Consider the following 57,671-nt stretch of genomic DNA (forward strand, 5'->3'; position numbering starts at 1 on the left):
TAGCTACCCACTGAACCCGAACTCGCCGCGGAATGGGGCGTCAACCGCCTGACCATCAGGCAGGCCATCAGCGAACTCGCCCGCGCCGGAGTGGTCGTCGTCCGCCAGGGGGCGGGAACCTACGTGGCCGAACCGCCGGTGGTCATCGAACTCGGCCTGCCCGCGATGCCGTCCACCGATGCCGACGCCGGCAGTACCGCATCGATTGCCGAATACGTGCAGGAGGACCAGACCGAGACGCTCGTCGACATCACCGATCGGGACAATTCTCTCGACGCCGCCGGACCACTCGGTACGCGAGGGCCCTTGATCCGCATCGACACCCTGGTCCGAACCGGCGAACGGCCGTTGATGGTGTGCAGTTACTGGCTCGAGGGACGCCGCTTCCCAGGCTTCACCGGTTTTGTCGCCGACCGGGTGGCGTTGTTCCAGATTCTGCAGGACCACTACAACATTCGGCTTCGGCACTCCTGGCGCGGACTCACCGCGGCTCTGGCAAGCACCGCCGACGCGCGGCTGCTCGACGTACCCGCGGGCAGCCCGGTGATGCTGCGTGACGGCGTCAACGTCGACGACGATGGGTTGCCCACGATGTATCTGCGGCGCCGGCTGCGTGGTGACCGAATCCGGTTCACAATGCAATACGCCAACGAATAGTTCGTGCGGCAATATCCGACCCCCACACCGAGCGCTCGTAATCCACATGACCGGCGTCTCCACCGGCTGCGCGAGGTCACCGCACGGGCGCCCTCACCACGCGGCGTCGAGGTCGGCGTGCTGCCGGACCCATGCGTGCATGGCGATTCCGGCGGCCACGCCCGCGTTGATGCTGCGCGTCGAACCGAACTGGGCGATCGACACCGTGAGATCGGCCTCGCGTTGCGCATCGTCGCTGACCCCGGGGCCCTCCTGACCGAACAGCAGCACGCAGTCGCGCGGTAGATCGGCTGTTTCGAGCGGACGAGCACCGGGCGTGTTGTCCACCGCCACCACGGTCAGCCCCTCGTCGCGAGCCCAGGAGATGAGATCGGACACCGTCTCGTGGTGCATCAGGTGCTGATAGCGGTCGGTCACCATCGCTCCGCGACGGTTCCAGCGGCGTCGTCCGACGATGTGGACGGCGGCCACCGCGAAGGCGTTGGCGGTGCGGACCACCGTGCCGATGTTCGCGTCGTGTGCGAAATTTTCGATGGCGACGTGCAGCGGGTGCCGGCGTGCATCGATGTCGGCGACGATCGCCTCCCTCGACCAGTACCGATAGGCGTCGACGACGTTGCGCGTGTCACCGTGCGCGAGAAGCTCGCCGTCGAGGCGCGGATCGTCGGGAACGGGACGGCCGGCGTGTTCGTCGGCCCACGGCCCCACGCCGACGGTCGGCCCGGTCTGCCACTCGGTGGGACCGGGTACGGCATCGGGGTCCTCGGCGGGTTCCGGGGCGGGGAGATCGTCGGGGTCCCCCGACCCGGCGTCAGGCAAGCCCGAGATCGCCGAGATCCAGGAGGGAGCGGTACGGCACGCCGAGCGCGGTGATGACCGCGTCGGCGCCGGTCGCGCGGTCGACGACGGTGGCCACGCCGACGACGTTGCCCCCGATGCCGCGCACGGCCTCGACAGCCGTGGACGGCGAGGCGCCGGTCGTGCTGGTGTCCTCGACGACGAGCACGTCTCGACCTTCGATGTCGGGCCCCTCGATCTGGCGTTGCATGCCGTGCGCCTTGGCGGCCTTCCGGACGACGAAGGCATCGACCGGCTTCCCGTCGGCGTGCATGATCGACGTCGCCACGGGGTCCGCACCCAATGTCAGGCCGCCGACGGCGACGTAGTCCCAGTCCGCGGTCAGTTCGCGCATCAGCCGCCCGATGAGCCGCGAGGCCTCGTGATGCAGGGTCGCCCGACGCAGGTCGACGTAGTAGTCGGCCTCTTTACCGGACGACAGCGTCACCCTGCCGTGCACGACGGCGAGCTCGCGGACGAGCTCGGCCAGCCGTGCCTTCGCGGTCGGGTCGACCCGCGGGGTCTCGGCAGGAACCGGGGCGGACGAGGACATGCGACTTCCCTCTCGATCGACGTGCCGGGATTCGATCTCCGGCTGCGTGGGGTGGTGGCGCGATCAGTTGCGGTGGCGGGGCCGTTCGCCGGTGTCCCGGCGAGGTGTCTCGTCAGCTGTTCCGGCGTGCCCGCGGGTCCCGGACCCACGCACGGGCATCGGGGTCATCCGCCGGCCTCCGGTCGTCGGCGACGCCGGGGACGGAGTGGGAGGCTTCCGCGTCGCGGCCTGGTTCTCGGAGTCCCCGGCCGGCGCCCCACCGCCGGACGGCGCGCCCGCGGCCTGTCGCCTGCGCTTGTCCCGCAGTGACTCGGTCTTCTCGTCGGCGAGCTCGGCCCGGGTGGGTCCGTGCGGGTCGCGCGGATCCGGCGAGTCCTCGGGTTCCCGCGTCGGCGGCAGCACCCGGAGAAGGTCGGCGAACCGGCGGACGACCTCCAGGCCGGTGTTCAGCTTGGCCGGGTCGTTGGTCACCGGCATCGAACCGAGCGCCCAGTTGCCCTCGTTCCACAGGACCTCGACGAACGCGGGCGCCTTGTTGGCGAGCGCGACCATCCGGCGGTCGCACACCCGGCGGGCGACGTCGAGATTGTTGGAGAACATGACACGCGGACCCATCGCGCCCAGCAGTTCCACGTCTTCCTCCGCGGGGGCGAGGACGTCTTCGTGCCGCAGGTCGACGACGACATGCGACGGCGAGGACCGTCGGACGGCGATCACGGTCGCGGTCTCGGCGAGGTCGAAGACCACGGCCTCCACCCCGGCGTAGTGTCCGTAGGCGACGTCCTGCACCGGGATGTGGTCGCCCACATTCATGGTGGCGCGACGGAAGACCTTGCGCAGCTTGGTGTCCGACTCGCGGAACTTGAACTCGTGCTCGTCGCCCCAGACCGCACGCTGGTGCCGTGCAACGCTCGACCGCTGGCGGTCGAGCCACAACAGGACACCCGCACCCAGTAGGGCCACGGCGGCGATCAGGAAATAGACGGTGGTCATCGCGCTACAGCCTACTATCGGCGGGCCCGCGGTGAGGTCATCCGCCTACCCGGATGTACCCGCGTTCCTTGTCGACGACGTTGACCAGCACGTCGGCCGGCTCCTCGGTGCCCGCCGAGACGTAGCGCCGGAGGTTGTCGAGGACCTGCTCGGCCAGCGCCTCGCGCCATCCGACGGCGTCTCCGCTCATGTGGGCCGAGATCGCGACCCCGGGCAGGTCCCACAGTTCGCTGTCGGCGGGCAGCGGCTCGGTGACGAAGACGTCGAGCGTGGCCGCCCCCAGATGCCCCGACCGGAGCGACGCGACGAGGGCCGCCTCGTCGACCAGTTCGCCGCGTCCGACGTTGACGAGGTGCGCGCCGGGTTTCATCGCCGCCAGTACCGTCGCGTCGATCATCCCGGCGGTCTGCTCGGTCAGCGGCGCGATCGCGACGACGGTGTCGAAACCGCCCACGTGCGCGGCGAGGTCGTCGGTGGCGACGACGTGTCCGAAGTCAGGATCCGACGCGCGCGCGGTCCGGCCCGCTCCCACCACCCGGATACCCACGGCGCGAAGCAGTTTCGCGATCGCTCGACCGATCCCGCCGGTACCGATCACGAGCGCGGTGGTGCGGTGGGTGGCCACCGTCTCGCGGTGTCGCCACTCGTGGTCGCGTTGCAAGGCCATCGACTCGTGTAAACCCTTGTGGTGGGCGAGGATCGCGGCGAGGACGAATTCCGCGATGGGACGGTCGAAGACGCCGTGGGCATTGGTGACGACGACATCCGAGGACCGCAGTTCGTCGAAGAGCAGCGAATCCACTCCCGCGGCGCACACATGCACCCAGCGCAGGGATGTCGTCGCCTCACCCCAGTGCTCGGCGAGCCCGCGGGAGAAGAAGTCCCACAGCACGAGAACGTCCGCGCCCGGCAGGGCGGCGCCGAGATCGTCTGCCGTGCAGAGTCGTACCGTCGCGAGCTCCTCGATTTCGGCCAGGTTCCCCGGGGGGAGGGTGTCCGGCGAGGTCAGCAGTGCGACGACAGGTGGATGCGGGTGCATGCCCCCACCGTAAGCGTGACCTCGGCGTCGTCGCCAGGACAGACGCCGAGGTTCGCTGGTCGGCCGGTGTCAGCGGGAGATGATCGGCAGGGTCAGCCGGCTGGGGTGTGCAGGTCCGTGCAGCACGCGGTTGGTGGCGATCACCGCGTCGTCGATGGACTCGGTGGCGATGAACCCGCCGGTGTTGGTGTTGCGGTCGTAGCGGGGGAAGTTGCTGCTCGAGATGTCCAGGCGCAGGCGATGTCCGGGAAGGAACACGTTGGACGTGACACCCAGTTTCACCGTGACTTCGTAGACCTCGTCGGGGGTCAGCGGCGTCGGCCGGGAGAGGTCGTCTCGGTAGCGAAGCCGCAGCACTCCGTCGCAGAGGTTGATGGCGCGGCCGTCGGGGAAGACGTCGACCAGCTTGGCGGTGATGTCTGTGTCCACCGCACTGGAGGAGACGAACACGGTCGCCTCTACGTGGCCGGTCACCTCGAGAGGCTCGTCGAGGACGGGGGTCACGTAGCAGAGGACGTCGTCGCGGCCGTCGACGACGGACTGGTCGACCGGTCCGATCAGCCCCGGTTCGGCGGGCATCAGTGCTCCGCCGGTGGTGGGGACCGGGTTGCGCGGGTCGTAGGTGAACTCATCGGACGACTCGGCTGCCGGTACGGCCACTTGGAGGGAGCCATCCCCATGGCGCGTCGCGGCCGATCGTGCGCTGTCGAGGTAGTAGTCGGTGTACCGGGTGTCCGGTAGCGGCCAGTCGGCTTCGTCGCGCCACTGGTCGATGCCCATGACGAAGATCCGCACCCGCGGGGCCGGTGTGTCGGGGACGATGCCGCGCAGGTGTTCGTCGAAGAAGGCGAGATGGAACTGCGTCACGTCGGCGTCGGCCTGGTTGCCGAAGTGGCGGTCGGCGTATCGGCCGGTCCAGTTCACGTGGTCCCAGGGTCCGATGATCAGGCGTGACTTGTCGCGGGCGGCGTCGGAGCCGCCGTGTGTGCGGACGCCGATGAACCCTTCGACGGTGCCGTTGATCTTCAGGTCATACCAGCCGCCGATCGAGAGGACGGGGACGGTCACCTTCCCCATGTACTCCAGACCCGACCAGTCCTGACTGGCCCAGTAGTCGTCGAAGTCAGGGTGGGCGATCCAATCGTCGAACCAGCGGCCCTTGCCGTGGATCGGCAGGTCGGCGAGGGGTGTGGCGTCGTTGAGCGGTAACGGGTCGCGTAGGTAGCCGGCCAGGCGGTACAGAGTGCTCGGGTCCTGGCCGGCGCCGGAGACGAGAGCTCGTTGCTCCTGCCCGGCGTAGATCAACGCGTTCCACCAGGTGGCCAGGCTCAGCGACATAGCGCCGCCCGGCGAGTACCAGAGGTTGGTGTACCAGTTCGCTGCCGCCTTGGTGGGCGCGATCGCGCGCAGACCGGGGGCGTCGCCGCTGGTGGCCACCGCCCACTGGACCATCCCCATGTACGAGCTGCCGTACATGGCGACACTGCCATCGGACCAGCTCTGGGTACGTATCCACTGGACAGTGTCCTGCCCATCGGCGATCTCGTTGACCTTCGGCTCGAAGGTGCCCCCGGAGGCGGTGGTCCCGCGCACGTCTTGGACCACCACCGCGTAGCCGGCGTTGACAAGCGCAATTACCGAGGGAGCAGGACTGGTGGGCCCGCCGACGGTCATACGCCGGTCGTAGGGAATCCGTATCAACAGCGTCGGCGCCTGACCCTCCAGCGGATGCCACACATCCGACATCAGGGTCACCCCGTCACGAGCCGTGACCTCTACGTCGGGTTCGTACAAGTACTTCACATCGTCTCCTTGTCAGACCTGATCGCGCCCGCAACACGCGACAGGGGAAATGCCCGTTCTCCAGAAGCACCCGGCTCGACGGGCGACCCAGCCAGGTACTTTTATTGGTACCCGGTAGTTGATGAAAGTACCGTGAGGTGTTCGTCACTACAAGACCCAACTGGTCGACAGTGCACAAGGGCGAACCGTGGGCAAAGTCAGCTCCGACCGCGATGTCCACACGCCCGCTGCGCCTCTGCCGTCTACGTTGTTCACCGGGCGCGCCGGCTGGACGACCCGACCCGAACACGGCGTCCACCTCGACCGGTTCGGCGCTCACCCCCCTGAAAGGAACGCATTGATGAAACGCTGGCAGGCAAGCGAGTTCGGCGCGCCGAGCACCGTATTGAAGAAGGTGGAAGTCGTCCTACCCGAACCCGGTCCGAACGAGGCCCGCGTGCGCGTCCTGGCCGCCAGCGTGGCGCTTCCCGACCTGATGATGGTCCAGGGCCGCTACCCGCTGGTCCCCTCGCCCCCGGTCTCTCCCGGCCAGGAAATCGTAGGCATCGTGGACAAACCCGGCCCCGGATACCCCTTCCCCGCAGGCACCCGGATCATGGGCAACAGCCGTGCCGACATCGCGATCGGCGGGCTCGCCGAGTACACACTCAGCCCGACTGCCGGGGCGACGCCCGCCCCCGCCGAACTCACCGACGCGCAGGCCGCCGGATTCCCCGGCTCCTACCACGTCGCCCATGTCGGCCTCGCCCACCGGGCCACACTCCACGAAGGCGAAACCCTCCTGGTGCTGGGTGGCTCAGGGCGCACGGGGTCGGCCGCCATCCAGCTCGGCAAAGCCCTGGGCGCCACCGTGATCGCCACCGCCCGCCACAAGGACAAAGCGCGCTTCTGCCGTCTCCAGGGCGCCGATCACGTCATCGACCTCGGCGAACAGGATCTCGCAGATACGGTCCACGAACTCACCGGCGGCCAGGGCGCTGGCGTCATCTACGACACGGTCGGCGGTGAAGCATACGAGCAAGCCACCTCGGCTGTCAGCCGCGGGGGACGCGTTCTGCTGGTCGGATTCGCCAGTGGCACATGGGGACAACCCGACCCCCAGCACATCGTCTTCAACGACTACTCGGTCAGCGGAGCACTTGCCCTCTTCCGCTCCGACACCGAACGCGACCTCACCCGCGAAGCCCTATCCGCCTTCCTGCGCGACGGGTCGATCTCCCCGCCCGTCACCGAGACCTACGACTTCGATGACGCGCCGGCCGCCGTCACCAGCCGCGGCGGAGGCGCCGTCGGCCAGGCCGTCGTCACCATGGTTCAAGCGGTCGTCCCGCAACTGTGACGGGCGCTGGGGCGCAGCGGGCACGCAGAACCTGATCAGCCGGCTCGAAGGGCGATGCTACGACGGCGTGATCGACATCGAAGACGCGGGCCGCCCTCACCGATCGGCCAGCAGCCCGTTCAGAAGAAGGGTTCCCAGTTCGCCGAAAGCGTCGGCGGCACTCATTCCGGTGCGTTCGAGGAGAACTCCGGACTGGACACCTTCGATGGCCAGCGCCACCAGCTGGGCGGCGAAGTTCCCGTCGGTGGCCCGGAAGTCGCCCGCCTCGATGCCTTCCTCGATCAGCTCGCGCACACGTTCGGCGGCACGCTCGGTGTTACGCGCATAGATCTGGGCGGTCGGCCCGAAGGCGACCATGTCGTCGTAGAACGCCTGCGAATTGCGGCGCATCGCCTCGGCCACACCGCCGAGGTAGACGAGGATGCGCGTGCGCGCCTCGTCATGCTCGGCAACACGCTGCTCGATGAGTTCGGCCGATGACCCGAAGAATCGCTTGGTCGCGAGTACGACCATCTGCTCCTTGGTCGGCGCGACGCTGTACAGCGTCGCCCGCGAGCAATGCAGACGTTCCGTCAGCTCCCCGACGGTGACGGTGGTGAAGCCCTCGGCGAGGAAGATCTCTTCGATGCTGTCCAGCAGGTCGGCGCGCCGAGTCGCGTCCACCCGCCGTCGTCGCGGCGTCTTCACCTGCGCACGCCCGCGATTCACCACTTCCGCCATCCCGCGAGTCTGACACACGAATCGAACTCGACGGCGGTCCGCAATCGGCGTGGTACAAAAGTGGGTACTCTATGCTATTTTTTAGTACCCAGTGTTTTTCCGGCACGGACCTGAGTTCACCATTGGAGTTGGCCATGGCATCCCCTGTTGACACACGCGTGCGCGAGATCCTCGCCACCTACACCGGCGACGGCGTCGATGTCGCCCACCTGCTCTGCGACCGGCACCCCACAGACGCCGTGGCACTGACGTTCGTCGACGCAGACCGCTCGATCCGGCAGGCCACCTTCGGCGAACTGGCCGAGTCGTCGAAGCGGGTGGCCGCCGTCCTCGCCGCACGCGGGGTCGGTCAGGGGTCCCGAGTGGCGACCCTGATGGGCAAGAGCCCGGAATTGCTGGCCGTGGTCCTGGGCATCTGGCGCCTGGGCGCGGTGTACGCGCCGCTGTTCACCGCGTTTGCGGAGGCCGCGGTGTCCTCACGGCTGGTCGATGCCGACGTGACGGTGGTGATCGCCGACGAGGACCAGGCCCACAAAGTGCCCGACGGCACATGGGAACTGGTCGTCAACACCGCTGAGGCCTCCGACGGATCCTTGGCCGCGCTGACGCAGGCGGTGTCCGCCGGTGACGTGGCCGGGCAGACCTCGGTGGCCGTCGGCGGCGACGGACCCCTGGTCCACATGTTCACCTCCGGAACCACCGGCAAGCCCAAGGGCGTCGTGCACCCGGTGCGCTATGCCGCCGGGTGGCAGAGTTACCTCGAGTTCGGCCTCGGGGTGGACACCGAGAGCGTGTTCTGGTGCGGCGCGGACCCGGGATGGGCCTACGGGCTCTACACCGCGATCGTGGCACCGCTGGCCGCTGGGATCACCACCACGCTGACCCGCGGAGGTTTCTCCCCGCAGGCGACCTGGGCAGCGCTCGACGAGCTGCGCGTGACCGACTACGCCGCCGCGCCGACGGTGTATCGCGGTCTGTTGACCTCGCCGGACGCCCCGCCGGAGGGGTTGTCCCTCAAGCGGTTGTCCAGCGCCGGCGAGCCACTGACCCCCGAGGTCAACGAGTGGGCGCAACAGGTGCTCGGGTTGCAGGTCCACGACCACTACGGGCAGACCGAGCTGGGCATGCCGATCGGCTATCCCCACCATCGGCTCCTCGAACGGCCCATCGTCGCCGGCGCCATGGGGGTGTCCCTACCGGGTTGGCAGATGACCGTCCTGCGGACCGACACCGATGTCGCGGCGGACTTCGGTGAGGTGGGACAGCTGGCCGTCGACGTCACCGCCAGCGACTTCATGACCTTCACCGCTTACGCCGGCAACGCCGAGGCGACAGCGAAGCGCTTCCGCGGCGACGGACGCTACTTCCTGACCGGCGACATCGCCACGATCGACTCCGACGGCGTCATCCGGTTCTCCTCCCGCGACGACGACGTCATCCTGATGGCCGGCTACCGGATCGGGCCCTTCGACGTCGAGTCGGTGCTGCTCACCCATCCCGCCGTCGCCGAATGCGCCGTCATCGCCGCACCCGACCGCGTCCGCGGGGAAGTGGTCGAGGCCTTCGTCGTGCTCGCATCGAACTGGACCGTCGACGGGGCGACCACGGAAAGCGAACTGCAGCAGTGGGTCAAGACCCACTACGCCGCCCACGCCTACCCGCGACAAGTACACCTGGTCCCGGCCTTGCCCAAGACCCCGAGCGGAAAGATCCAGCGCGCCGAACTGCGCAAGCAGCGCCGCGAACAGACCACCGAAGGCTCGCCGTCGTGAGCGCCGGAGACCCCCTGGGCACCGGGGACACCCCGACCGTTCTCGTCGCCGCCGATGGACCGATCCGGATCCTCACCCTTAACCGGCCGCGTCGTCGTAACGCGCTCAACGCCGAACTCATCGCCGATCTCGACCGCGCACTGAGCGACGCCGAAGCCGATCCCGACGCAGGCGCGATCGTGCTCACCGGGGCCGGCCCGTCGTTCTGTGCAGGCGCGGACCTGAAGTACTTCCTCGAGCTCGACGAACACGGAGAGTCACCCATCGAGTTCCTCCGCGACGTCTCCGCCCTGTGCACCCGACTGGAGACCAGCAGGCTACCCGTGATCGCCGCGATCCACGGGCACGCGGTCGCCGGCGGCATGGAGCTGGCATTGGCCTGCGACGTGGTGATCGCCGCCGACACCGCACTCATCGGCGACGGCCATGTCCGCAACAACCTGCTTCCCGCAGGCGGTGCCAGCGTCCGACTCCCGCGCAAACTCGGCGTCTCGATGGCCCGATGGCTGGCCTTGACCGGTGAACTCGTTGCCGCACAACAACTCATGCCCACGGGCTGGTTGCACAGCGTGGTACCCGAGGACACCCTCGTCGACGCCGCCACGGCGGCCGCACGCATCCTCACCGATCAGCACGGTCCCGCCCAGGCACGCTACAAACGACTGCTGTTCGACCTCGACACCGTCGACCCGCACACCGGCCTCGCCCTCGAGCTCGACACGTTCGACGCACACTGGCGCGCACACGACGTCCCCGCTGCACTGAAGAAATTCCTCACTCGCCAAACAACATCGGCACCCGCAGTGCCCCAGACCGCGGTATCTCAGACAGGAGCACGACGATGAACCGTTTCGACTCACAGGTGGTCGTCATCACCGGCGGCGCCCAAGGACTCGGAGCAGCCATGGCCCAGCAGTTCGCCGCCGAGGGAGCCACTGTCGTCATCGGTGACGTCAATGCCGACACAGCCCGGGCCACCGCCGACACGATCGCCACCGCCGTCGGCCGGGAATGCCACGCCGACGCCATCGATGTCACCGACTCCACTCGGGTGACCGAGTGGATCGACTCGATCGCCGAAAGGCACGGCCGCATCGACGTCCTGGTCAATGCAGCCGGCATCATCCGCGACAACCGTGCCGAGAACATCTCCGACGCCGACTGGCACGCGGTGATCGACGTCTCCCTGTCCGGCACCTTCTTCTGCGCCCGCGCCGCGCTCCCCCACATGCGTGCCAACCAGTACGGGCGGATAGTGTCGTTCTCCTCGATGAGCTGGCGCGGGAACTTCGGTCAGTCCAACTACGTCGCGGCCAAGGCCGGCATCGTCGGACTCACCCGCACCCTCGCACTGGAAACCGCGCGCGACGGCATCACCGTCAACGCCATCGCGCCAGGACTCATCGAAACCCCGATGCTCGCCTCGATGGACGCCGCAGCCCGCGACAAGCTGGTTTCCAAAGTGCCCCAACGCACTACCGGTGACCCCGCGGACATCGCCGAAGCCGCCGCATTCCTGTGCTCCCCCGCCGCCCGCTACATCACCGGCATCGTCCTCGACGTCGACGGCGGCATCAGCATCGGATCGTCCATCCGCTGACGGACCCTCACAGGACGACGGGAACCGATCCCGTGCGGCAGCCCGACCGGTCGAGCAGCGAGCCCAGTCGCTTCGGGGTCTCCAGCGTGACCGAACGGTCTGCGACGACGAGCCCCGGTACCCGGCTCTCGAGTTGCTGCTCGAACTCCGACAACTCGCCGATGGTGTGCAACCACACGCCCATCACGATGTTCGCGGTGCCGGTCACCTCGCCACACACCCGCACCTGGGGCAGGTCGTCGAGCGCGTCTACGAGCGCCGAGATCGACCGCGACGACGCCCGCGCCCACACGTTCGCCGTGACCGGCCAGCCGCTGATGACATGGGCCACTTCGCATCTGATCGACAGAACGCGTTCGGCGACGAGGGCGGTCAGCCGACGCCGGACGGTCGGCGCACTCAGTCCGCTCGCGGCAGCCAGGTCGACCGCCGAGCGTCGACCGTCCTCGGCCAGCGCGGCGATGAGCCGCAGATCCATCTCGTCGGGTCCGTGCACCAGCGGACGATGCTCGGGCCGGTACTCGCCGAGCACCGACTCGTCGGCGTCGGAGAGCGTGTGCACCCGCCAGCGTTCGCTCTCGCCGAAGACCCGCATCACCACCCTCGTCCGGGTCCCGGCGACGCCCTCGGTCTCGGCGAGGCGCTGCACCCAGTCGCCGAGGAAACCGAGGTCCGGGACCATCACGGTCAGCAGGAGGTCGCCGTCGCCCGCGGTGCGCTGGATCGTGGCCACATGCCGGTCGGCGGCGAGATGCTCGACGAGCTCCTCGCGCCGCGACGACGCCTGGAGCTCGACGAAGGCGCTGCAGCGAGTGTTGAGGTACGCGGCACCGGGATAGGTCACGATCCAGGCGAGCCCACTGTCGACGAGCCGCTCCCAGCGACGGGCCGCGGTCGCCGCGCTCACGCCCACGACGTCGCCGACCACGCCCCAGGGCGCCCGCGGCGCAACCTGCAGAGCGTGAACGATCTGATAATCGAGGTCGTCCGGCACGCAACAATCCTGCATCACGCGGTGAACTTTTTTCGGTATCGGCAGTCGCCGGGACAGCCCGCGGCAGCGCTCCTACGTTTCCTCCCAACACCCAGTGGCCGCACGGGCGGTCCGGAAACGAGGAGGACGATCAGTGAAGGTCTGCGTCATCGGCGGAGGTCACGGCTCTTACGCGGCTGCGGCGGAACTCAGCGAGAAGGACCACCATGTCACCTGGTGGCGACGGGACTCCGCGGCGTTCTCGTCGCTGGTCGAGCGCGGGACGCTCGACATCGACGATCACCTCGGCCGGCGGCAGATCGGTGTCGACGGTCTGCACCTCGGCGACGCCGGCGACGGCGACACGGGCGGTGGAACCGGCGGTGGCATCTCGATCGTCGCCGATCTCGCCGAGGCGGTGTCCAACGCCGAGGTCGTCGTCGCGCCGGTGCCCGCCTTCGCCCACGAATCGCTCGCCCGGCAACTCGCGCCGCACCTGCGCGACGGTCAGATCGTCTACCTGCCGCCGGGCAGCTTCGGGTCGATCGTGTTCGCGCAAGCCGCGCGCGCGGCGGGCAACCCCGCCGACGTCGCGTTCGCCGAGACCGGCACCCTGCCCTACCTCGCGCGCAAACACGGTGACACCCGCGTCGTGGTCAGCGGATACGCCACGCGCCTGCCCACGGGGGTCTTCCCGGCACGGCACACCGACCGGGCGCTCGCGGTTCTCGGCGAGGTCTACCCCGCTGTCGAGCGCGTCGAGGACGCCCTCAGCGGCGCGCTGATGAACGCCGGGCCCATCATCCACCCGCCGCTCATCCTGATGAATGCCGGTCCACTGGAACACTTTCCGTCATGGGACATCCACAACGAGGGTACCCAGGACTCCATCCGGCGGGTCACCTCCGCGCTCGACGCCGAGCGCATCGCGGTCCGGGAGGCACTCGGCTACGGTGCGCCGCACTTCCCGCTCGCCGACCACTACACCGCCGACGGCGACGAGTGGATGTACGGCAACGCCGCCCACGAGAAGCTCACCGACAGCGGCGACTGGCGCGAGAACATCGACCTGCGGACCCACCGCTACATGACCGAGGACGTCGAGATCGGCCTCGCGCTGCTGAGTTCCGTGGCGACGTGGGCGGACGTGCCGTCTCCGGTGGCCGACGGCCTGCTCGCCCTCGCCGGGGCGGTCACCGGCCGCCCGGCCGCGACCCGCGGGCGCACCTTGGCGAACCTGGGGCTGGCCGACCTCGACCCGTCCGGCATGCGGACATACCTCCACGACGGGCCGGCGCAGTGACGGGCCGCCACATCGCCGTTGTCGGCGCCGGCCGGATGGGCCAGGGCATCGCCGCGGCGCTGGCCTTCGGGAATGTCGCGGTGACGGTCGTCGACCTCCGCGACCGCGGCGCTGGCGCAGCGGCCTATCTCGACGGGGTCCGCGCATCGGTTCGGCAAGCACTCGCGCACAAGGTCACGCTCGGCCTGCTGGCGGTCGAGGACCTCGAGGACGTCGCGACACTGGTGACGGTCGTCGGAGAGGTCGACGCCCTCGCCCCGATGGCCGGGGCGGATCTCGTCTTCGAAGCCGTGCCCGAGGTCGCGGAGGTCAAGCGTGACACGCTCACCTGGATCGAGGCCATGGTCGGCGACACCGTCCCCATCGCGTCGACCACGTCGAGTTTCCTCGTCGACGAACTCGCCGGCTCGCTGGCGGCGCCGGCGCGATTCCTCAACGCGCACTGGCTCAACCCGGCCGATCTCATGCCGCTCGTCGAGGTGGCGCCCGGCACGGCGACGAGTCCCGCGGCCGTCGACGCCACCCGCGACCTGCTGGTCGCGGTCGGGAAGGTCCCCGTGGTGTGCGCCCCCTCGCCCGGGTACATCGTCCCCCGGCTCCAGGCGTTGGTGATGAACGAGGCCGCGCGCATGGTGGCCGAGGGGGTGGCGAGCGCCGCGGACATCGACACCGCTGTCCGCATCGGATTCGGTTCGCGCTTCGCGGTTCTCGGGTTGCTCGAGTTCATCGACTGGGGCGGCTGCGACACCCTCTTCCACGCGTCGAACTACCTGCGTCGAGAGCTCGGCGAGAGGTTCGCACCAGCAGCGCTGGTCGAGACGAACATGACGTCCGGCCGCCGTGGGATATCCGACGGCGCAGGCTTTTACGAGTTCGACCCGGCGACCGTCGCCGACTACCGGGCACAGCGGATCGCCGACTTCGCGCGAGTGCTCGACGCCGTCGGACGCCTCGCCCGCCACGAGGAGTTCAGCAAGGCCGACTGACCCGACCGGACACGCCCACGTCCCGCCACCGGAGTCCCCGGCGGCGCGGTCAAGCACGCCCGGTCGCGTCCAATAATTCGGCGCGGTAAAGCTTTTCCCGATTCCCCGCGAGCCGCGGGTCCGACACAATCGATTCATCCACGAGTACAGCCAACGAACGCCGGCCTCCACGGCCCGTTCGACCACCGATGAGGAGTGATCCGTGGTAACTCTCGACAACTCTGCACCACCCGACCCGTCGGCACCGAGTGCCGCCGCGCCCCGGCGGGAGCGCACCACGCGCGTCGCCGTCGCGTCCGGCGTCGGCACGATCATGGAGTTCTACGACTTCGCGATCTACGGCACCGCGACGGCACTGGTCTTCAACAAGATCTTCTTCAACGTCGACGATCCCTGGTTCGGCACCTTCCTCGGATTCGCGACCTTCGCGGTCGGTTTCGTGATGGCGCCGATCGGAGCCCTGATCTTCGGACATTTCGGGGACAGATTCGGTCGGCGCAAGGCGCTGACCGCGGCCTTCCTCCTCATGGGCGGGTCGACCCTGGCGATGGGCGTCCTCCCCGACTACCAGGCCATCGGGATCGTGGCGCCGATCATCCTGATCTTCCTCCGCATGGTGCACGGCATCTCACGAGGCGGTGAGATCGGCGGCGCGGCCCTGCTCGCCGCCGAACACGCCCCGGCGCACCGGCGTGGTCTGTACGGGTGTTTCGTCACCCTCGGTTCGCCGGTCGGCGGCATCCTGGCCAATCTGTCGTTCGCGCTCGTGCTGCTGATGCCCATGGAGCAGGTCCTGGCGTGGGGCTGGCGCATCCCGTTCCTCATCGGCGGCGTCGTACTGGCGATCGGGGTGTGGACGCGGTCCCGGGTCAGCGAGACACCGGACTTCGTCGAGTCCAAGCGGGCAGAGGAGAACTCGCCGCCGGCCTTCGCGGTTCTCCGGCAGAACTGGCGTCGTGTCGCCCTGGCCGCCGGGATCAACGTCGGTCAGAACTGTTACGCCTTCCTGTTGTTCACGTTCATGCTGTCCTTCCTGACCGAGACCGATCCGGGACGCGGCTTCGAGCGGTCGCCGGTGGTCCTGGGCAGTACGCTGGCGCTCGCCTGTCACGCCGCGACCGTCGTGCTCGGCAGTCACCTGTCCGACCGATTCGGCCGCAAACCGGTGATCGGATTCGGGATGATCACGTCACTGCTGTTCGCGCCGATCCTGTTCTGGGTCACCGCGTCCGGGTCCCTGGCGGCCTGCATCACGGTCATCTCGATCGGGTTCGCGCTCACCGGCTTCGTCTACGGTCCGATGCTCACGACCTTCGCGGAGCTGTTCCCGATCACGCAGCGCTACAGCGGCATCGGGATCGGCTTCCAGGTCGGCGCGGTGCTGGGCGGCGGCCTGGCCCCGATGATCGCGAACCGGATCGTCAGTGCCACCGGCAGTGTGATCCCCGTAGGGATCTACGCGGCAGCACTGATGGCGATCAGCCTCTGCTGCCTGATGGTCATCCGGGAGACCGCGCCGGCCCTCGCCGGACGACCGCCACGACGACAGCGTCTGCGGAGCTGAGCCGAGGCGGGCAATTGACAGCATCTTGTCTTAATGACAGGATGCTGTCATCGTCGTTTCGAGGAGGCATCATGAAAACCGTCCATCTCGCCCTGTACCCGACCCTCGCGGACTGGGAGTTCGGCTACGTGGCATCGGGTGTCAACAATCCCGAGTACCAGGCCGAGCCGGGGTCGTTCCGCATCGTGACCGTCGGCGCCTCGCGGGAGCCGGTCCGTACCATCGGCGGGGTCACGATGGTGCCCGACACCACACTCGACGACGTCCGGCCCGAGGACAGCGCGATGCTGGTCCTGCCCGGCGCCCAGATCTGGGAGTCCAACGACGCCTTCGTCGACGCCGCCAGGCGCTGGGCGGATGCCGGAACTCCGGTCGCCGGGATCTGCGGAGCCACAGTGGGCCTCGCGCGCGCGGGGCTGCTCGACGACCGACGCCACACCAGCAACGCGCCCGAGCAGCTGACACCTACGGGTTATGACGGAGCCGCACACTACGTCGACGCCCCTGCCGTCACCGATCGCGGAGTCATCACCGCCGCGGCCATCGCACCCGTCGATTTCGCACGCGAGGTCTTCGCACTGCTCGGCATCTACTCTCCGCCGGTTCTCGACGCCTGGTACCAGCTCTACGGCCACCAGGACCCCAGCGGCTTCTACGCCCTGGCCGGCGAGCAGTGAGCGACCACCAAGATCTGCTGTCGGCCTCGGCACTGACCGCCTTCCGCCTCAACGGCCAGTTCCTCGCGCTCGCCGAACGTCTCGCCGAACCCGCCGCCCTGACCGCCACGCGCTGGCAGGTACTCGGCGCGGTCCTCGACGAACCGTTGCCGGTCGCGGGTGTCGCGCGGGCGATGGGGATCACGCGGCAGAGCGTCCAGCGCACCGCCGACCTGCTCGTCGCCGACGGACTGGCCGAATACCGGGACAATCCGGCCCACCGGCGGGCCAAGCTCGTCGCCCCCACGGCGGCGGGTCTCGCGGCCGTGCGGGCCATCGACCCCGGGCACCGCGAGGCAGCCGACCGACTGGCGACAGTCCTCGACCCCGTCCGATGGGAACAGGCGTTGCACGCACTCCAGGACCTCAGCGCCGCACTCGACACACTCGACGGCCAGCGCTGATGTCCAATTGTTGACAATCGTACGATCGGGCGTCACCGTGTACGCATGACCGCCAGCGTTGACTCCCCGATCCGCAACAGCCAGACCGCGTCGCTGAGCCCGGCGCTGAAGCAGGCGACGCCCGTCGTCGTCGACACCGCGGCGGGTTCGTGGATCCGGGGTACCGACGGTCGCGACTACCTCGACTTCACGACCGGTATCGGCGTGACCAGCACCGGACACTGCCACCCGCACGTCGTCGCTGCCGCACAGGCGCAGTGCGCCAAGGTCATCCACGCGCAATACACCACCGTCATGCACACGCCGCTCCTGGAGCTCACCGCTCGTCTCGGGGCGGTACTGCCCGCCGGACTCGACTCCGTCTTCTACGCCAACTCCGGTTCCGAAGCCGTCGAGGCCGCCATCCGCCTCGCACGGATGGCCACCGCGAAACCCAACATCATCGTCTTCCAGGGCGGATTCCACGGCCGGACGGTCGCGGCCGCCAGCCTGACAACCGCGGGGACCCGCTTCTCGGCGGGCTTCTCGCCCCTGATGAGCGGCGTGCACATGGCGCCGTTCCCCTACGCCTACCGATACGGCTGGGACACCGACACCGCCGTCGACTTCGCGCTTCGCGAACTCGACTATCTGCTCCAGTCGCGCGTCGCACCCAACGACACCGCCGCGTTCCTCATCGAACCCGTCCTCGGCGACGGCGGATACCTGCCCACCCCACCGCGGTTCCTCCAGGGTCTGCGGGAACGAGCCGACCGCCACGGCATCCTCCTCGTCCTCGACGAGGTGCAGGCGGGATTCGGTCGCACCGGCAGGTTCTGGGGTCACCAGCACGCCGACGGACTGATCCCCGACATCCTCATCACCGCCAAGGGTCTGGCATCCGGCTTCCCGATCTCGGCGATCGCGGCGCCGACGGCTTTGATGAGCAAGGCGTGGCCGGGGTCGCAGGGCGGCACGTACGGCGGGAACGCCGTCGCGGCCGCCGCCGCGATCGCGACCCTCGACGTGATCGAGTCCGAGGGTCTCGTCGAGAACGCACGCGTGCGCGGTGAGCAGCTGCTCGCCGGCCTGCGAGAGGTGTGTGCGGCGTTCCCCGGGGTCGGGGACGTGCGCGGCCTGGGACTGATGGCCGGGATCGAGTTCGTCACCACGGATGCCGCCGGGAACACCGCGCCCGACGCGGCGGCGGCGCTCGCCGTCCAGCAGGCCACCACGGCCCAGGGGCTGCTGTCCCTCACCTGCGGGCCTTCGGCCAACGTCGTGCGTCTCATCCCCGCTCTGGTGGTCACGGCCGAGGAGATCGACCTCGGTGTCGCCCGGTTCGCGGCCGCACTCGCCACCGCGCTCGGTTAGCCCGGTTCCGGTGGACATCGCGGCCGAACTCACCAGACTCGGCGTCGACGCAGACTCCTCGACGCGTCGCCTCGCCGAATACTCCTACGACGCTTCCAATTACCGGGTTCCACCGCTGGCCGTCACCTTCCCGCGCACCGCCCGGGAGGTCGCGACGGTGGTCGGATGGTGTCACGAACACCGGGTACCCGTCGTCCCTCGCGGTGGCGGCACCTCGATGGGCGGCAATGCGATCGGCCCCGGAGTGGTGATCGACCTGTCCCGGCATCTGGATCGGGTCCTGTCCGTCGACGCCGAATCCGCGACCGCGGTCGCGGGTGCGGGGATCGTGTTGACCTCCCTCGCCGCCGAGGCACGGGCCGCGACCGACGGCACGCTCACGTTCGCGCCGGATCCGTCGTCGGCGTCGCGTGCGACCCTCGGCGGCGCGATCGGCAACGACGCCTGCGGCAATCACTCGGTCCGCCACGGTCGCACGAGCGATCACATCGTCGAATTGCATCTCGTGACGGCGGAGGGGTTGCTGCTCACCGCAACCCGCGATGGACTGCGGGCCACCGATCCCGCCGACGGTGCGGCGGTGACGCGGGCAGCCGAGATCACCGGATCGCTGCGGGAGCTGACCGCTGCGAACCTGGCCATCCTGCGGACTCAGCTCGAGACCATTCCGCGGCAGGTCTCCGGCTACCACCTTGCCAAGTTGCTGCCGGAGAACGGTTTCGACGTGGCACGCGCCCTCGTCGGCAGTGAGGGAACCTGCGCGATCGTCGTGTCGGCGAGCGTCGCGCTGGTGCCGGTCGCGACATCGCAGCTCCTGCTGAGCATCGGCTACCGCTCCCCCGCCGACGCCGCTCGGGACGTACCGGCGATCCTGCCGTTCGCGCCGTCGGCCATCGAGGGCATCGACCGCAAGATCGTCGCCACGATGGCGGCACGGCGTGGCCGCGAGTCCGTCGCGGGCCTGCCCGCGGGATCGGCCTGGCTGTTCGTCGACCTCGACGAGCACAGCGCCGCCGCACAATCCGAATCCGATGTGCCGGCCACCGCCAAGCGGCTCCTGGACCACCTGCGTGCGCAGGGGCGGATGATCGGCGCCGCGGTGGTCGACGACCCCGTCCACCGCAAGGCGCTCTGGCGTGTCCGCGAGGACGGCGCGGGTCTCTCGTCACGACTGGCCGATCCCGACGACGAGAGCATCGGTGACGGTTACGAATCCTGGCCGGGCTGGGAAGACGCAGCCGTCGCGCCCGAGCGGCTCGCCGACTACCTCGACGACTTCGCCGGCCTGCTCGACCACCACGGTCTCACCGGTGTCATGTACGGACACTTCGGCGCCGGCTGCATGCACGTCCGCATCACCTTCGACCTCCGGTCCGCCGAGGGACGCACGGTGATGGCGCGCTTCTGCACCGAGGCCGCGGAACTCGTGGTGCGGCACGGAGGTTCGCTGTCCGGCGAGCACGGCGACGGACGTGCCCGGTCGGAACTCCTGCCGATCATGTACAGCCCGGCGATGATGTCGGCGTTCGCCCGGTTCAAGGCGATCTGGGATCCACACGGAATCCTCAACCCGGGCAGCATCGTCGACCCGCCACCCATCACCACCGACCTCGCCCTCGCCGACGTGCCGCGTCGCAGCTGGCCCACCAGCTTCACCCTCGGACATGACACCGCCGGACCGGATCCCGCGGAGCTCCCACTCATCGACCCGTTCGTCCACGCGGTGCAGGGGTGCATCGGTGTCGGACGGTGTCGTGCGGATGCCGGCGGGGTGATGTGCCCGAGCTACAAGGCCACCCGCGACGAGAAGGACTCCACTCGCGGTCGAGCCCGCGTGCTGCAGGACATGGTCCGCACCGCTCCCACCGTCGACGACGGGTGGCGGTCCACCGATGTCGCCGAGGCCCTGGAACTGTGCCTGTCGTGCAAGGCGTGTTCCACCGACTGCCCGACCGGGGTCGACATGGCCACCTACAAATCGGAGTTCCTGGACCACCACTATCGGCGGCGGCTCCGGCCGCTGTCGCACTACTCCCTCGGGTGGATGCCCGCGTGGTTGTCGGCGGCGGGGCTCGCGGCACCGGTTCTCAACCGCGCACTGAGGTCCCGGCTCAGCGGTCTCGCCGCACGCGCCGGCGGCCTCGATCCCCGACGCACCATGCCCGCGTTCGCGTCGCATCGGGCCCGGCGCACCCACCTCGGACCTCTCGCCCCCGTCGACGAGAGTTCCTCGGTCGTGTTGTTCGTCGACTCCTTCACCCGAGCATTCCGCCCGCATGTGGCCACCGCCGTGGCCGAGGTCCTCCGCGCTGCCCACTCCGTCGACCGTGCGTCCGATCCCGTCGGCTGTGCGTCCGACAACTGTTGCGGCCTCACGTGGATCTCGACGGGGCAGCTGGGCCGCGCCCGAAAGGTGCTGCGCCGCACCGTCGCCGACCTCGACGACGGCACGGACAGGCCGATCGTGGTTGTCGAACCCAGTTGTGCAGCGGCGCTGGCGAAGGATCTTCCCGAACTCATCCCGACCGAGGCCGCGCGGCGCGTGGCCGCACGCGTGCGGAGTTTCGCCGCCCACCTCCCCGCCCTGCTCGATGCGGGCTGGCGACCACCGGCCCTGCCCGACGAGGTGACGCTGCAGACCCACTGCCACGAGTACGCGGTCTTCGGCGCGCGGGTCGGCGTCGCCGCTCTCGAGGCCCTCGGGGTCACCGTGCACACCGCAGACGGTTGTTGCGGTGTCGCCGGCAACTTCGGTTTCGAGAAGGGGCACTACGAGGTCAGCATGGCCGTCGCCGAGAACGGCCTGGCGCCTGCACTGCGCGACGACCCGCATCGGCCCGTCGTCACCGACGGTTTCAGCTGCGCAATGGCCGTCGAACACCTCGCGACCGTCGACGACGCCCTCTCCCACGGGCGGCCACGCGGAGTCCATCTCGCCGAGCTGCTCGCCACGTCCCCCGATACAGCCACCGACATCCGAGGAGTACGACCATGACGGCCCCCGCCCCCGTGACCCCGCACAACGCTCCCGAAGCCGTGTCCCGCGTCCACACCGACCTGTTCATCGGTGGCACATGGACTCCCGCTGCTTCCGGCAAGCGCTTCGACGTCGTGAATCCGGCCACGGGCGACGTGCTCGCCCGCGTCGCCGACGCCGACGCCGTCGACGCCAGGCAGGCGCTCGAGACCGCGGCCGCGCATCAGGCCGGGTGGGCGGCCACCTCACCGCGCAGCCGCAGCGAGATCCTCTATCGCGCACATCGGCTCATCATGGACCGGGTCGACGAGATCGCCGCGGTGATGACCGCCGAGATGGGTAAGCCTCTCGCCGAGGCCAAGGGCGAGGTCGCCTACGGCGCCGAGTTCTTCCGATGGTTCGCCGAGGAGGCCGTCCGCATCGGCGGCGATTCCACCACCACCGGCGACGGATCGCATCGGATCGTGGTGACCAGGCAACCCGTGGGCCCGTGCATCCTGATCACGCCGTGGAATTTTCCGTTGGCCATGGGAACCCGCAAGATCGGGCCGGCGATCGCGGCGGGATGCACCATGGTCATCAAACCCGCCGAACTCACCCCGCTCACCACTCTGCTGCTGGCCGACATCCTCGTCGAGGCGGGCCTCCCACCGGGTGTGCTGAACGTCGTGACCACCAGCGACCCGTCGACGGTCGTCACCGAGTGGATGGAGAGCGGCCTCGCCCGCAAGATCAGCTTCACCGGGTCGACCGAGGTCGGGAAACTGTTGCTGCGACAGGCGGCAGGCACGGTCATGCGCACATCGATGGAGCTGGGCGGCAACGCGCCGTTCATCGTGTGCGCCGACGCCGACATCCCACGAGCCGTCGACGGTCTGATGTTCGCCAAGATGCGCAACATCGGTCAGGCCTGCACCGCCGCCAACCGGGTCTTCGTGCACCGCAGCGTGATCGACGAGTTCACCGCCGCTTTCGCCGCGAAGATGGCCGGGCTGCGGGTCGGCGACGGTGCGGCCGAAGACGTCCAGGTCGGCCCGCTCGTCGAACGCGCGGCCGTCGAGAAGGTCTCGACGCTGGTCTCCGACGCCGTGGCCAAGGGTGCAACGGTGGTCTGTGGAGGTGAGAACCCGGAGGGCCCAGGCTTTTTCTATCCACCGACCGTCTTGACCGGCGTCGGACTCGACGCGGATCTCATGCGCACCGAGATCTTCGGGCCGGTGGCCGCGATCGTCCCGTTCGGCAATGCCGACGAACCGGACGATCCCGCGGCCGACGACGAGGTCATCGCGCTGGCCAACGACACACCGTGGGGGCTGGTCGGCTATCTGTTCAGCCAGGACGTCGACCGTTGCGCCAGACTGTCGGCCGCGCTGGAAACCGGTATGGTCGGGGTCAACACCGGCGCCGTGTCCAATCCGGCGGCCCCGTTCGGCGGGGTCAAGGAATCGGGACTCGGACGCGAAGGTGGACGCGTGGGCATCGAGGAGTTTCTCGACATGAAGTACACGGCCACGCCGATTCCCCTTCGCTGACAACATTTCCGGAACCGGTCTGGGTTCAGACAGGCAGGAGCGAGAAAACCATGTACCTGGGTGCTCAGCTGTTCACCGACAGCGAGTACGAGCAGCGCCTGACCCGTGTCCGTGAGCTCATGGACCGTCAGGGTCTGTCGGCGATCATCGTCACCGATCCGGCCAACATCTTCTACCTGATCGGCTACAACGCCTGGTCGTTCTACACCCCGCAGATGCTGTTCGTGCCGATCGACGGCGAGATGGTCTTCTACGCTCGCGAGATGGATGCGCATGGCGCACACCGGACGACGTGGTTGCCGGCCGATCAGATCGTCGGCTATCCGGAGAGCTATGTGCACCGTCCGCACCTGCACCCGTTCGACTGGGTCGCCTGGTCACTGCGCCAGCGACACCTCATCGCACCGGCGTCCAACACCGGGTCGGTGGGTCTGGAGATGGACTCACACTTCTTCTCCCCCAAGGCCTACCGCGCTCTGTTCAACGCGATCCCGGAGTGGAAGCTCGTCGACAGCTTCGAGCTCGTCAACTGGGTGCGCTCGGTCAAATCCGACGCCGAGGTGCAGCTGATGCGCCAGGCCGGAATGGTGTGCTCGAAGGCGATGCGCGCCGCCATCGACACCATCGACATCGGTGTCCGGCAATGCGATGCGGCCGCGGCCATCTCGCAAGCGCAGATCACCGGCACCCCGGAGTACGGCGGTGACTATCCGGCGATCGTCCCGATGATGCCCACCGGCGCGGCGGCCGACACCCCGCACCTCACCTGGCACCAGGGCACTTTCGTCGAGAACGAGGCAGTCGTCATCGAATTGACCGGTGCACACAACCGCTATCACTGCCCGCTCGCCCGAACCGTGTCGCTCGGCACCCCGAGCAAGGACCTCGACTACGTCGCCAAGGCCACCGCCGAGGGACTGGACAATGTGCTCGAGGCCATCAAACCGGGCGTGGCCACGCGCGAACTCGCGTCCACGTGGAACTGGACGCTCGCGAAGTACGGCCTCGAGAAGCCCTCGCGGCTGGGCTACTCGATCGGCATCGGGTATCCGCCCGACTGGGGCGAGCGCACCATCAGCATCCGCAGTGAGGACGAGTCGGTGCTCGAGACCAACATGACGTTTCACATCGTCTGCGGAATGTGGATGGACAACTATGGTTTCGAGCTGTCCGAGTCGGTTCGCGTCAGCCCGACCGGCGTCGAGACCTTCACCGACTTCCCCCGCGAACTGATCCAGAAGTAGCCACAGAGAGACGAGGTGAAGAAAGTGACCACAACCGAAACCGCCTATCAGACCCGGCATTCGGCACCAACACTACCGTTGGCGGGCCGTGCCAAGGACCTGGTCGGTTCGATGATCGATTCGTCGACCTCGCTGCTGGCCGCTCAGTCGCACGACATCGTGCGCTTCGCGATGGGCTCCCCGGCGGACGAGGCGGTGCCGGCCGACGAGTTCCGTCAGATCGCCGGTGAGATCCTGGACAACTCGTCGTTCACCTACGGGGCCACCGAGGGCGAACCACGGCTGCTGCAACTCCTCGTCGACTATCTCGCCACGACTCCCGACCCGTCCACCCTGGATCGGCTGGTCATCACCACTGGTGGGATGCAGGGACTCGACCTCGCCTGCAAGCTGTTCGTCGACCCCGGCGATCTGGTCGTCGTGGAGTCCCCCACGTACACCAACGGCAGCGCCACCGCGCTGTCGTATGGCGCGCAGCTGCTCGAGGTCCCCGTCGACGACGACGGTATGCAGGTCGACCAGCTGGAGGCGCTCGTCGCGCGCACCCGTCAGACGCCCAAGGCGATCTACACCATCCCCACGTTCCAGAATCCGTCCGGCGTCACCATGTCCGAGGAACGACGCCGCGAACTGCTACGGCTGGCGCACACCTGGGGTTCGGTCGTCATCGACGACGATCCGTACGGGCTGTTGCGGTTCGCCGGCACCGACATCCCGACCTTCCAGACCCTGAGCCCCGGCGATCCGCTGATCTTCTCCGTGCGCACCTTCTCCAAGATCCTCGCCCCGGGCTGGCGGGTCGGCTGGGTCGATGCGGATCCGTCGCTGCGCCAGCTGTTGATCAACGGCAAGCAGGCGATGGACACGTGCACCAACGTGCCCAATCAGCACATCGTCGCCGAGTACATCGCCCGCGGCGGTCTCGAGGACCACCTCGCCGGGATCCGGGTGCTGTACCGAGAGCGCAAGAACGCCATGCTCGACGCCATCGCGCGTCATCTGGGCGATCGCGTGGTGACCACGAACCCCGAGGGCGGGTTCTTCCTGTGGGTCACGTTGCGCGAGGAATTCGCCGAGATCGACACCCGGGAGCTCTTCGAGATCGCGCTCGCCGACGGTGTGGCGTTCATCCCCGGCCCCGCGCTGTCGCCGGGCGGACGCTTCCGGAACTCGATGCGCCTCTGCTTCGCATCGAGCACCCCGGAGCGGATCGACGAGGGTGTCCGGCGTCTCACGGCCAGTCTTGAGAAGATGGTCGGGTGAGTGGTGAACCAGACCTGACCGCAGCCGAGTCCGCAGTGCTCGGCTTCATCGACGAGGCCGCCATCACCTCGCTCACCTCGGCCCTGGTCGAGGCGCCCAGCGAGAACCCCGGCGGCACCGAGTCGGCCGCAGTCGCGGTCCTCGAGAATGCCTGCCGCACGCTCGGTTTCGACGTCACGACGCACGAAGTGTCCCCGGGGCGACCCAATCTCGTCGCCACCGTGCGCGCCGGGACAGCACCAGGGCTGATGTTCCTCGGACATTCGGATGTGGTCCCGGCGGGCCCGAATTGGTCGGCCGATCCGTACACGGTCCGTATCCGCGACGGCCGGATCTACGGCCGCGGTGCCACCGACATGAAGGGCGGACTCGCCGCCGTCGTCGCGGCGATGAGCGCCCTCTGCCGGGCCGGCGAGGCCGGCATCGAACTCTCCGGACCGGTCCGCCTGGTGTGCACGGTCGACGAGGAGGAACACGGAACCGGCGTGCGGGACTTCGTGGGCCGTCCCGCCGACCACGAGTTCCTCGGTTGCGTGGTGGCCGAACCCACCGACATGCAGGTGGTCCGGGGCTGCCGGGGCGCGTCGTACATCGAGATCGAGGTGACCGGACGCGCGGCTCATTCCGGACGTCCCACCGATGGTCGCAGCGCCATCGACGCCGCGGCCGCCGTCGTCGACATCATCCGCGCCGACGGTGGACGGCTGGCCGAGACGGCCGACGACCTGCTCGGTCACGGCACCTGGAATGTCGGCACCATCACAGGCGGACAGGGCATCTCGGTGGTGGCACCGGGTTGTTCGCTCGGCATCGACCGGCGCCTGATGCCCGATGAGGACCCGCACCGGATCGCCGACGATCTGCGAAGAGCGATCAGCGACAGAGGAATCGACACCGACGGCATCAGCGTCGACGTCCGGGTGACCATGGAGATGCCCGGTTTCGCGACGGAAGCCACGCACCCGCTCGTCACCACAGCGGTCGGTGCGGTCACCGATGCCGGGGCGGACACCTCGGTCGGCGGCTGGACTGCCGCCTGCGACGGTGGCTTCGTCAGCCGCGACCTCGGTGTCCCGTCGATCGTTCTCGGTCCGGGCAACATCAACACCGACGCCCACCAACCGGACGAGTCGGTGGCCATCGCCGACCTGGTCATCGCGGCGAGAGCCTACGCCCTCGCCGCGATGCGGCTGCTGGGCCCCTAGTTCACCTTCTGCTTCTGCAGCGCCGTGAAATCGTTCTCGAGACTGGGGATCTCGGTACCGCGCAGCGAGGCACCGGCGGTCTCCTTGAGGAAGCAAAGGGCGACCATGCCGATGGCGCAGGCACCCATCATGTAGACCGCGGGGAACAGGTTCCAGTCGGTGCTCTCGACCACCGCATCGTTGACCAGCGGCGCGGTTCCGCCGAATGCCGCGGTCGCGACGTTGTAGGAGATCGCGAAACCGGCATAGCGGACCTGGGTCGGGAACATCGCCGGGAAGGTGGCCGAGATGGTCGCCAGCTGGGGGATGTACAGCACACCCAGGATGACGAATGCCACGATGGCCCAGGCGAATCCCTGCCCCATCAGCCAGTAGAGCGGCAGCGCGAGGACGAACAGGCCGATCAGCGAACCCCACCACATGGGTTTGCGGCCGGTCGAGTCCGACCACCATCCGAAGAACGGGATCAGCAGCATCATCACGAGCTGGCCGATGAGGTTGACGACGCTGGCCGAGGTCTCGGACAGATCGATGGTGTTCTGCAGGTAGGTCGGCTGGTAGGCCAGCAGTGTGTAGTTGGCCACGTTGAGCGCGATCACCAGACCGAACATGGTGATGATCGGACGCCGGTAGTTGACCAGCAGATCCTTGAACCGGGTCCAGGCCGAGCCCTTGATCTCGTTGTCCTGCTCGAGTTCCTGGAACACCGGCGTGTCTTCCATCTGCGACCGCAGGTACAGCCCGATCAGGCCCATCGGCAGCGCGAGCAGGAACGGGATGCGCCATCCCCACTGATCCATCTGGCTGTCGGACAACGCCAATTGCAGCAGGAGGACGAAGAGTGTGCCGCCGCAGAAACCGGCCAGGGTGCCGAATTCGAGGAACGAGCCGTACTTTCCGCGCTTGTTGTCGGGCGCGTACTCGGCCATGAACGTTGCGGCACCACCGTATTCGCCGCCGGTCGAGAAACCCTGGATGACACGGAGCAGGATGAGCAGGACGGGCGCCCAGAACCCGATCGACGCATGCGTCGGCAACAGGCCGATCAGTGCGGTCGCGCCGGAGATGAGCAGGATCGTCATCGCCAGAACCGATTTGCGGCCGATGCGGTCGCCGATCGGTCCCCAAACCATACCGCCGAGGGGCCGCAAGACGAAGGAGATCGCGAAACCCAGCATGGTGCCGACGGTTCCGAACTCCCCCGGGAAAAACGCCTGCGTCAGGTAGACCGAGGCCGCGGCGTAGACGCCGTAGTCATACCACTCGGTCGCGTTGCCGATCGCCGAGGCGCCGATGGCCTTGCGGAGAAGTCTCTTGCCCTCTGGTGAGTTCGGGTCTGGTGCGAGCTGCTCGTAACTGTCTGCTGTCGTCGTGTCGCTCATCTGCGCTTCCTGAGTCGTGGGGCCGCTGAGGGTCGATCTCGTAGCTGCGATCGGTGGACCCGGGGCCGCGGGCGATCAGCCCCTCGCCACCTGCAGGTTCACGGCGTCCTCGCCGTTCCCGAGCAGGCGACGCAACCCGTCGGCCATGTGCTCGATCATCAGAGCATCGGCCGCCGCGGCGTCTCCCGCGGCAATGGCGTCCACCAACGCCTGGTGTTCGTCGATCCGGTCCTTTCCCGAGGAGTACGTCCCTCGCATGGCTCGCAGACACATTCGCGTCTCCACGAGGATCGTCTCGTGCAACCGCGAAAGTCGTTGACTTCCAGCATATTCCACCAAGGTCTGGTGAAAGGCCATGTCGGCCTCGGCCATCCCCGCACCGTTCGGCTCGTCGACGAAGACGCGCATCGCGTCGACCGCGCCGCCCAGTGCCTCCACCGCCTCCCGCTCGCGGTGCGCGATCACCTGTTGCACAGCAGCGCGTTCCACCGCAGTGCGGGCGACGTACATGTCCCGGATGTCGTCCTCTTCCATCGAGACGACGAACAAGCCGCGGTTACGGTGGCTGACCAGCAGTCCTTCCGCGGTCAGGCGCTGCATGGCCTCGCGCAGCGGACCACGACTGACGCCCAGATCGGCCGCCAGCCCCGACTCCGTCAACTGCGAGCCGGGTGCGAAGTCCCCGTTTGCGATCGCATCGTGCAACTTACGCGCGATGATCGCCGGTGTCGATTCCTGAACCAGCGGCGACAGCACCCGCCGACGTGGCGATTTGTCCTGTTTCGCCTGGTCGACGACGGTTCGATTCGTCCCCGGGTCCTGTGGACCCGGCGTCTTCGCCCCCACCTTCATGGTCACCGTCATTCCCTCTTTCTTACCGTGAATGGCGCGCGTAAGTCAGTGTTTCCCCGCGCGCGCCGCCCATCCAGACGTCATTGCAGGCTGCGGCGAAGTCGTCCAGACCCTCGATGATCGTGGCGAACACATTGCCCGGCACCCATCCGACGTCACCGTTGACCAGCAGATTGTTGCGGCCGTAGAACACTGCGAGGTCGATGAGGAGCCGGTGCTCGGCGGGGGCCGAGCCGAGCTCGTAGCCATACGCCGGGTTCTCGAGCACCCCGTCGAAGGTGAAGTAACACAGGTCGCCCGGGATGGGCGTGATGGTGGTGTTCTCCATGCCCGGTTCGGTCGCGGAGAAGGCCGGCAGTAGAGTGTAGATCTCGTTGCGGGCGAACTTTCCGTGAAACACCTGACCGCCCAGCGGCAATGCGTCCCAGACCGCAGCTGCGGTGCGAGGCGCCTCGGCATCGAGCATCCGGGCGACCGCCGTGACCCCGCGCTTCTCCAATGTCACGGTGATGAACCGGTCATGTCGGGCCGCGGGGCCGGTTCGCTGTTCGTCGGTCACGCGCGGTCTCCCAACATCGTGAAGCCGGCGGCCGCCTCGTACGCTGCCGCGACGCGCAACACCGTCGCGTCGTGATGCCGAGCACCGACGAACTGCGCGCCGGTCGGCAGACCATCGGCGAATCCACTCGGCACGGTGATCGCCGGCTGACCGGTGAGATTGAACGGGTAGCTGTAGGGAGTCCAGGATGTCCAGTCGGGCGACCCCGCCCCGTCCGGGACGATACGACCGGCCTCGAATGCCACCGTCGGCATCGACGGCGTCAGCAGGACGTCGAATTCCTCATGGAGCAGGCTCATCTGGGTACCCATCTCCATCCGTAGCGCGGTTGCGCTGACGAAATCGGTCGCAGTGAAACCGGAATGCCGTTCCACCGCGTCGATCAGCAGCGGGTCCACGTGTTCGGCCGCGTGCGGTCCGAGCCCGCGGACGACGACGTCGGCACCCGCGAACCAGATGACGTGGTAGGCCCAGGCCGGGTCCTCCCATCCGAGATCGACCTTCTCCACGGTCGCCCCGAGCTGTTCCAGTACCGACGCCACCCGGTCGGTGTTGGCCTGTACGCCTGGGTCGTTGGTGCCGAAGCCGAGATCGGCGCTGTAGCCGACACGCAGATCGGCGAGGTCGCGAACGTCGGCGACCGCGGTGACCGCACTGGTTGTCGGCGACGGCAGTGCGGACCAGTCACGGGGATCGAACCCGCTCAGGACATCCAGCAGCGCAGCGCAATCCGACACCGTCCGCGTCATCGGACCGACGTGGGCCACCGGCGCGAACGGGCTCGGCGGATACATGGGCACCCGGCCGAGTGTCGGCTTGAACCCGACGACGCCGCAGTAGGCGGCCGGTATCCGGATGGAACCGCCACCATCGGTGCCGACCGACAGCGGACCCAAGCCGGCCGCGAGCGCCGCGGCACTGCCTCCGCTCGACCCGCCCGACGTACGCGAGGTGTCCCACGGATTGCGGGTGACGCCCGTGCGCGGACTGTCGGTGACGCCTTTCCATCCGAATTCCGGTGTGGTGACCTTTCCGAGCAGGACCGCACCAGCCTCACGCAGACGTGCCACCGCGGGAGCGTCGATGTCCCACACCATCTGATCGGGCTCGATCATCAGCGAGCCGCGCAACGTCGGCCATCCGGCGGTCAGCAACAGGTCCTTGATCGAGACCGGAACGCCGTCGAGCGGGCCACGGGGTGTCCCGGCGGCGAATCGCTCAGTGGACTCCCGGGCCTCGGCGCACGTGCGTTCGCGGTCGATGAGGCAGAACGCATTGATGGACGGATCGACGTCATCGATGGCGTCGAGCAGTTCCGCCGCCACCGAATCCGGCGTCAGCTCGCCGGTACGGTAGGCCTCGGCCAGTTCCGTGGCGCTGAGCCACCGCGTGGCGTCCGTCATGCGCCCCCTCGAAAGATTGGTAGATTGTTGACAATCTACCTTGGAGGTGTGGGCGTGACAACCACCGTCGCGATGCTCTACCCCGGCCACGCGGCCGAGGACGACTTCGCACTGATCGAGGCCGCGATCGGCGCTGTCGAGCCCCACTCCGAGGTCCGATTGCCGGTCGTGATCACCGAGGTGGACTCCGACGACCACACCGTCCAGGCCATGACTGCGGTCGGCGAGCAGGACCGCCTCTTCGACGGCGTGCGGCGAGCGCAGGCCCACCACCCATCGGCGCTGATGTGGGCGTGCACCTCGGGCAGCTTCGTCTACGGTTTCGACGGTGCCCGACGCCAGGCCGCCGATGTCGCCGGAAAGTCCGGCCGTCCGGCGTCGTCGACGTCACTGGCCTTCGCCGCGGCCTGCCGGCATCTCGGTCTGTCACAGGTCGCGATCGCCGCCACCTATCCGGAACCACTGGCGAGTCGCTTCACCGGGTTTCTCGCCGACGCGGGTGTCGAGGTGGTGGCCCTGCGCGCCAACGACATCGGGACGGCGACCGAGGCCGGGATGTTCGACGGCGACGGATTGTTCGAGATGCTGTCGGCCGCCGATTCCACATCGGCACAGGCAATCCTGGTCCCCGACACCGCGTTACACACCGCGATGTGGGTCGTCGACCTCGAAGCCAAGTTCGGCAAACCCGTGCTGACCGCGAATCAGGTCACCGCGTGGGAGGGACTCCGACTCACCGGGCTCACGGTCGACGTTCCCCGACTCGGGAGCTTGTTCACCTCTCCGCCCGGCCCACCCACTGGTTGAGGGGTGTCCCCACCCGCTGGTTGAGGGTGTCCCTACCCGCTGGTTGAGCCGGCCCCGAGCGGAGCGAGGCGCCGTGCCGAAACCACTCACCGGTCTCGTCAGAGTGTGTCCCCTACCCCTTGGTTGAGGGATGCCCCTACCCGCTGGTTGAGGGGTGTCCCCGCTCGCTGGTTGAGCCGGCCCCGAGCGGAGCGAGGCGCCGAGTCGAAACCACCTGGTAACCAGACAAACCCGTAAAGACCTCGGCCCTTGTTCGACCAACCCGAAAGCGCCGCAAATGCGTACGTCGAGTTGATGTCGTCGCGGAGGCGTAGCCCGACAAGCTGGCGTGTCACGCCGGCAGGCCGAAATCCAGAGACAGTCCGGAATGACGCCGGCCTGATTGTCGGCAGTTGAGTTTCTCGGGTCACCAGGTGGTTTCGACACGGCGACTCGCCTAGCGGCTCGTTGCCGGCTCAACCAGCGGAGGGGGTGCCGGCTCAACCAGCGGAGGGGGCCGGCTCAACCAGCGGAGGGGGGTGCCGCCTCAACCAGCGGAGCGGGGTGCCGCCTCAACCAGCGGAGCGGGGTGCCGCCTCAACCAGCGGAGGGGGGTGCCGCCTCAACCAGCGGAGGGGGGTGCCGGCTCAACCAGCGAGACGTGCTGGCTCAACCAGCGGAGGGAGGGCTCCTCGACCTCGACGCGCTGTCAACGAGAATCGGCGCACGGTCGACGGATCAGTCGATCACCGCTTTCGCGACGGTGATGCAGGTGGTGATCCACTCCCGGTCGGCCGGTCGGAGCGGGCGCGACGCGCGGTCGGCGTCCTCGATCGCCCAGTGCGCGTTGAGGATCATCCGGACGATGACCCAGTCGCGGGCCCGGTCCGGATCGAGGTCCGCCGCATCGGTGATGGTGTAGAAGCGGCGGCGGATGTCGTACCGAACGTCGGATACGCGCGGGCCGAGGCGATTCCACAGCATGGGGGCGAGTTCGTAGTGCGCATCCCCCGACATCGGGCTGGGGTCGATGGCGACCCATCGGCCGTCGGCATCGGCGAGGACGTTCTCGTGGTGCAGGTCGCCGTGCACGATGACACCCACCGTGGCCGTGTCGGCCAGGAAGTCCCGGCCGACGGACAGCGCCTGCTCGACGAACCGTCGCGGTACCGGCGCGTCCCGCGGGATGCCGGCCAGGCTGTCGAGCCAGCGCTCGAGGTGGGTGGTGAGGACCGCCAGACGCCCCGGCGCGGGGACGTGCAACCGGCCGTAGAGACCAGCGACCACCAGGCATGCTTCGTCATCGTCGACGGTGGTCAGATCGCGCCGCGTCAGTCGTTCGAGGAGGGTCGCGCGACGACGCGGATCGGCGCGCAACATGCGTACCGCTCCGCGACCGTGCCAATGTTGCAGTCCCAGTGCCTCTTGCGCGCCTTCGTCGTCACCGTCGAACGCCACCTTGAGGACCGCCCGCGCACCCTGCCGGTCGAGCACGGGAACGACGAGTGACTCGAACCCGTGCCACAACTCGTCGCCGTCACGACGCAATCCCCACTCGTCCAGGAGCGCCGAGACTGCGCCCGGTAGACGCGACAGCCAGTCCACCCACAGCGGACCGAGCGCGGCCTGCTCCGACAGACCGACCGGGATCTCCGACGCCGTGATCACGGTGCGCCGCGGACGAACCGGTAGCCCATTCCGGCCTCGGTCAGGAGGTGCTGCGGGTGCGCCGGGTCCTCCTCGAGTTTGCGTCGAAGACTCGCCAGGTAGACGCGCAGGTAGTTGCTCTGCCCCAGGTACCCCGGGCCCCACACCGTGGTCAGGATGTCACTCTGCGACACCAGTTTTCCCTCGTGACGCACCAGCATCTCCAGGATGCCCCACTCGGTCGGCGTCAGGTGGACCGGAACCTCCCCGCGCGCCACCTGTTTGGCGGCCAGATCCACGACGAAGGCACCCGCGTCCACGACCGGTGCTTCCGACGTCGCGTTCGACACGGCTCCGCGCCGTAGCGCAGCTCGCAGCCGGGCCAGGAACTCCTCCATGCCAAAGGGTTTGGTGACGTAGTCGTCGGCCCCCGAGTCCAGCGCGACGACCTTGTCGGCAGCGTCGGTGCGCGCCGACAGGACGATGACGGGCACCGTCGTCCATCCGCGCAGTCCCTCGAGAACCGTCAGACCGTCGATGTCGGGCAGGCCGAGATCGAGCACCACGACGTGCGGGTTCTCCCGCGCGGCCGCCGTCAGCGCCGCGGCCCCGGTGGCCGCGGTCGTCACCGCGAAGCCCCGCGCGTTGAGGTTGATCCGTAAGGCTCGCAACAACTGCGGTTCGTCGTCGACGACCAGGACCCGCGTCTTCTCGGCGCTCATCGAGTCGGCCCTTCGGTCTCGGCGTGCGTATCCTCGTCGGTCGCGGGCAGGTCGACGACCATGGTGGCGCCACCGCCCGGCGTGTCCTCGACGCTCAGCACGCCCCCGATTGCCGTGACGAATCCCCGCGCCACCGACAGCCCCAGGCCCACCCCCGACGACGCGCCGCTGGTGTCGCCATTCTGATGGAAGGGTACGAAGATCTGGTCTCGATCCACCATCGGGAGACCGGTTCCGTGGTCAACGACCCGGATCACGCATCGCGGCGGGTCGGCGGGGGTCAACCGGGCGGTGATCTCGACCTCCCCGCCGCCGTGTCGGCGCGCGTTGTCGATGAGGTTCGCCAGCGCACGCTCCAGCAGTCCGAAATCGGTATACGCCCAGGCATGTTCGAGATCGAAGACCGGGCCCGGTTGCCGGTCGGGTCGACCCGCCGTCACCGCGGCGCGATGCACGACCTCGGGGAGGAAGGTCCGCTGCCGCTGCGGCCGGACCGCCCCTGCCGCGAGCCGCGAGGAGTCCAGCAGGTTCCCCACCAGCGAGGTGAGGTGATCGACCGACTCGTCGACGGTCGCCAGCAGTTCCGCGGTGTCCTCGTCGCTGAAGGTGACGTCGTCACTGCGCAGGCTCGACACCGCCGCCTTCGCCGCGGCCAACGGCGTCCGCAGGTCGTGTCCGACCGCCGACAGCAGGGCCCGCCGTAGCTCGTCGGTGCGCGCGAGCGCGTCGGCCGTCGCCGCCTCGGCTTCGAGGGCGCGACGCTGCACGGCGCCCGCCGCCTGCCCGGCCACGGCCGACAGGACGCGACGATCCCGCGCCCCGAGCTTCGGCCCGCGCAGGAGCAGTTCGAACTCGTCACCCGGCACGACGCAGACGGTATCGGCGTCCTCTGGCGTCGTCGGCGGTGAGTCGCCCACCGCGGCCTCGACCGTCCGGCCGACCCGCGAGGTCCGCCGCACCACCGACACGGCCGACTGATCGTAGGTCTCCCGGAACCGATCCAGCAGCACCGGGACGTCGGCGCCGCCGAGCACGACGCTGGAGAACAGCGCGAGCAGTTCGGCCTCGCGGGCGGCGTCCTGCGCCTGTGCACGTCGAACGGTCGCCGAATCCACCAGCGCGGCAACCGCGATCGCGATCAACAGCATGACCAGGATGGTGATCAGATTGTCGGGCTGGCTGATCGTGAACGTGAACCTGGGATCGGTGAAGAAGTAGTTCAGCAGCAGGCCGGAGATGACCGCCGACAACGCGGCCGGCAGGATGCCACCGAGCATCGACACCGCCAGCACCGCAACGAAGTACAGCGCCGATTGGCTGGCGAAACCGAGCCACGGGTCGAGCAGCTGGAGCACCCCGGTCACGACGGCCGGAACCAGCACCGCGAAGACCCAGCTCAACGGCCGATGGAAGCGGGTGTCCCGAATGTCTAGTCGGGACCGCCGGGTCGTCTCGTCGTGGGTCACCATGTGCACGTCGATGCGGCCGCTCTCGCTCACCACGGCGGCGCCGACGCCTTCGTCGAAGATCCGCTGCCATCGCGGTCGGCGCGAGGTGCCGAGTACGAGCTGGGTGGCGTTGACGCCACGTGCGAAGTCCAGCAGCGTGTCCGGGATGTCGTCGCCGACGACGGTGTGGATTCGCGCCCCGAATCCCGTCGCGAGTTTCTTGAGCGCGGCGAGGTCCACGCCCGCACCGGTCAGCCCGTCGCCCCGGACCACATGGACGGCCAGCAGTTCGGCGCTCGACCGCGATGCGATCCGGCTCGCGCGGCGGAGCAGGGTCGGCGATTCGGCGCCACCGGTGACGGCCACCACGACCCGTTCACGCGCTTCCCAGGTCTCGGTGATGGAGTGCGCCGCACGATAATCCGCAAGCTTGTCGTCGACCTGGTCGGCGAGCCACAACAGCGCGAGCTCGCGCAGCGCGGTGAGGTTGCCCTGCCGGAAGTAGTTGGCCAGGGCACCGTCGACCCGCCCGTTCGGATAGACCTTGCCCGTGGACAGGCGCTGGCGCAACGCTTGCGGATCGATGTCGACGAGTTCGATCTCGTCGGCACCGCGCACGATGTCGTCGGGCACGGTCTCCCGTTGCACCACTCCGGTGATCTGGGCGACGACGTCGTTCAGACTCTCCAGATGCTGGATGTTGATCGTCGAGTAGACGTCGATCCCCGCGGCGAGCAACTCTTCGATGTCCTCCCACCGCTTCCGGTTTCGGAGCCCGGGGACATTCGTGTGGGCGAGCTCGTCGACCAGCACCACCTGCGGCCGGCGAGCCAGCACCGCCTCGAGATCCATGTCCTCCAACGGTGTCCCGCGGTAGGGGCGCCTGGTGCGCGGGACGACTTCCACACCTTCCGCGAGAGAGGCAGTCGCGACCCGACCGTGGGATTCGACGACCCCGATCACGACGTCCACACCCTCGTCGACAAGGGTTCTGGCCTGCGCGAGCATCTCGTAGGTCTTGCCGACGCCGGGCGCACAACCGAGGAACACCCGCAGCTTGCCGCGACCATCGTGGTGCCCGGTCGCCGCTGACGTCATCGGCCGAGTCTAACCGCGCTCACGGGGCGCGACAGCCGGGCGGCGCGTGCCCCAACGCGAGGTTCACCTCGAGGACGTTCACGCGGGGCTCACCGAGGAATCCGAACTGTCTGCCCTCGGTGTGCGCGTCGATGACCGCCTCGATCTCCGCGGGTGACCGACGGTTCTCGCGCGCGAGCCGGGCGACCTGTAGCCCGGCATAGGCGGGACTGATGTGCGGGTCGAGTCCCGACCCCGACCCGGTCACCGCGTCGGCGGGCACCTGCGCGGGTGTCACTCCCTCCCGTTCGGCGATCAGCGCGCGACGCGCGGTGACGTTGGTCAGCAGGACCTCGCTGTTGGGCCCCTGATTGGTCGCCGCGGACGCTGCCGGGTCCCCGGTCGCCATCGGCTCACCCGGGGCGCCCACGACCCGAGCATGCAGATACGGATCGGGCGCACCCGCTTCGACCTGCGGGTCGACACCGATCAGCGTCGAGCCGACCGCACATCCCGCGGTATCGAACACCCGCGAGCCCTCCGCCCCGTCGGTGTTCACGCGCGAGATCGCCCACACGGCAGCGGGATAGACGAGACCGAGGATGATCGTGAGACCGAGGATCATGCCCGCGGCGGCGACGCATTGCCGGACGAAGCCGGACCAGACTGTGTTCATGACGTCATCCCATTCCCGGAAGAAGACGAACGAGGAGATCGATCAGCCAGATACCGATGAACGGCGTGACCACCCCACCGATTCCGTAGACGAGTAGGTTGCGGCCCAACAACTTCGACGCCGAGTCTGGCCGGTAGCGCACGCCGCGCAACGACAGCGGGATGAGCGCCACGATGATCAGTGCGTTGAAGATCACCGCGGACACGATCGCCGACTGCGCCGAATGCAGGCCCATGATGTTCAGGGCGTCGAGTTGCGGATAGACGGCGGTGAACATCGCAGGCAGGATCGCGAAGTACTTCGCGAGGTCGTTGGCGAGCGAGAACGTCGTCAGGGCACCTCGGGTGATCAGCAACTGCTTGCCGATGCCGACGACCTCGATGAGTTTCGTCGGGTCGGAGTCGAGATCCACCATGTTGCCGGCTTCCTTGGCCGCCGAGGTCCCGGTGTTCATCGCGAGCCCCACGTCGGCCTGCGCCAGAGCGGGTGCGTCGTTGGTGCCGTCGCCGGTCATCGCGACGAGGCGCCCGGCGGCCTGCTCGGAGCGGATGAGATCCAGCTTCTGCTCGGGTGTGGCCTCGGCGAGGAAGTCGTCGACGCCGGCCTCGGTCGCGATGGCCCGGGCGGTGAGTGGGTTGTCGCCGGTGACCATCACGGTGCGGATGCCCATCGCGCGGAGCTGCGCGAACCGCGCTGTCATGCCGGGCTTCACCACATCGGACAGCGCGATCACGCCCATGACCCGCGCCTCTTCCCCGTCGGCGCGCACGCCGACCACGAGGGGTGTGCCACCCGCCGACGAGATCCGTTCCACGTCGGCGGCGACCGTGTCGTCGACAACGCCATTCCCGGCCGTGACCCACCGGGTGACCGCATCGGCGGCGCCCTTGCGGTATTCGACCGTGGTACCGCCGCTTGTCACACCATCGGCCCGGGAGTCCACGCCGCTCATCCGGGTCTGCGCGGTGAACGGGATGATCGTGTCGCTGACCGGACGGTCTGGGCCCGTCTCCGCGTCGGCGGCCACCCCGTACGCGGTCCGGCAGAGGTCGACGATGCTTCGTCCCTCGGGAGTGTCGTCGGCAAGGCTGCACCGGTGGGCGATCCGTGCCAGTTCCCCAACGGACACTCCCGGTGCCGGGGCCAGGTCGGTGGCACGACGATTGCCGTAGGTGATCGTCCCGGTCTTGTCCATCAGCAGGGTGTCGATGTCGCCGGCCGCCTCGACCGCGCGCCCCGACATGGCCAGGACGTTGCGCTGCACCAGTCGATCCATGCCGGCGATGCCGATCGAGCTGAGCAGGGCGCCGATGGTCGTCGGTATGAGGCACACCAGCAGCGCGATCAGTTTCACCGGGTCGGGTGACTGCCCGGCGTACTCCTGCATCGGTGCGACGGCGACGACCGCGAGGAGGAAGATCACCGTCAGGCTCGTCAGCAGGATGTCGAGCGCGATCTCGTTGGGAGTCTTCGTCCGCGCGGCGCCTTCGACGAGCGCGATCATCCGGTCGACGAAGGTCTCCCCCGGCGCCGTGGTGATCCGGACGACGATGCGGTCGGAGAGCACCACGGTGCCACCGGTGACCGCCGAGCGGTCGCCGCCGGATTCGCGGACGACCGGCGCCGACTCTCCGGTGATCGCCGACTCGTCCACGGTGGCGATCCCGTCGACGACGTCGCCGTCACCGGCGATGATCTCGCCGGTCTCGACCACGACGAGGTCCCCGATCCGCAGTTCGCTGCCGGCCACCTCGTCGGTGGCACCGGCGCCCGTGCGGTCGTCGCTGTCGCGCAGACGGCGGGCGATCGTGTCCCGCTTCACCTTTCGAAGACTGTCGGCCTGCGCCCGGCCACGTCCCTCGGCGACGGCTTCGGCGAGGTTGGCGAACAGCACGGTGAACCACAGCCAGGCGACGACGGTCCAGCTGAACCAGGATGGCCGCAGCATCGCGAGCAGGGTGGTGACGACGGCTCCGAGGAACACGACGAACATCACCGGGTTCCGGGCCTGATCGCGCGGGCTGAGCTTCCGCAGTGCCAGCGGCATCGACGTCACCAGCGAACGCACGTCGAAGGCGCCGCGCGACACCAGCGTCGGCTCGGGGTCGGTGGGATCCACGACGCCCGTCTTGTCAGGATCGTCGGTGGTGACGAGTTGTGTGGTCACAGCAGTGCCTCGGCAATCGGTCCCAGCGCCATGGCCGGGAAGAAGGTGAGACCGGCGACGAGCACGATGGTCGCGGTCAGAAGGAATCCGAACAGGAGTCCGGAGGTGGGCAGGGTCGAACGCGTCTCCGCCGCAACGTCATCGGTGGCGGTGTCGGCAGGGACGGTGAGAACCGCGGTCGACGCGCCGCCGACTCGGTCCCCGGTGGCGGCCGACGGTCGCGCGGGGTCCCCGGACAGGGCGTCACCGCCGCGCGGCGTCTGCCGGGCGAGCAGCCCGGCCAGCGCGAGCACCAGCACGATGGGCAGGAAACGGCCCAGGAGCATGGCCATGCCGAGCGAGGTCTGGAACCAGTCACCGGTCACCGTGAGTCCGCCGAACGCACTGCCGTTGTTGTTCGCCGCCGATGCGTATGCGTACAGGACTTCGGTGAACCCGTGGATCGAGCCCGGAGTGCCCGGCTCTCCGCTGTTGCCCTGCGCCTGCGTCGTCGATCCCAGGATCATGGAGATCCCGGTGCCGATCAGCACGAGCGCCGGCATCACCAGCACGTACAGCGCGGCCATGGTGATCTCGTGCTGTCCCATGCGTTTACCGAGGAAGGTGGGCGAGCGCCCGACGAGCAGACCACCGATGAAGACGGTGATCATCGCCATCACGAGGATGCCGTACAGACCCGATCCCACACCGCCGGGTGCGACCTCACCGAGCAGCATGTTCCACAGGACGGCGCCGCCGCCGACCGCCGAGAAACTGTCGTGCGCGGAGTTCACCGCGCCGGTCGACGTGCCGGTCGTCGACACCGCGAACAGCGCCGATCCGGGGATGCCGAACCGGACTTCCTTGCCTTCCATCATCCCCCCGGCGGCCGCGGAAGCGCTTCCGGGGGTGCGGCTCTCGAAGATCCACACGAGCGTGAGCATCAGCGACCAGATCGCGGCCATCACGCCGAGCAGCGTCAGTCCCTGCCGGCGGTCGCCGACCATCCTTCCGTAGGTGCGCGTCAGGCAGACCGGGATCAACAGGAGTGCGGCCATCTCCAGCAGGTTCGACAAAGGCGTCGGGTTGGAGAACGGGTGTGCCGAGTTCGCCGACAGTGTCCCGCCGCCGTTGGTGCCGAGTTCCTTGATGGCCTCCTGCGAGGCGAACGGGCCGAGCATGCTCCGCGCGTCGGCACCGTCGAGAGTGGTCCAACCGAACCCGGTGTGCCAGGACTGCACCAGCCCCTGGGTGATCAGCAGTGTCGCGAGGACGAGGCTGAGCGGCAACAGGATTCGGACCGATCCGCGCACCAGGTCCACCCAGAAGTTCCCGATCTCGCCGGTTCCGCGGCGGCTCACGATCCCGCGGATGACCGCGATCGCAACCGCCAGTCCCACCGCTGCCGAAACGAAGTTCTGGACGGCGAGGCCGAGCATCTGTGTCAGGTTGCTCATCACCACTTCGGGCGAGAAGGACTGCCAGTTGGTGTTGCTGACGAAGGAGATCGCGGTGTTGAACGCCATCGACGGGGCCACACCGGATTTTCCGTCGGACCACGGCAACACCCCCTGCAGACGCTGCAGCAGGTAGACGACGAGGAACGAGATCAGCGAAAAGGCCAGCACTGCAAGGGCGTAACCCACCCAGGTCTGCTGGCGGCGGGGGTCCACCCGCGCCATCCGGTAGAGGACGCGCTCGACGAGAAGGTCCTTCTCACCGGTGTAGACGCGTGCCATGTGATCGCCCAGGGGGACGTAGGCAACGGCAAGGATGACGACCAGCGCGGCCACCTGCAGCAGTCCCGCAACAGTTGTGTTCACGCCGTCAGAACCTCTCCGGGAACACCAGCGCGACGAGCAGGAACACCACGGTCGCGGCGGCGAGAGCCAGCAGCACGACGTTGGTCACCCCGTCCGCGGTCACGATCTGGTCCGCACATCGAGGGCCCGCACCGCCAGCACACACAGGGCGAACCCTGCGAGGGCCGGCAGCACGTACACGAGATCCGCCACGCAGTCACTCTCCGATCACATCGACGTCCACCACTCGGTGGCCACGTCGAAGGATCACGCAGCCCGACGGGCCGCGAAAGAGCTCTTAACGCATTCCATACGCGGTTCGCGTCATTGTTGACGCCGCGTTGACATCCGCGCGCTTCTGACCTTTACGCCGTAGGCGTGATGACGATCCCCACGCTGCCGTGATCGCCCCGGCGGAGCTTGCTGCCGAGCATGGTGATCTTGCCGAGGAGTCCGTACTTGTCGGTGATGGCCTTCTTGACGCGACCGCTGTCCGCGGCGTCGAGCACCTCGGCGGTACCGCTGACGGGTGCGCCGAAAGTCTTGTGGCCCCGGACGTCACAGGCCTGCACGACGACGCGCGGATCGCGTCGCAGACGCTTGACCTTCCACGAATCCGCGACGGTCCACATGACGAGCTGGTCGCCGTCGAGCGCCGCCCACAGCGGCGAGGTCACCGCAGTGCCGTCCTTGCGGTAGGTCGTCAGATTCACGTACTTGGCGGTGCCTGCTTCGCCGAATGTCGCCGCGCTCGAGGTCATGCGGCAATGCTACGGGCAAACAGTGTCTGCGCATGGCCGTCCGACGGGCCGGCGGGCCCGTTGATCTCACCGAGAACCCCGGCGTCGCACAGGGTCGCCCAGGCGGTGACCTGGTTCGCCGACAGGACCGGCTTGCCGAGTTCGGCTTCGAGGCCGGCGAGGATGTCGTAGGTCCACAGATTGGTGCAGGACACGAAGATCGCGTCGGCGTCGGGGTGGTCCGCCGCGCGGATGAGGTCCGCGGTCACGTGGTACGGAATGGTCCAGATCTCGGAGTTGCGCCCGAGGCCCGCCTGGGCGACGACGCTCCGGCCGGACTCGGCGAGGAAATCGCACAGCAGACCGGTGAGGGACGCCGTGTACGGCGTGGCGACCGAGAGCGTGCCGACGTTCAGCGCATCGAGGGCGCGGATCAGGGCCTCGGACGTCGTCACCGCCCGGTCGGCGCCGGCCGCGAGCATGCAGTTCGAGATCTCGAGCGCACCGGCCATCCCGTAAACGAAGCTGCCGGATGCGCAGGCGTAACCGAAGGCGCGCGGCCCGACCGACGAGACGGCCCGCACGGCGGCGGCGATCTCGGCGTGGTTGTTCAGGTCGCGGCACAGTTCCACGTCCACGGGCGCGTCGATGAAACCGGTGCGGGTGAAGTACAGCGACACCGAATCCGGCATCCACCGCCACAGCTCGCGATCGAGAGCCATGTCGAACGGGCACACCATCCCGATGCCGATTTGGGCCGTCATGCAGGGATGATGGCACATTGTCGGATTGTCTACAATTTGTGCGGGCTCGCCTTGCGCAGCGCCGCTTCCACGTCCTCGCGGATCACGCAGCCGTAGGCGTGGTCGTTGACCATTCCCGTCGCCTGCATGAGGGCGAACATCGTGGTCGGACCGACGAATCGCCAGCCGCGCTTCTTCAGGTCCTTCGACAGAGCGAGCGACTCGGGCGAGGTCGTCATCGAACCCGGCACGTGGTCCCCGGCGGGGGCATACTTCCAGAGATAGGACTCCAGCGACCCCTGCTCGTCGATCAGCTCAACGGCCCGGCGCGCATTGTTGATCGATGCCTCGATCTTGCCGCGGTGTCGGATGATGCCGGCGTCGGCGAGCAGCCTGGCGACGTCGGCGTCGGTAAAGCGTGCCACGCGCTCGATGTCGAATCCGGCGAACGCGGCCCGGAAATTCTCCCGCTTGATCAGAATCGTCCGCCAGCTCAGCCCGGACTGGAAACCCTCGAGGCAGACGCGCTCGAACAGCGCCGTGTCGCCGGCGATCGGGAATCCCCACTCCGTGTCGTGGTAGGTGGTCTCCGGCTCACGCGTCGCCCACAGGCAACGCGCTCGACCGTCGGCGATCGTTATGGTGTCGTCAGGCATGCACGCCCCTCTCGTCGCGAGGAGGCTACTCCGCGACACCGACATCCCAGCTCACCGGCGATTCGGAGGGCGCGAGCGCCGCCGTTATCTCCTCGTTACCAAGTATTGCGAAAGCGTCCCGTTGTGTGTCGCGATGATCACTTTTCGCAGCGCGGGGCCTAGCGTTGGACACATCGCAACTCGGCCACTCGGCGCAATGCCGCCCGACGTGAGCCCCGAGAGCGGGACAATCCATCTGCGGCAAGGAGCTTCGTGATGAAAGACACCGAACTGAGCACTCTCCTCGCCCGGGTGGCCACCGGCGACATGGACGCGTTCGCGCAGTTCTACGACGCTACGTGCGACCGGGTCTACGGCATGACGCTGCGGGTCCTCCGCGATCCGGGTTACAGCGAGGAGGCCACCCAGGAGACGTTCCTGGCGGTCTGGCGCAATGCCGACGCCTACGATCCCGCGTCCGGCTCCGCACTGTCGTGGATTCTCACTCTCGCGCATCGTCGCGCGGTCGATCGCGTGCGCTCCGAGTCGGCGGCGACCCGCCGGACCGTCGCCTACGGCATCGCCGACACCGGTCGCGAGGTCGACGAGGTCAGCGAATCGGTGGAGCGACGCGAGATCGCCCGCCTGATCCACACCGGCCTGGAAACCCTCACCCCGCTGCAGCGCCAGGCGATCGAGCTCGCCTACTTCCATGGGCTCACCTACCGCGAGGTCGCCGAGCATCTCGACGTCGCCCTGCCGACCGTCAAGTCCCGCATCCGGGACGGCCTGATCAGACTCCGGCAGACCGTGCCGGTTCGCGTCGCCTGACACCACCCGCGCCCAGCCCCACCGTCCCGACCGACCCCGCTCGACGGCGATCACCCGCCAACCGAGTGGGGTCGACTCATGTCGGCACCCCGGACCAACCGACTGTGGCGTCGACCACACAAATTTTGGGACGCAGGCCAGGTCACAGCCGTTACCACCTGGCGTTCGACGCGAATCCACCGACCACGTCTCCCGCCGCCCGGCCCGGACAGGCAAAATCATGGGTGGATGTCACGCGAGTCCATCCCCGTCGTGATATCGGTAAAACCGGACCCACAAGGCCGAACACACAAACGCGTCGACCAAGACAGAATCGAGAACACATCGCATGAGTGCCGAACAGCCGACCATCATCTACACGCTGACCGACGAGGCACCCATGCTCGCCACTCACGCGTTTCTGCCGGTCGTGCGCACGTTCGCCGGAGCGGCCGGGATCGCCGTCGAGACCAGCGACATCTCCGTCGCGGCTCGCATCCTCGCCGAGTTCTCCGACCTCCTGCCCGATGACCAGAAGGTCACCGACAACCTGGGCGAGCTCGGCAAGCTGACCCAGAAGTCCGACACCAACATCATCAAGCTCCCCAACATCTCCGCGTCGGTCCCCCAGCTGCTCGCCGCCATCAAAGAGCTCCAGGGCAAGGGTTACGACCTGCCCGACTTCCCGGGCAACCCGAAGACCGACGAGGAGCGCGCGATTCGCGACCGGTACACCAAGTGCCTCGGTAGCGCCGTGAACCCCGTTCTGCGCGAAGGCAACTCGGACCGTCGAGCACCGAAGGCGGTCAAGGAGTACGCGAAGAAGCACCCGCACAGCATGGGTGAGTGGTCGATGGCTTCGCGCACCCACGTCGCCCACATGCGCGAAGGCGACTTCTACCACGGCGAGAAGTCGATGACCGTCTCCGGCGACCGCAAGGTCAAGATGGAGCTGATCACCGACTCCGGCGAGACCCTCGTGCTCAAGCCCGAGGTCACGCTGACCGACGGTGACGTCATCGACAGCATGTTCATGAGCAAGAAGGCCCTGATCAAGTTCTACGAGGAACAGATCGACGACGCCTACAAGACCGGCGTGATGTTCTCGCTGCACGTCAAGGCCACCATGATGCGCGTCTCGCACCCCATCGTCTTCGGGCACGCGGTCAAGGTCTTCTACCGCGAGGCCTTCGACAAGCACGGCGAACTCTTCGACGAGCTCGGCGTCAACGTCAACAACGGGCTGTCGGATCTCTACAGCAAGATCGAGTCGCTGCCCAGCGCGCAGCGCGAGGAGATCATCGACGACCTGCACAAGTGCCACGAGCATCGCCCCGAGCTGGCGATGGTCGACTCGGCCCGCGGCATCACCAACTTCCACTCCCCCAGCGACGTCATCGTCGACGCCTCGATGCCGGCAATGATCCGCGCGGGCGGCAAGATGTACGGCGCCGACGGCCGGCTCAAGGACACCAAGGCCGTCAACCCGGAGTCGACCTTCTCCCGCATCTACCAGGAGATGATCAACTTCTGTAAGACCAACGGGCAGTTCGATCCCACGACGATGGGCACGGTGCCCAACGTCGGCCTGATGGCGCAGAAAGCCGAGGAGTACGGCTCGCACGACAAGACCTTCGAGGTTCCCGCGGGCGGCACCGCCAACATCACCGATCTGGAGACCGGCGAGGTGCTGCTCACCCAGACCGTCGAAGAGGGCGACATCTGGCGTCTGTGCATCGTCAAGGACGCGCCCATCCAGGACTGGATCAAGCTGGCCGTGAACCGGTGCCGCGATTCCGGGATGCCGGTGCTCTTCTGGCTCGACCCGTACCGCCCGCATGAGAACGAGCTGATCAAGAAGGTCCACAAGTACCTGCCGGATCACGACACCGAGGGCCTCGACATCCAGATCATGTCGCAGGTCCGCGCCATGCGGTACACCCTCGAGCGCGTCGTCCGCGGCCTGGACACCATCTCGGCGACGGGCAACATCCTGCGCGACTACCTGACCGACCTGTTCCCGATCCTGGAACTCGGCACCAGCGCCAAGATGCTGTCGATCGTCCCACTGATGGCCGGCGGCGGACTCTACGAGACCGGCGCGGGCGGCTCGGCACCGAAGCACGTCAAGCAGCTCATCGAGGAGAACCACCTCCGCTGGGACTCGCTCGGCGAGTTCCTCGCGCTCGCGGTGAGCCTCGAGGACGTGGGCAAGAAGTTCGACGACAAGCGCGCCGTTCTCCTCGCGAAGGCCCTCGACACCGCCACCGGCAAGCTGCTCGAGAACGACAAGGGACCGTCGCGCAAGACCGGCGAACTCGACAACCGCGGCAGCCAGTTCTACCTGGCGCTCTACTGGGCTCAGGAACTCGCCGCGCAGACCGAGGACGACGACCTCGCGAAGCACTTCTCGTCGCTGGCCGAAACCCTCGCGGCCAACGAGGACAAGATCGTCGAAGAGCTGAACGCGGTACAGGGCGAGCAGGTCGACATCGGCGGCTACTACTACCCCGACTGGGACAAGACCGCCGCCGTCATGCGTCCGAGTACGACGTTCAACGAGGCTCTCGCGAGCGCGCAGCGCTGAGGTGAAGTCGGCGTGGGTCTCGAGTGAGGCCCACGCCGACTCATGAGGCCATTCGAACTGGATCAGATACTGGCCGCAGATGCCCGTCGCGTCAACAACATTCGGCCCGTGGAGTAGTGCGTGCGATCGACAAGATCCTCGAGGGGTGGGAGCCGCAGCCGGGGTTGACCAGTCGTGCGGTGGTCACGGCCCGTCGTGCGCCCATCGTGCGTGTCGGCGGGCACAGGCAACGCGTCTATCGGCCCGTAAAGCTCGGCGCGGCCGCACGTAGTCCTCTCGATCTCTTCGGCGTACACACGCTGCTAGCAAACAGGTCGAGGATCGGTCAGTCGGAGTAGCGGGGCACGACGGCGAACACCTCGATGTCGCGCGGTACCCCCTTGGCGCGGAATCGTCGACGACGAGTGGCGTACCGATCGGCGCCGGCGGCCTCGACGGTCGCTCCGCTGGCCAACAGCTCACCGGCTCCCGCGGCTGCCGCGACCCGAGCGGCGACGTTCACATCGACACCGAGGAAATCGTCGCCGACCGCCCGCGGTTCGCCGGTGTGAAGACCGGCTCGCAGCTGTGGCCGGTAGTCCCCGACCGTCAGGGCACTCACGGCGACGATCACCTCGTGACCGGCCTCGATCGCCTCGACACCGTCGATGAACACGGCCATCGTCCCGTCGCCGAGATGTTTGACGATACGTCCGCCGCGACTGCGCACGATGTTCTCGGTGACGCCGTTGACGTCGCGCAGGAGTTGAAGGACCTGGTCGTCTCCGGCATGCAGGGCCCACGTCGAGAATCCGACGAGATCGGTGAACAAGATGGTGGCGGGGACTGGGGTGCGACCGGATCGACGCCGTCGCGTGGTCACCAACGCCTGCCACACCTGGATCGATGCGAGGCCGAGCTCTCGTATGGCACTGGGTTTCTCGGGCCGGGACTCGCTGATGAGGCGTGCCACGCGGTCGGATGCACGCGGCCCGGTGATCGGGTTCTCGTCGTGCGGGATCAGATCTCGTGCGGCGCGAGCCGCCTTGACGACCCCGGCGCGGGAGTCGGTGCGGGCCAGCAGGTCGGCCATCCGGCGCCCGGGTCCGGGACGGCCGGAATCATCGCGTCGGACGGGAAGCCGGTCGCCCCGACGACGGGTCGACCCACCGGTCCTATCGTTCGCTGCGGAGGGTTCGTCCGGGCCGTCCGCGGCGGATGTCGCATCGTCGCCGGTCGGACCGGGATCCGGGAGACCGTCGCGGTCGCGGTCACGTGTCGAGTCGTCGGCTCCGGTCACGCCTCGAGTCTAGTGGCCCCGCTCATCGCGAGACCGACACCGCCGCGCCCTCGGGCCGCCGCAGACCGCGACCCCGTCTCGGACGCCGTCCGAGACGATCCCGGCATCGATGTCACCGCGGACGCCACGGTCCGCTGGGGCGGGCCCGTCATAACCCCCACGTGATACGACCACCATGGGGGACAGACGAATGCGTTACCCATTGTCATAACCGACGCTACGCCCGCCCAAAAGTGGCCAGGCGACCGTCTGGACTGTCTGTCAGCGGCCTTCTTCGTCTACCAAGTTCGTTGGGTCTTCGGCGACTCTGACGGCACGGCCGTCGCGCTCGACAAACTCGTGTCGGTTGTCGAAGTTCGGTTGGTCGCGCCGCAGGCGCGCGAGTTCTGCTGCCACTGACTGGCGAAGGGGCGGCGGTATGGCAGCGATCGCGCGTTGTTCAGTGCGCGAACGCAGATGCTCGAACAAGTCCCATCCTCGCCGGTGTTCTCGCTGACTCATAGGAGAGTTGAGGTGCTGGCGATCGAGAAACTCACTCAGCGGCACCGGGAGCGGCTCGCGGCCGTACCGGCCTTGTGGATCAACATTGCGCCAGCGTTTGAGTAGGACAAAAATATCGATGCCGCGCTCTGCAAGTCCATCGAGTCGGAGCAAGTCACGCCAGGTGAGAATTGCCGGGACATGGACCTTAGTGGCGTTCGGGTTCTGGTTGTACTTGCGTACTAGGACGAATGCCCTTGTATACACCGCGTTCTCGACTGCGATGTCGCCTGGAATTCCCGCGTCGGGAACAACCACGATCGGGACAAATCTTGTGCGACCGGTGACCGCCGTACGCAACCTGTTCCAGCCTCGGCTCATGAAAAGGTCGACGGTGCTGAGTAACTGCCGGAATTTGGTTGTCGTGAACCGTTGTTCAATCTCTAGCTGCAGCGATTCGATCGTCGCCGCACCTTCCGCGAAGGGTTGGGGCAAGCTACGCATGTTGGCGTCTATCAGAATGCAACCATGCCCACGAGAGAGCGCGAAATCGCAGATCTTTGGCGGTGTCGACTTGTTCGTTCTCCAGACTCGCTTCATCTCGGACTCTTCGACGAGCACAGTCTCTCCAGATTCGTCGTAGGCACAGATCCGTTGGAGGACCTCGCCAACGCGTTCCTCGAAGATGTTCCGCATTGCCTCTGCGTAGTGATCAGCCTTCTTTGAGTCGGCCACGCGCAGCATGTGTTCGGTCTCGAGGTAGAGATGGTCGCCGAAGATGCGTTGGATCACGTACTGAAATCGGATGGGTAGCAGTGTGCCGTCGTCGAGACGCACAAACGGGGTCTGTTGAAGCTTGTAGCGAGTCCAGAGCGACGCGTTCTGGGCTCGTTCCTGCGCCAGCTGGTTGCGCAAATCTGCGATTGACACCGTGCAATGGCTCATCAGGAAGTCGACGGCTTCTGGTGCGACGGCGTAGCGACCGAAGAACTCAGGCTCGATACACGTAAGTGCTTCGTGTTTCCAGAGGTTGTAGAACAGCCACCCGAGTGACAGGAGGTCGTCGAGATCGACCCCGGTGATCTCGGCCCACTGCGCGGCTGGAGAGTCGGCGAGGTTACGCTTGACCTTGTCGGAGGTTCTGTCTGACCAGCCTCGATACCAGATCCCCTCCGTCGACGCCGACAGGAGTTCCAGGGGCTCGGGATGCAGCAGTGCTGTTTGGGTCAGGCGGGTCAGCGTCATCTCGTCGAGCATCTGGTCAAGGCCTGCCCCCTCCGTGGGCATTGCTGCGTCATGGGCTTCAGCCGACAGGCTCAGAAAGACCGCCAGGAGTTCGTCACTCGTGGGCGCGGTATCCCCGTCCACATCGGCCCACTCGATGACTTCTTTGATCGCCAGGAACAGCGGCATCGGATGCAGCACAGCGTTGCCGCGAGCCAGCAGGTCGGCAGTCTGCGCGCCAGCTGGTTCGCTGACCTCGGACAAGAAAGCGAGCACAACGTCGTCATCACTGTTCGTCATGCGGGCCAGGTCCAGGTCAGCGAAGATTCGCGAAAGCCGCTCGAGAGTCGGCAAGAGACCGACGTGACCCCAGAACTCGCGTCGCGCTTCGATGTCGAGGTAGGAAAGAGCCGGCACGTCTTCGATCCGCACGACGCGCGGCGCGCCTTCATCCACACGGATCATTCCATCGAAATTCACTCATCCATCATTACGGTCGGCCCTGACAGGCGGGTCGTCATTAGTTCGAGTGGCGCTGTACGAACTACGCGAAGCGTGCTGCACCCGTTCGATCAGAATGGGGCGGCGGAAATGTAGAGCCAAGTGCTGCGGTCACCCGCCTGGGGGTCGAACCAGACGGTGAGATGACCGCCCCACTCCCCCGCTGACGCCGGGTCGTTGTAGTCGCCAGCCGGCCGGCCACATGCCATCAGAGTCGGTGAGGGCGGCGGGCCGTGCCTCGACGGTGAGCGCATCGACGCCATATTCGGCGGATCGGTGGTCGCACAGTGCAGCCGTGACTGCCGAATGATCCTGTCGCGCAACATCGCACCGTCCGCTTTCACGACGAGGTAAGCACTCGGTTTGCCTTGCAACTGCGATGTCACTTCCCCGTAGTTGATGGCGCTGTCGTTCAGGTGAGCACCCATGGCTTCGGCGATCCGTTCAGCCCCGTCGGCGTCTTCTGTGACCGACACCTTGGACAGGCTGTCCTCGAACCACGACGAGCGAAGAGTGAGCCAACCAGCGGCACCGATGAGCACGATCGCGGCGGCGAAGGCGGTGATGATTCCACCGAGCACCCAGAAAAACAACACCTTGGTACGCACTCATCAACTGTGGCACGCCTACATCTGCCCGCCATCACCTGCACGCGCTGGCCGCGGCGGCGCACCGCGTCTGAGCAGGTCGGGATTGACGACTCGGATGGCCTGGACGAAGGCAACGACGAGCGCTCCGTAGCTGCACACCGAGTACGGCCAGGGGCTGTGGGTGCTCATTGTGATGCGGGGGTCGTCTCGAATCCAGTAGGTGCAGCGCACGCCGAGGGGAAGGAGCTCGAATCGGTGAGACCAGTCGAGGCTGGGATGGAATGTGCTCACCACGTCTGGAGGCGGCGGTGGTAGCTGCTCAGGGGGAAAGCCGACGGGTACAAACCCATCACGCACCGAACACGTGTGACCGGGGTAGTCGTTGTAATCGTCGAGACTGGTCAACGCGAGGAAAGCAATTGCCCCGCAGATCGCCAGCACCGCAGAAACTGCGGCCGAAGATCGTTGGATGTTTCGGCCAGCGGCTCTGAAGGATAGCCAGATGGTCCACGCCCAGAACATGAGCGCGAGGGCGACCGGTGGCGTGAGCAGCACGAAGAACCCTTCCACCGTCACTCCTTCTCTCGCAGACCGCTACTACTCCGCAATCGTTCCACCTGACCCGTACTCCGATTGACCTCGATATCCGCGCCGGCTCCGGTCCTGCCGGAGGTGAACGAATGAGATTGGTCTCGCAGTGGTCCGCCTGAACCATTCTTCTTCAGCTTCGGCTTCGCCCACCCCGGCTGATTACGGGGCGTGTATGACTTGGGCACTCGAGCTCTACACCGGTCCACTCGAGCGGCCGTCGCTCGCTACTGTGCAGCACCTCCTCCCCGCCAACGAGCCCGTCACAGGCTCACCAGACACTCAGTCGAGCGGTACCGGTTAGGCGACCGGTTGTTCGCGGCTTCTGCCGACACCTAGGACTGTCCCGCCGTCTACCGTCGAGATCATGGCCGACGTCAACTTCTACTTCGATCCCGTCTGTCCGTTCGCGTGGATGACGAGCAAATGGGTGCGAAAGGTACAGGCCCAGCGGGACTACACGGTGGAATGGCGGTTCATCTCGCTACGTCTGCTGAACGCACACATCGATTACGACGCGCAGTTCCCGCCGGAGTACGAGGCCGGGCACACCGCCGGACTCCGCCTCCTGCGCGCGGCGGCGAGCATCCGCCGCGAACGCGGACCGGCCGCCATCGGCCCGCTCTACGAGGCGCTGGGTACACGAATCTTTGACGCGCACACCGGTTCCTACACCGTCGACGCCACTGATCATCGAGGCACCACCGACTTCCTCGGGCCCGTCCTGGACGAGCTCGGGTTGCCGGCGCACCACCTGAATGCCCTCGACGACGCCGAGTTCGACGCGGAGATCCAGGCCGAGACCGACGAGGCCCTGTCGCTGACGGGTCGCGACGTGGGTACGCCGATCATCCACTTCGAGCCGCCGGAGGGAGTTGCATTCTTCGGGCCCGTCATCAGCCGTCTACCCGGTGACGACGACGCGGTCGTCCTGTGGGACCACGTGATCGGCCTGGCGAGTTTCCCGGGTTTCGCCGAGCTCAAGCGGAGCCTGCGGGAGAAGCCACAACTGCGGGCCTTCGGAGTGACCGACGGCGAGGCGGGTGTCGAGGAGGACTGGCACGGCGGGAGTCGGCGCACCAAGAAGTGAGCCGCCCGGCGTCTACTTGAACGGATTGAGCGTCCGGCCGAGGAAGTACTGGATACCCGGCGGAATGGGACGCACGGCCGTCGTGACCAGCTTGTTCACCATGCCGGTCACGCACACCGCGTCGCCCTTCATCACCGCGTTCCACCCCTCGCGCACGACGTCCTCGGGCTCCTGCCACAGCACGCCGGGCAGGCGATCGGCGGTCTCGCGGGTCTCCGCACCCATCGCATCGTGGAACTCACTCCTGGTGAAACCGGGACAGAGCGCCGTCACGTGGATGCCGTGCGGTTTCAGTTCCATGTCCAGGGACTGGGACATCAGCAGGACATACGACTTGATCGCGGAGTAGAGCAGGCCCTCCGCGGGAGGCAGCAGAGCCGTGATGGACGAGACGTTCACGATCCGCCCCCACCGGCGCTTCTTCATCCCCGGGAGCACGCGGTGGGACAGCTCGGTCAGCGAGGTCAGCATCAATTGCAGCTGCCCTCCGACCTCCCCCCACGGCGTCTCGGCGAACTTGGTGCTCAGCGACATCCCGGCGTTGTTGATCAGCACGTCGATGTCCAGCCCTAGTTCATCGGCGCGCTCGATGATCGCGGCCGGCGTGCCGGGTTCGGACAGATCCCCGGCAAACACCTCACAGCGAACGCCGTGCTCGCGATGTAGTCGCTCGGACAACTCGTCGAGCCGTTCGGCCCGACGGGCGACCAGCAGTAGGTCGTACCCTTCCGCGGCGAGTTGTTCCGCGAACGTCTTGCCGATCCCGGCGGAGGCGCCGGTGATCAGGGCGGTGCGGTGGTCGAATGAACTGCGTCGATCCGAGGACATGCGCCGGCTTTCTGTCGATGGACGATGCCGCGAGTACTACCAGACCGCGCGTCCCTCGTCGGATCACGACAGGCGATTTTGTTCCAACGAACAGGCTCAGGGAACGTGTCCGTACGGGTGCCATCCCGACGAATTCCATTTGCCACCGCGCCGTTCGCGGACCTCACGCAGGCTGGTGCCCACATATCGGGCCTCGAGTTCGGCGTCGGGTCTCCCGGTGTACACCCACCGCTTCGGATCGAGATTGCCATCGTCGTCGCGGTAGGACTCCCAGTAGTCGACACGATGGACGGCCCGGACGAGATCGTCGGCGAACACCAGCACCGGTAGATCGGGGACGGTCCGGTGCGGCCCCGCACGCCAAGCGCTGCGAGCGGATTCGTAGATCACCTCGGCAGTGGCGTCGCTGCGGGCGGACTCGTCGACCTTCACCAGCACGCACACGTCGGGCAACGGCGGCGACACCAGCGCCGCATGTCGCAGGATCAGCTCCTCGATGCGCCACGGCCCCTGCGCATCCGGCGTCTCCGGAAGTGCCGATCCGGCCAGAGCGACGACGTCGACTACCGTGCGCCGTAGCGAAAGCGCGTGCGCTGCAGCTGAATCGAGGGAACCGACGTCGTACCGCAGAATCCAGTGTTCGACGCCGAACCCGTCGGCGTCGATGTCGCGGATGCGCTCGGAGATGGCGGCCGCGACCTCGGCCGGATCGTCGTCGCCGACGATGTCGGCAGGGTCGGGTGCGTCGCCCGCCAGCGCGGCGGCGGTATGGCGGTACACGCGGTTCCCGCGGCCGGCGTCGACGTGGAACACCGTGGCGTCACGCGGATCGACCAGTGCATAGACGTAACTACCGAGCACCGTTTGCGCTTCGTGGGGAACAGGTTTCGGGGCGCCGGGCGCGGGGACCCCGACCGGCCGCAGCAGGGCGAGGACCTCGTCGACCACCGAAGGACGGACCCCGAGCCCCCCGGCGGTGATCCCGCCGAAGACGACCTCGCCGGCGCGCTCCCGGTCGACGAATCGCCGGCCGGCGAAACGGTCGACGGCGCGCACCACATCGGCGACCTCGGCGCGCCGGGCCGCCGCACCGCGGGAGGACGTGCGCTCGTCGTCCGGGTCGAGCATCTCCGCGAAGGCCGACGACGACAAGAAGTCGCCGAGCGCCGTCCGGGGCAGCTCGACCGCATCGATCCTGTTCACCGCCATGGTCGCATGATGCCAGCACTCGACAGGCAAACCCACGAAGCGCTAGTGTACGTTTGTACATGTACATCCGTACATTAGCTTGAGAGGACAGTCATGACGGAGGCAGCGCCCCGCCGCCGACGAGATCCCGAGGAACGGCGACGCACCATTGTCGAGGCCGCCGCCACGCTCATCACCGAGGTGGGCTCCGAGGGGCTCACCCACCGGCTTGTCGCGAAACGTGCCGGTGTGCCGCTCGGTTCGACGACGCAGTACTTCGCCACGCTCGACGATCTGCGCGAGGCAGCGCTCGCCCGCCTGGCCGACGACATCGACTCCGGCCTGGCCGAGGTGGCCGAGACCCTCGCCGAACACGGCCCAGCCGCGGCGGTCTTCGCCGAGACGCTCCACGACTATCTGTCGGACGAGCGGTTGATCCGCGCCGACCTCGCGCTCGTGTCGGCCGCCGTCCTCGATCCCGCGCTCCGCCCGCTCGCGGTTCGCTGGCCCGACGGGCTGGTCGAAATCCTCATCCCGCACGTCGGGCAGACGGCCGCTCGCGCGATCGCCGCGTACACCGACGGCGTGGCCATGCACGCACTCCTCTACGGGACGCCGCTGTCTTTCGACGACCTGACCGCCACCCTGACGGCCCTGACCGGGCTGCCCTCCCCCGAGCACGACCGGAGCCGACGATGACCCAGCGATCCGCCACCGAGACCACCAGCGCAGACGGCCTGTCCTTCCGGCGCCGATGGGCGTCGGCCGCCGTGTTGTCGGCCAGCCTGCTGGTCATCACCGTCGACCTCACGATCCTCAACGTCGCACTCCCCGACCTGGCCGGCGACCTGCGCCCGACCGCCGATCAGCAGCTGTGGATCATCGACGCCTACTCGCTCGTCCTGGCCGGCCTGCTGCTCTCCATGAGTTCACTGGCCGACCGGTGGGGCCGAAAACGGATGCTGGTCACCGGCTTCGCGGTGTTCGGTGGGGCCTCGGCACTGGTCCTGCTGGCCGAGTCACCCGAGGCGGTGATCGCGGTCCGGGTGCTGCTGGGCGTCGGCGGCGCGATGATCATGCCGACCACGTTGTCCCTGCTGCGCAGCATCTTCACCGACCCCGCCGAGCGTGCGACCGCCCTCGGGCTCTGGGCCGCGGTGTCGGGCCTCGGTGCGGCCGTCGGCCCGATCGTCGGCGGGGTTCTGCTCGAGTACTTCTCGTGGCGCGCCGCGTTCCTCGTCAACGTCCCGCTGATGGCGGTCGCCATCGTGGCCGCCGTGCTGATCCTGCCGGAGTCGAAGCACCCGCAGCCGGGCCGGTGGGACGCCGTCGGTGCGCTGATGTCGATCGCCGGCATGGTCGCCCTGGTCTGGGCCATCAAGCGGTTCGCCAAGGAGGAGAGCCTCCTCGCACCGGCCGCCTGGGTGGCCCTGATCGGCGCGGTCCTCATCCTGGCCCTGTTCGTCCGACGCTGCATGCGACGCACCGAGCCGCTGCTCGACGTCTCGTTGTTCCGCAGCCGGCCGTTCAGTGCGGGTGTTCTCGCCGCGCTCGGCTCGATGTTCGGACTCGCGGCGGCGCTGTTGCTGCTGGCCCAGTGGCTCCAGTTGGTCGAGGGCCACTCCCCGATCGCGGCCGGTGTGCGGCTGTTGCCGGTGGCGGGAGCGGCGATCGTGTCCTCGATGATCGCCGCCCCGCTCTCCCGGATGATCGGCGCCCGAGCCGTCGTGGCCGGCGGCATCGGCATCGCCGGCGTCGGGATGGCGCTGATGTTCCTCGGTTCCGACGGGCTCTCCTACAGCACCGTCGCCACCGCTCAGGTGCTTGTCGGATTCGGCATCGGATCACTGGCCATCGCATCGGCGATGATCATGGCCGGCACCCCGGATGCCAAGGCGGGCAACGCCGCCGCGCTGGAAGAGACCGCCTACGACCTGGGCAATGTGCTCGGTGTCGCGATCCTCGGCAGCGTGGCGTCGATCCTCTACCGGACCACGCTGACGGCCGAGCCCGTCCCCGGCGTACCCGCCGAGGTGACCGACGCGGCCGGCGAATCCCTCGGCGCCGCCATGGGTCTCGCCGAAGCCGCCGGAGCACCGGGCCTCGCGGAGCGGGCGGCGGCCGCGTTCACCGACGCCATGCAGCAGACGAGCCTGGTCGGCGGGGTCACGCTCGTCGCCGTCGCCGTGGCCGTCTTCGCGCTCGTCCCGCGCGGCACGGATGTCACGGCCGCGCAGCACTGACGCCTGTCACGGGGCGGTGACCACCGCCTCGACGGACGGGAGGACTGCGTCCCGCACCTGGACCGGTCGCGGCAGCAGACCGTTGGCGTGCAGGAGGTCGGCGGCGCGCTGCTGCTCGTCGAGGAAGCCGTCCGTGACCGGCCCGATTCCGAACGGCCGGTTACGGATGGCGGCTTCCCAGGCGTCGAGGCTGGCGTCCCCGCCGCGGTCGACGACATCGCGGACGAAGTACTCGGCGGCCTCGCGGGGATGGTCGACGATCCACTGATCCGACTCGCGCAGCGCGTCGACGATCGCGGCCAGTTCCGCAGGGTGCTGTTCGGCGAAGTCGCGTCGCGTGAACCACAGCGACGGGTGGCTGAACAGTCCCTCGGTGTCGATGAGGGTCCGGAGTTCGAGGTCGCGCTCGACGGCGGTGAGGCCCGGGTACGCGCCCACCCAGGCGTCGATCTCACCGCTGCGGAACGAGTCGGCGCCGTCGGTGACCGACGTGTTGACGGGCACGATGTCGCGCCACGTCAATCCGACCGAGTCGAGCGCGAACAGCAGCAGGGTCGTCTGCCACGAACCATGGGCGATGCCCACCCGCTTGCCCCTAAGCGCGGCCACCGAGTCGATGTCGGAGTCGGCCTTCACCACGAGCCGCCCGTTCTCGGTGCGCGGCCCGGACACCCCGACGTACACGAGGTCACGGCCCTGCGCCAGGCCGGTGATCGGCGGCGTGAAACCCGTGCCGATGAAGTCGTACCCGCCCTCGGTGAACAGCCAGTCCGAGTGCAGGGTGGGCAGGCCCGTGGTCGGGTCCGGCTCCG

Annotated in this window: 50 protein-coding genes and 1 pseudogene (1 of these 51 running past the window's edge); 23 read left to right on the forward strand and 28 right to left on the reverse strand. The window is 67.9% G+C overall.

What is annotated here, in order from left to right; translation table 11 throughout:
- Window positions 1–15: 15 nt before the first annotated feature.
- Window positions 16–114: pseudogene (locus Q9R39_RS24735) on the forward strand (GntR family transcriptional regulator); the annotation flags it as partial.
- 9 nt (window positions 115–123) lie between these two features.
- The gene (locus Q9R39_RS07595; RefSeq protein ID WP_311277273.1) at window positions 124–657 is read left to right on the forward strand and encodes a UTRA domain-containing protein; all 534 of its coding nucleotides are present in this window, start codon (window positions 124–126) and stop codon (window positions 655–657) included.
- Window positions 658–750: 93 nt separating this feature from the next.
- Here the strand turns inward: Q9R39_RS07595 and Q9R39_RS07600 are convergent, their stop codons facing one another.
- From Q9R39_RS07600 to Q9R39_RS07620, 5 genes are all read right to left on the reverse strand, one after another.
- Window positions 751–1,476, reverse strand: a complete 726-nt coding sequence (locus Q9R39_RS07600; RefSeq protein ID WP_058249856.1) for an RNA methyltransferase — start codon at window positions 1,474–1,476, stop codon at window positions 751–753.
- Window positions 1,469–2,047 (reverse strand): orotate phosphoribosyltransferase, encoded by a 579-nt coding sequence (gene pyrE / locus Q9R39_RS07605; RefSeq protein WP_055474429.1) that lies wholly within the window; start codon window positions 2,045–2,047, stop codon window positions 1,469–1,471. Before pyrE ends, Q9R39_RS07600 begins: the two co-directional genes overlap by 8 nt.
- A 63-nt stretch (window positions 2,048–2,110) precedes the next feature.
- A complete protein-coding gene (locus tag Q9R39_RS07610) occupies window positions 2,111–3,040 on the reverse strand; it encodes a hypothetical protein (RefSeq protein WP_058249855.1) in 930 nt (309 codons plus the stop codon).
- A gap of 37 nt (window positions 3,041–3,077) precedes the next feature.
- Entirely contained in the window at window positions 3,078–4,079 is a 1,002-nt protein-coding gene (locus tag Q9R39_RS07615; RefSeq protein ID WP_058249854.1) for a D-2-hydroxyacid dehydrogenase, read from the reverse strand.
- A gap of 69 nt (window positions 4,080–4,148) precedes the next feature.
- A complete protein-coding gene (locus Q9R39_RS07620; RefSeq protein WP_058249853.1) occupies window positions 4,149–5,882 on the reverse strand; it encodes a CocE/NonD family hydrolase in 1,734 nt (577 codons plus the stop codon).
- Window positions 5,883–6,222: 340 nt separating this feature from the next.
- Between Q9R39_RS07620 and Q9R39_RS07625 the strand changes: the two genes are divergently transcribed.
- A complete protein-coding gene (locus Q9R39_RS07625; protein WP_058249852.1) occupies window positions 6,223–7,221 on the forward strand; it encodes a zinc-binding dehydrogenase in 999 nt (332 codons plus the stop codon).
- A gap of 96 nt (window positions 7,222–7,317) precedes the next feature.
- Here the strand turns inward: Q9R39_RS07625 and Q9R39_RS07630 are convergent, their stop codons facing one another.
- Window positions 7,318–7,941, reverse strand: coding sequence for a TetR/AcrR family transcriptional regulator (locus Q9R39_RS07630; RefSeq protein WP_035716912.1), 624 nt, complete (start codon window positions 7,939–7,941; stop codon window positions 7,318–7,320).
- 134 nt (window positions 7,942–8,075) lie between these two features.
- On the opposite strand from Q9R39_RS07630, the gene Q9R39_RS07635 reads away from it, so the two are divergent.
- Genes Q9R39_RS07635 through Q9R39_RS07645 form a run of 3 tightly spaced genes read left to right on the forward strand, consistent with a single transcriptional unit; the run spans window position 8,076 to window position 11,313 of the window.
- Complete coding sequence (locus tag Q9R39_RS07635) at window positions 8,076–9,713, forward strand: AMP-binding protein (protein ID WP_058249851.1); 1,638 nt, start codon at window positions 8,076–8,078, stop codon at window positions 9,711–9,713.
- Window positions 9,710–10,558: an enoyl-CoA hydratase/isomerase family protein gene (locus tag Q9R39_RS07640; protein WP_231742209.1), complete on the forward strand. Its 849-nt coding sequence runs from the start codon at window positions 9,710–9,712 to the stop codon at window positions 10,556–10,558. Before Q9R39_RS07635 ends, Q9R39_RS07640 begins: the two co-directional genes overlap by 4 nt.
- The gene (locus Q9R39_RS07645; protein WP_058249850.1) at window positions 10,555–11,313 is read left to right on the forward strand and encodes an SDR family NAD(P)-dependent oxidoreductase; all 759 of its coding nucleotides are present in this window, start codon (window positions 10,555–10,557) and stop codon (window positions 11,311–11,313) included. The genes Q9R39_RS07640 and Q9R39_RS07645 overlap by 4 nt, the downstream gene beginning before the upstream one ends.
- 7 nt (window positions 11,314–11,320) lie before the next feature.
- Here the strand turns inward: Q9R39_RS07645 and Q9R39_RS07650 are convergent, their stop codons facing one another.
- Window positions 11,321–12,307: an Lrp/AsnC family transcriptional regulator gene (locus Q9R39_RS07650; protein WP_311277274.1), complete on the reverse strand. Its 987-nt coding sequence runs from the start codon at window positions 12,305–12,307 to the stop codon at window positions 11,321–11,323.
- A 133-nt stretch (window positions 12,308–12,440) separates the two neighbouring features.
- Here Q9R39_RS07650 and Q9R39_RS07655 point away from each other — a divergent pair, with 133 nt between their 5' ends.
- The 11 genes from Q9R39_RS07655 (at window position 12,441) to Q9R39_RS07705 (ending at window position 26,833) form a co-directional block, all read left to right on the forward strand.
- A complete protein-coding gene (locus Q9R39_RS07655) occupies window positions 12,441–13,589 on the forward strand; it encodes an NAD/NADP-dependent octopine/nopaline dehydrogenase family protein (protein WP_058249848.1) in 1,149 nt (382 codons plus the stop codon).
- Window positions 13,586–14,575: a 3-hydroxybutyryl-CoA dehydrogenase gene (locus Q9R39_RS07660; protein WP_058249847.1), complete on the forward strand. Its 990-nt coding sequence runs from the start codon at window positions 13,586–13,588 to the stop codon at window positions 14,573–14,575. The genes Q9R39_RS07655 and Q9R39_RS07660 overlap by 4 nt, the downstream gene beginning before the upstream one ends.
- 202 nt (window positions 14,576–14,777) lie before the next feature.
- Window positions 14,778–16,139 (forward strand): MFS transporter, encoded by a 1,362-nt coding sequence (locus Q9R39_RS07665; RefSeq protein ID WP_311277275.1) that lies wholly within the window; start codon window positions 14,778–14,780, stop codon window positions 16,137–16,139.
- Between the two features lie 71 nt (window positions 16,140–16,210).
- Entirely contained in the window at window positions 16,211–16,816 is a 606-nt protein-coding gene (locus Q9R39_RS07670; protein ID WP_311277276.1) for a DJ-1/PfpI family protein, read from the forward strand.
- Window positions 16,813–17,259, forward strand: a complete 447-nt coding sequence (locus Q9R39_RS07675; protein ID WP_010840775.1) for a MarR family winged helix-turn-helix transcriptional regulator — start codon at window positions 16,813–16,815, stop codon at window positions 17,257–17,259. The genes Q9R39_RS07670 and Q9R39_RS07675 overlap by 4 nt, the downstream gene beginning before the upstream one ends.
- Window positions 17,260–17,304: 45 nt before the next feature.
- Window positions 17,305–18,612, forward strand: a complete 1,308-nt coding sequence (locus Q9R39_RS07680) for an aminotransferase class III-fold pyridoxal phosphate-dependent enzyme (RefSeq protein ID WP_311277277.1) — start codon at window positions 17,305–17,307, stop codon at window positions 18,610–18,612.
- Between the two features lie 10 nt (window positions 18,613–18,622).
- Window positions 18,623–21,607, forward strand: a complete 2,985-nt coding sequence (locus Q9R39_RS07685; protein ID WP_311277278.1) for an FAD-binding and (Fe-S)-binding domain-containing protein — start codon at window positions 18,623–18,625, stop codon at window positions 21,605–21,607.
- Complete coding sequence (locus Q9R39_RS07690; RefSeq protein ID WP_311277279.1) at window positions 21,604–23,121, forward strand: NAD-dependent succinate-semialdehyde dehydrogenase; 1,518 nt, start codon at window positions 21,604–21,606, stop codon at window positions 23,119–23,121. Before Q9R39_RS07685 ends, Q9R39_RS07690 begins: the two co-directional genes overlap by 4 nt.
- A gap of 50 nt (window positions 23,122–23,171) precedes the next feature.
- Window positions 23,172–24,365: a M24 family metallopeptidase gene (locus Q9R39_RS07695; protein WP_010840779.1), complete on the forward strand. Its 1,194-nt coding sequence runs from the start codon at window positions 23,172–23,174 to the stop codon at window positions 24,363–24,365.
- Between the two features lie 24 nt (window positions 24,366–24,389).
- Entirely contained in the window at window positions 24,390–25,628 is a 1,239-nt protein-coding gene (locus Q9R39_RS07700; RefSeq protein ID WP_014928069.1) for a PLP-dependent aminotransferase family protein, read from the forward strand.
- Complete coding sequence (locus Q9R39_RS07705) at window positions 25,625–26,833, forward strand: M20 family metallopeptidase (RefSeq protein WP_311277280.1); 1,209 nt, start codon at window positions 25,625–25,627, stop codon at window positions 26,831–26,833. The genes Q9R39_RS07700 and Q9R39_RS07705 overlap by 4 nt, the downstream gene beginning before the upstream one ends.
- Here Q9R39_RS07705 and Q9R39_RS07710 read toward each other — a convergent pair.
- The 4 genes from Q9R39_RS07710 to Q9R39_RS07725 form a co-directional block, all read right to left on the reverse strand.
- Complete coding sequence (locus Q9R39_RS07710) at window positions 26,830–28,215, reverse strand: MFS transporter (RefSeq protein ID WP_058249838.1); 1,386 nt, start codon at window positions 28,213–28,215, stop codon at window positions 26,830–26,832. The two genes, Q9R39_RS07705 and Q9R39_RS07710, sit on opposite strands and share 4 nt — an antisense overlap.
- Before the next feature lie 75 nt (window positions 28,216–28,290).
- Complete coding sequence (locus Q9R39_RS07715) at window positions 28,291–29,079, reverse strand: GntR family transcriptional regulator (protein WP_058249837.1); 789 nt, start codon at window positions 29,077–29,079, stop codon at window positions 28,291–28,293.
- Between the two features lie 10 nt (window positions 29,080–29,089).
- Complete coding sequence (locus Q9R39_RS07720; RefSeq protein WP_165629617.1) at window positions 29,090–29,626, reverse strand: DUF3830 family protein; 537 nt, start codon at window positions 29,624–29,626, stop codon at window positions 29,090–29,092.
- A complete protein-coding gene (locus Q9R39_RS07725; protein WP_211539609.1) occupies window positions 29,623–31,029 on the reverse strand; it encodes an amidase in 1,407 nt (468 codons plus the stop codon). Before Q9R39_RS07725 ends, Q9R39_RS07720 begins: the two co-directional genes overlap by 4 nt.
- A 54-nt stretch (window positions 31,030–31,083) precedes the next feature.
- On the opposite strand from Q9R39_RS07725, the gene Q9R39_RS07730 reads away from it, so the two are divergent.
- A complete protein-coding gene (locus Q9R39_RS07730) occupies window positions 31,084–31,836 on the forward strand; it encodes a maleate cis-trans isomerase (RefSeq protein WP_311277281.1) in 753 nt (250 codons plus the stop codon).
- Between the two features lie 717 nt (window positions 31,837–32,553).
- Here Q9R39_RS07730 and Q9R39_RS07735 read toward each other — a convergent pair.
- From Q9R39_RS07735 to Q9R39_RS07780, 10 genes are all read right to left on the reverse strand, one after another.
- Window positions 32,554–33,483 carry an aminoglycoside phosphotransferase family protein gene (locus tag Q9R39_RS07735; protein WP_311277282.1) on the reverse strand — a complete coding sequence of 310 codons (930 nt, stop codon included), beginning with the start codon at window positions 33,481–33,483 and terminating at the stop codon, window positions 32,554–32,556.
- Window positions 33,480–34,184, reverse strand: a complete 705-nt coding sequence (locus tag Q9R39_RS07740) for a response regulator (RefSeq protein WP_311277283.1) — start codon at window positions 34,182–34,184, stop codon at window positions 33,480–33,482. The genes Q9R39_RS07735 and Q9R39_RS07740 overlap by 4 nt, the downstream gene beginning before the upstream one ends.
- Window positions 34,181–36,730 carry a sensor histidine kinase KdpD gene (locus Q9R39_RS07745; protein ID WP_311277284.1) on the reverse strand — a complete coding sequence of 850 codons (2,550 nt, stop codon included), beginning with the start codon at window positions 36,728–36,730 and terminating at the stop codon, window positions 34,181–34,183. Before Q9R39_RS07745 ends, Q9R39_RS07740 begins: the two co-directional genes overlap by 4 nt.
- A 19-nt stretch (window positions 36,731–36,749) precedes the next feature.
- Window positions 36,750–37,385 carry a potassium-transporting ATPase subunit C gene (locus Q9R39_RS07750; protein WP_311277285.1) on the reverse strand — a complete coding sequence of 212 codons (636 nt, stop codon included), beginning with the start codon at window positions 37,383–37,385 and terminating at the stop codon, window positions 36,750–36,752.
- Window positions 37,386–37,389: 4 nt separating this feature from the next.
- A complete protein-coding gene (gene kdpB / locus Q9R39_RS07755; protein WP_396275647.1) occupies window positions 37,390–39,552 on the reverse strand; it encodes a potassium-transporting ATPase subunit KdpB in 2,163 nt (720 codons plus the stop codon).
- Window positions 39,549–41,354 (reverse strand): potassium-transporting ATPase subunit KdpA, encoded by a 1,806-nt coding sequence (gene kdpA, locus Q9R39_RS07760; protein ID WP_311277286.1) that lies wholly within the window; start codon window positions 41,352–41,354, stop codon window positions 39,549–39,551. Before kdpA ends, kdpB begins: the two co-directional genes overlap by 4 nt.
- Window positions 41,355–41,358: 4 nt before the next feature.
- Window positions 41,359–41,457 carry a potassium-transporting ATPase subunit F gene (locus tag Q9R39_RS07765; RefSeq protein ID WP_083229393.1) on the reverse strand — a complete coding sequence of 33 codons (99 nt, stop codon included), beginning with the start codon at window positions 41,455–41,457 and terminating at the stop codon, window positions 41,359–41,361.
- A 241-nt stretch (window positions 41,458–41,698) separates the two neighbouring features.
- Complete coding sequence (locus Q9R39_RS07770; RefSeq protein WP_311277287.1) at window positions 41,699–42,094, reverse strand: PPOX class F420-dependent oxidoreductase; 396 nt, start codon at window positions 42,092–42,094, stop codon at window positions 41,699–41,701.
- Complete coding sequence (locus tag Q9R39_RS07775) at window positions 42,091–42,837, reverse strand: Asp/Glu/hydantoin racemase (protein WP_311277288.1); 747 nt, start codon at window positions 42,835–42,837, stop codon at window positions 42,091–42,093. Before Q9R39_RS07775 ends, Q9R39_RS07770 begins: the two co-directional genes overlap by 4 nt.
- Window positions 42,838–42,866: 29 nt before the next feature.
- Window positions 42,867–43,472 carry a DNA-3-methyladenine glycosylase I gene (locus tag Q9R39_RS07780; RefSeq protein WP_311277289.1) on the reverse strand — a complete coding sequence of 202 codons (606 nt, stop codon included), beginning with the start codon at window positions 43,470–43,472 and terminating at the stop codon, window positions 42,867–42,869.
- A gap of 255 nt (window positions 43,473–43,727) precedes the next feature.
- On the opposite strand from Q9R39_RS07780, the gene sigK reads away from it, so the two are divergent.
- Both sigK and Q9R39_RS07790 read left to right on the forward strand, forming a co-directional pair.
- The gene (gene sigK, locus Q9R39_RS07785; RefSeq protein ID WP_058249824.1) at window positions 43,728–44,282 is read left to right on the forward strand and encodes an ECF RNA polymerase sigma factor SigK; all 555 of its coding nucleotides are present in this window, start codon (window positions 43,728–43,730) and stop codon (window positions 44,280–44,282) included.
- Between the two features lie 328 nt (window positions 44,283–44,610).
- Window positions 44,611–46,848, forward strand: coding sequence for an NADP-dependent isocitrate dehydrogenase (locus tag Q9R39_RS07790; RefSeq protein ID WP_311277290.1), 2,238 nt, complete (start codon window positions 44,611–44,613; stop codon window positions 46,846–46,848).
- A gap of 325 nt (window positions 46,849–47,173) precedes the next feature.
- Here the strand turns inward: Q9R39_RS07790 and Q9R39_RS07795 are convergent, their stop codons facing one another.
- The 4 genes from Q9R39_RS07795 to Q9R39_RS07810 all read right to left on the reverse strand — a co-directional run bounded on the left by Q9R39_RS07795 (window position 47,174) and on the right by Q9R39_RS07810 (window position 51,492).
- Window positions 47,174–48,127: an adenylate/guanylate cyclase domain-containing protein gene (locus Q9R39_RS07795; protein WP_311277291.1), complete on the reverse strand. Its 954-nt coding sequence runs from the start codon at window positions 48,125–48,127 to the stop codon at window positions 47,174–47,176.
- A 261-nt stretch (window positions 48,128–48,388) separates the two neighbouring features.
- The gene (locus tag Q9R39_RS07800; protein ID WP_139114175.1) at window positions 48,389–50,311 is read right to left on the reverse strand and encodes a hypothetical protein; all 1,923 of its coding nucleotides are present in this window, start codon (window positions 50,309–50,311) and stop codon (window positions 48,389–48,391) included.
- 92 nt (window positions 50,312–50,403) lie between these two features.
- A complete protein-coding gene (locus tag Q9R39_RS07805) occupies window positions 50,404–50,940 on the reverse strand; it encodes a hypothetical protein (RefSeq protein WP_311277292.1) in 537 nt (178 codons plus the stop codon).
- 18 nt (window positions 50,941–50,958) lie between these two features.
- Window positions 50,959–51,492: a hypothetical protein gene (locus Q9R39_RS07810; RefSeq protein ID WP_159371460.1), complete on the reverse strand. Its 534-nt coding sequence runs from the start codon at window positions 51,490–51,492 to the stop codon at window positions 50,959–50,961.
- Window positions 51,493–51,877: 385 nt separating this feature from the next.
- Here Q9R39_RS07810 and Q9R39_RS07815 point away from each other — a divergent pair, with 385 nt between their 5' ends.
- Window positions 51,878–52,600 carry a hypothetical protein gene (locus Q9R39_RS07815; protein ID WP_137810370.1) on the forward strand — a complete coding sequence of 241 codons (723 nt, stop codon included), beginning with the start codon at window positions 51,878–51,880 and terminating at the stop codon, window positions 52,598–52,600.
- Window positions 52,601–52,612: 12 nt separating this feature from the next.
- On the opposite strand, the gene Q9R39_RS07820 is transcribed toward Q9R39_RS07815, so the two are convergent.
- On the reverse strand, window positions 52,613–53,428 hold the full coding sequence (locus Q9R39_RS07820) for an SDR family oxidoreductase (RefSeq protein WP_137810371.1): 816 nt from the start codon (window positions 53,426–53,428) through the stop codon (window positions 52,613–52,615).
- A gap of 96 nt (window positions 53,429–53,524) precedes the next feature.
- Window positions 53,525–54,622, reverse strand: a complete 1,098-nt coding sequence (locus Q9R39_RS07825) for a GIY-YIG nuclease family protein (RefSeq protein ID WP_247452146.1) — start codon at window positions 54,620–54,622, stop codon at window positions 53,525–53,527.
- A gap of 108 nt (window positions 54,623–54,730) precedes the next feature.
- Here Q9R39_RS07825 and Q9R39_RS07830 point away from each other — a divergent pair, with 108 nt between their 5' ends.
- Complete coding sequence (locus tag Q9R39_RS07830; RefSeq protein WP_065629535.1) at window positions 54,731–55,315, forward strand: TetR/AcrR family transcriptional regulator; 585 nt, start codon at window positions 54,731–54,733, stop codon at window positions 55,313–55,315.
- Window positions 55,312–56,859 carry an MFS transporter gene (locus tag Q9R39_RS07835; RefSeq protein WP_137810372.1) on the forward strand — a complete coding sequence of 516 codons (1,548 nt, stop codon included), beginning with the start codon at window positions 55,312–55,314 and terminating at the stop codon, window positions 56,857–56,859. The genes Q9R39_RS07830 and Q9R39_RS07835 overlap by 4 nt, the downstream gene beginning before the upstream one ends.
- Before the next feature lie 6 nt (window positions 56,860–56,865).
- Here Q9R39_RS07835 and Q9R39_RS07840 read toward each other — a convergent pair whose 3' ends face one another.
- Window positions 56,866–57,671 carry the 3' portion of an ABC transporter substrate-binding protein gene (locus tag Q9R39_RS07840; protein WP_058249815.1) on the reverse strand. 121 nt of this gene lie beyond the right edge of the window, so only the last 806 of its 927 coding nucleotides appear in the window; its start codon lies beyond the right edge, outside the window; the stop codon is at window positions 56,866–56,868.

The organism is Gordonia sp. AC31, assembly GCF_031844505.1.
Lineage (GTDB): Bacteria > Actinomycetota > Actinomycetes > Mycobacteriales > Mycobacteriaceae > Gordonia > Gordonia hongkongensis.

What these genes read in the sequence shown, in the direction of transcription:
- pyrE (WP_055474429.1), bottom strand. Translation starts at nt 2,047, where the DNA reads ATGTCCTCGTCCGCCCCGGTTCCTGCCGAGACCCCGCGGGTCGACCCG.
- Q9R39_RS07610 (WP_058249855.1), bottom strand. Translation starts at nt 3,040, where the DNA reads ATGACCACCGTCTATTTCCTGATCGCCGCCGTGGCCCTACTGGGTGCG.
- Q9R39_RS07615 (WP_058249854.1), bottom strand. Translation starts at nt 4,079, where the DNA reads ATGCACCCGCATCCACCTGTCGTCGCACTGCTGACCTCGCCGGACACC.
- Q9R39_RS07625 (WP_058249852.1), top strand. Translation starts at nt 6,223, where the DNA reads ATGAAACGCTGGCAGGCAAGCGAGTTCGGCGCGCCGAGCACCGTATTG.
- Q9R39_RS07630 (WP_035716912.1), bottom strand. Translation starts at nt 7,941, where the DNA reads ATGGCGGAAGTGGTGAATCGCGGGCGTGCGCAGGTGAAGACGCCGCGA.
- Q9R39_RS07635 (WP_058249851.1), top strand. Translation starts at nt 8,076, where the DNA reads ATGGCATCCCCTGTTGACACACGCGTGCGCGAGATCCTCGCCACCTAC.
- Q9R39_RS07645 (WP_058249850.1), top strand. Translation starts at nt 10,555, where the DNA reads ATGAACCGTTTCGACTCACAGGTGGTCGTCATCACCGGCGGCGCCCAA.
- Q9R39_RS07670 (WP_311277276.1), top strand. Translation starts at nt 16,211, where the DNA reads ATGAAAACCGTCCATCTCGCCCTGTACCCGACCCTCGCGGACTGGGAG.
- Q9R39_RS07680 (WP_311277277.1), top strand. Translation starts at nt 17,305, where the DNA reads ATGACCGCCAGCGTTGACTCCCCGATCCGCAACAGCCAGACCGCGTCG.
- Q9R39_RS07690 (WP_311277279.1), top strand. Translation starts at nt 21,604, where the DNA reads ATGACGGCCCCCGCCCCCGTGACCCCGCACAACGCTCCCGAAGCCGTG.
- Q9R39_RS07695 (WP_010840779.1), top strand. Translation starts at nt 23,172, where the DNA reads ATGTACCTGGGTGCTCAGCTGTTCACCGACAGCGAGTACGAGCAGCGC.
- Q9R39_RS07710 (WP_058249838.1), bottom strand. Translation starts at nt 28,215, where the DNA reads ATGAGCGACACGACGACAGCAGACAGTTACGAGCAGCTCGCACCAGAC.
- Q9R39_RS07715 (WP_058249837.1), bottom strand. Translation starts at nt 29,079, where the DNA reads ATGACGGTGACCATGAAGGTGGGGGCGAAGACGCCGGGTCCACAGGAC.
- Q9R39_RS07725 (WP_211539609.1), bottom strand. Translation starts at nt 31,029, where the DNA reads ATGACGGACGCCACGCGGTGGCTCAGCGCCACGGAACTGGCCGAGGCC.
- Q9R39_RS07740 (WP_311277283.1), bottom strand. Translation starts at nt 34,184, where the DNA reads ATGAGCGCCGAGAAGACGCGGGTCCTGGTCGTCGACGACGAACCGCAG.
- Q9R39_RS07745 (WP_311277284.1), bottom strand. Translation starts at nt 36,730, where the DNA reads ATGACGTCAGCGGCGACCGGGCACCACGATGGTCGCGGCAAGCTGCGG.
- Q9R39_RS07750 (WP_311277285.1), bottom strand. Translation starts at nt 37,385, where the DNA reads ATGAACACAGTCTGGTCCGGCTTCGTCCGGCAATGCGTCGCCGCCGCG.
- Q9R39_RS07770 (WP_311277287.1), bottom strand. Translation starts at nt 42,094, where the DNA reads ATGACCTCGAGCGCGGCGACATTCGGCGAAGCAGGCACCGCCAAGTAC.
- Q9R39_RS07775 (WP_311277288.1), bottom strand. Translation starts at nt 42,837, where the DNA reads ATGACGGCCCAAATCGGCATCGGGATGGTGTGCCCGTTCGACATGGCT.
- Q9R39_RS07780 (WP_311277289.1), bottom strand. Translation starts at nt 43,472, where the DNA reads ATGCCTGACGACACCATAACGATCGCCGACGGTCGAGCGCGTTGCCTG.
- sigK (WP_058249824.1), top strand. Translation starts at nt 43,728, where the DNA reads ATGAAAGACACCGAACTGAGCACTCTCCTCGCCCGGGTGGCCACCGGC.
- Q9R39_RS07790 (WP_311277290.1), top strand. Translation starts at nt 44,611, where the DNA reads ATGAGTGCCGAACAGCCGACCATCATCTACACGCTGACCGACGAGGCA.
- Q9R39_RS07815 (WP_137810370.1), top strand. Translation starts at nt 51,878, where the DNA reads ATGGCCGACGTCAACTTCTACTTCGATCCCGTCTGTCCGTTCGCGTGG.
- Q9R39_RS07820 (WP_137810371.1), bottom strand. Translation starts at nt 53,428, where the DNA reads ATGTCCTCGGATCGACGCAGTTCATTCGACCACCGCACCGCCCTGATC.
- Q9R39_RS07830 (WP_065629535.1), top strand. Translation starts at nt 54,731, where the DNA reads ATGACGGAGGCAGCGCCCCGCCGCCGACGAGATCCCGAGGAACGGCGA.
- Q9R39_RS07835 (WP_137810372.1), top strand. Translation starts at nt 55,312, where the DNA reads ATGACCCAGCGATCCGCCACCGAGACCACCAGCGCAGACGGCCTGTCC.